This is a genomic window from Anaerovibrio slackiae (assembly GCF_009695585.1).
GTDB classification, from domain to species: domain Bacteria; phylum Bacillota; class Negativicutes; order Selenomonadales; family Selenomonadaceae; genus Anaerovibrio; species Anaerovibrio slackiae.
In genome coordinates this window covers 113,538-171,208 of sequence record NZ_VUNR01000004.1, presented here as the reverse complement: position 1 = coordinate 171,208, position 57,671 = coordinate 113,538, and the positions used below count along the sequence as shown (strand labels likewise).

The following is a 57,671-nucleotide window of genomic DNA, read 5'->3' as shown; positions in this document are numbered from 1 at the left end:
TGGTGGTACCCTGAGCCAGCCGGAGGTGAAGCTGAATGCCTTTGTTACAGATGGCTCCCTGGGCAGGTATGCCCTGAATGACGTGACAGTGGATGCCGTGCTGGACAACAGGAAAGTTTTTGTCAATGATTTCAGCGGCAGCGAGGGGGAAAAGGGCAGGTTCAGCCTGAAGGGAACGGTGGACCTTGATGGCGATATCAGGCTGCACACATCCCTGCAATCTGTGGATGTGGGTGCCTTTGCAGAGGCTGCCGGCCTTAAAACGCGGCTCGGCGGCACGCTGGATACAGAGTTTGATGTGACAGGCACCTGTGCTGCTCCGGTGGCGGAGATTCCTGTGTCCATAAAAAATCTGCAGGTGGAGAGCACTTTGCTGGATAGTGTGGATGGGCAGCTGGAGCTGGGTGGCAGCAGGGTAAATATCAAGCATGTGGCAGCGCAAAAGAGTTATAACGGTAAAACATATTCATTAACTGCCTCCGGGCAGGTGCCTTTTGCTGCGCTGCGTGAAACCATGCCGACAGAGGATAATCAGTTTGATGTGACCTTTGCGTTAGAGAATGCTGATTTAAGCCTGCTGCCGACGATTTCCAGCTATATTGACTGGGCGGTAGGGCCGACAGACGGCAGAATCCGGCTGCAGGGAACGGCAGCAAGGCCGTATATTACCGGCAGTATGACAGTGGATAATGGTGCATTTAAAATACGCAATGTGTTGAAACCAGTTACTGATTTCAACATGCGTGTAATGTTCACGGGCGACACTGTGACCCTGGAGCGGTGCGGCGGCAATATGGGCAGCGGCAGCTTTGCTTCTAATGGTTTTGTCCACTTGGATGGACTGCGGCCTGATGATTACAATGTGGACTTGGTATTGGATGAGCTGGACGTGGACAGCCCTGTGTTCAAGGGACCTGTAACAGCCAAGGTAAATGTGCAGAAGGATGTGCTTAGCCTGCCGGGGGGAGAAACCAGGAATATGCCGAAGGTGTCAGGGCGGTTGTTCCTTGACAATGTATTGATTTCTTTGCCTAGCGAGCTGCCTGAGTCTTCGGATGATATGCCTCTGGTTGGCATGGATTTCAATTTGGAGCTGGGCAAAAATGTGCGCTTCCTCAGTCCGTCCCTGGGGGATTTGCGCTTGGCGGGCAGTGCTTATTTTGGTGGCACTACCCTGCTGCCGAATACTTCCGGCTCCATTTATGTGAAGAAGGGCACCCTCAGCTACTTGAAGACAAACTTCAAGGTGTATGAGGGCTCCATGACCTTCGGACAGGCTGGCACCCTGATGCCGAAGCTGGTGCTGAAGGCTGGTACGAAGATTAACAAGACCAGCGTATTCCTTTCGCTGAATGGGTTGATTAACAAGATGAAATTCCGGCTCATGTCTAACCCGAAGATGTCTGAGGCGGATATTATCCAGCTTCTGACCTTGCGCAGTGATTATTACAACCGGGATAAGAGCGATGGCAGCAGATTTGCTTCTATGCTGAATATTGGCTTGCAGATGACGATTTTGTCGGAGGTGGAGACCGCCATGCGCAACGCCCTAAACCTTGATGTGCTGACTATTGAGAGGGATACTATCGATGGCAGCAAAAATCTTGGCAGCAGCACGGATGGCAGCAGTGCTGAAAAAAATCGTGACAATAACGACTATGAGGTGTACAATATCACATTGGGTAAATATATTTCTGATAAGGCAATGCTGAAATACACCCAGAGCGTGACTACAAATGATTATAGTTATGGCCTTGACTATGAGCTGTCAGACAGGGTAAGCCTTACCTATAAGCGGGATCAGGATAATGATTATTACGCAGGCGTGGAGGCACGCTTTACCTTTTGATGAGTGATAGATTTTATGATTTTTGAGGAGGTACTTCGGTGCAGCTGGATAAATACCTTGCAGAATTGAATAAAATAGAGCTGCTGGAGTATCAGGAGGAGCAGGAGCTGTGGCAGGCCTATAAGGAATGCGGCAGCCAGCAGGCCAGGAAAAAGCTGATTGAGTCTTACCAGCCGCTGGTGTTCAAGGCGGCTGCTCCCTTCCGCAGCCTTGACAACCTGATGGATGTGCTGCAGGAGGGAACCGTGGGGCTGATTGAGGCGGTGGAAGGCTTTGATTATGCCCGTGGCGTTGCCTTCAGTTTGTTTGCTTCATATCGCATCAAGGGACGCATGTACAATTTCCTCAAGAAGGAAGGCCGTGCTGATGTGGCATGCCTGGAAAGTGGCGGCAGTGAGCAGTTTTCCCCTTTGGAGCTTCTGGCTGATACCGGCACGGCTGTGGCGGAGCAGGTGGAGCTGCAGGAGGCTTCCAGCCAGCTTCAGTCGGCTATGAGCAGGCTGCCTGAGAGGGAGCAGATGGTGCTGGAGCAGATATATGTCAGGTGCCAGGAGGTTTCCGAGGTGGCAGAGCAGATGAATCTGAGCACATCGTATATTTACAGGCTTCAGAAAAGCGGCGTCCGCCGTGTGCGGGGCATGCTGTCCAGATTTATGCATAACTGGAAATAAGATGAATTTTGCAGTATGAGGGAGAAAATTGGCTGAAATTGCCGTTTTTGACCGTATTTCATGAAAAATAGCCAGCAGGGAAAGGCCTGTTTTTGTGGAGTATATCCACAAGTGATTTTTTAGGAGAAGCGATATTATGGATAAGCATAAGACAGTGCGAAATCATATAGCTGCTGCTAAAGGCTGGCTCAGTCAGGCAGAGGAATCCCTTGAGCAGGAAAATGATATCCGGGGGGATCTGAACCTGATGCTGGCACAGGCTGAACTGCGGAGTGCCCAGGAGAAGCAGCCTCAGAAGGCTTGGCTGCTTTGGAGCAGGCGTCTGCTGCCCCTGGCGGCGGCCCTTTGCATTGCTGCCGGGTATGTGGCATATCTCCGGCCTGAGCCGAAGGTGCCTGCAGTGCCGCCGGCCATGCCTGTGGCTGCTGAGCGGACTGTGGAGGCAGGCAGGGAAGCTGGCTCTGCGTCTATAGAGCCGGTGGCTGGTGATTACCATGAAGCGCCGGTAGCTGCTGTGCCGGAGATGGCTGTGGCTGAAAGCCCGGATCAGGGCAGGGATGCCCTGCTGTACCGGCAGGTAGCCGGGACGGAAGCTGTGCCGGAGGCTGCCGGGCAGGAGGCAAAGCCTGCTGCCGTTCAGGCGGCGGTGCCGGATATAGAGCTGCAGAAGCTTATGCAGGCGGCCGGGAATGTTTTGCGTGAATAGGCTGATAATTAATCTTTCAGCTTTTATTTATAAATTAGTTATAGAATATATGGGAGGTATTATCCTTGAAGAGAAATGAGTATAAGTATTTGGCATGTGCAGTGGCACTGTCACTGAGCGTTGGTGCCGGCAGCCAGACAGCTTTTGCTGCTGTGGATGGCAGTGCGGCTCCTGTTGGTTTTGGCGTGGATTTGAATGCTGGCAAGAGTAACATGATTAATATGCCTGCAATGACAGAGGGCAAGGGCTCACTGGAGCTGCCTGATGAGGATACTGCTGATAAGGAGGAAGTAAAGGATGCGGTTCCTACCCGCAACAGCGTCTGGGAGGAGGCCAAGCCTGCCGAGGAGGATGTAATCAAGTCCATTGAGGCAGTTGAGGGAAATACCATCGTAGATGTAAGGTATGAGGGCGTCAGCGAGGATGTTCTGGGTACAGTAAAGCTGGCTCAGGTTTCCAAGCCGGGGGATATCTGCTCCGGCGGCCTTTTGGCAGATGATGCCAGCAGCCTGTATGCTACCGGCTATTTTTATGATGTATATCCTACCTTTGAGACTGTGCCGGAGGGTGTCATTGTTACCTACCATCTTTTTGAGACACCTGTTATCTCCAGCATTGAGCTGAATGGCAATACCGATATTGAGCCTACCAGCAAGCTTCTGGGCAGGATGCAGCTCCGGGAGGGGGAAAGGCTGAACCGCCTGGCCCTGAAGGAGGATGTCCGTGCTATTCAGAAGCAGTACATCAAGGATGGCTACATCATGGCGAAGATTCGCGACATGGAAGTAGGGGATGATGGCAAGCTGGTCATCAAGATAAATGAGGGTATTCTTGAGGGCTTTAAAATCAAGGGCCTGAAGAAGACCAAGGAAAAGGTTGTGCTGCGTGAGCTGCGCCCGAAGGTAGGCAAGCCACTGAACAAGAACGAGGTAGTGCGCAGCTATCAGCGGCTGACCAACCTGGATTTCTTTGAGTCGGTGGATATAAAGCCGATCGCCGGTGTGGAGCCAAATGCCTGCGTGCTGGAGATTGATGTAACTGAGAAGAACACCGGCGTTTTCGGTATCGGTGCAGGCTACAGCAGTGCTGACGGCTTCGTGGGCATGATCAGCCTGGGTGACCGCAATTTCCGTGGTACCGGCGACTCCGTAAATGTTACTGTTTCCAAGAGCAGCACTGACTCCAGTGCCAAGGGCTTTATCTTCTCCTACCGCCGTCCATGGCTGGATAAGAAGGAGACGGCCGGCAGCTTCAAGATTTACAACCGTACCTTTGAGTACAACGAATACAACGAGAATGGCGACTTTGTGGAGGAGTTCATGAGAAAGAACGTGGGCTTTGACCTGGGTGTTTCCCGTCCTCAGAGTGAATATACCACCAATGCTATTACCTTCCGCAACAAGGATGACAAGTACGAGAAGTACAAGAGCGGTACTGACAGAAGTACATGGGAGGAATGGAAGCGGGATAATTTCGGCCTGACCCGTTCCGTGCTGTTCCAGCATATCACCGATACCCGTGACAACTATATCTATCCTACCGAGGGCTACAAATCTGTTCTTGGCTATGAGTATGCCGGTCTGGGCGGTGACTTCAAGTATCATAAGTTCACCATTGATGGCTCCACCTTCCGCAGCGTAGGCCGCAATCAGGTGCTGGTATTCCACGGCAGCTATGGTCACGCTACCAGCAATCTGCCAACTGTTTCCAAGTTCATGCTGGGCGGCCAGGATACCATCCGCGGCTATCGTGATGATATGTTCCGGGGCAACAGCATGGTGCTGGGCAATATTGAGTTCCGCTTCCCTCTGTCCAAGAACTTCAAGGCGGCGCTGTTCACCGACTTTGGTTCTGCCTGGGATAACGGCTGGAAGCCATCCAAGCTCCACGGCAGCTATGGCGTGGGCGTAATGCTGGATTCCCCGCTGGGGCTGATTCGTGTGGATGTGGGCCATGGTACCCAGGGCAACCGCGTTCACTTTAATGTAGGCGGCACGTTCTGATGACAGGGAGGTTGCAGCTGTGCCTGGCCGGTGTGCTGTGTGTGCTGGCAGTGGGTATCAGCTGCTGGCTTTGCCTGCCGCCTGCTGCCTGTGCCGGTAAAACGACGCTGATAGAGCAGGTTGATGTGCAGGTCGGGGCGGAGAAAAATCTGCCTGAGCCTGTGCGGCAGCGCATGGAAAAGAGCGTGGCGGTCATTGCCGGGCAGCTGCTGGAGGGCAGGAAGCTGACCGAGGTCGGCCAGGCCCGGGCGGACTATGCAGGTATCATTCAGCAGGTCTTTGACAAGGTGCTGGTGGGCTATACAGTAAGCCGGGTGGCAGTAGATGTCCAGGATGGCTCCGGCACTGCCCGGGTTCAGGTATTCCTTGTGCCTTGGCAGGATACCATACAAAAAGTCCGGGTGGATGTGTCCGTAGAGGGCATGCCGAAGGTGGCAGAAGCCCTGCTGCAGCAGGATGTGTCAGGCATGGAAGAAGTTTTTCAGTCCAGCCTGCAGGGCCTGCCGGTAGCGGCGGCAGACTGGTCCAATGGGCTTTTAAAGAAGCAGGTGGCCGCCTTTTTGCAGGAGCGGGCACCTGAGTTCAAGGCGGATTTTGATGTGCAGGTGGCAGCGGATACCCGTGTCAAGGTAGTCCTTTATCCCCTCTTGCCAGTGGTTCGTACTGTGGATCTTAGTATGCGGTCAGATACGGTTCTTAATGCCGGGCTTTTGACGAAGCGTCAGAAGATGCAGTCGGCAGTGGATGGGCTGATTGGCCTGCCGGTGCCTTTTGTGGAGAGGCACAGGCAGGAGTTTGAGCATTATCTGGCAGATGTGCTGAACGGTGATGCGGACTTTCGCAGATGGTCGGTGGATACCCAGGTGGCACTGACTCCCGGTGAGCAGATGAAGGTCATGAGCCGCTCGGATTCGGATATTTACAGAGTTCGTCTGGAGGGCTGGGCCGATGTGGGCAATAGCTGGGGCAACCAGCATGATACCAGCCTGAAGGCAAGGCTGCACCTGGGCAGGATGCTGTCGGAGCGCAGTGAGCTGTTTTCCCAGCTGGATTTCTATCCACAGTCCGTGAAGTGGGACTGGGATGTGGGATATAGGTATGCCCTGCCGTCGGGAACCTGGGCCGGGGTGCGGTATGACCTGCGCAATGATTATTTCAAGGTGGATGTGCTTCAGCCTATCAGCCGCAAATGGCTGCTCCGTTATGAGTATCGTGAACTGGAGCATCACAGTGAGTACGGCATACGCTACAAGCTGCATGATTTTCTCAGCCTGGAGTATGCGGTGGATTCCCGTGGCAGCTGGCTGAGATTTATCGGTTATTTTTAGCCCTGTTCGGTTGAAGGAAAAATAAGAGTTTGCTATAATGTAGTTGCCTTTTAGTTAAAGGCGGATGCATTTGTAATATTTTACATTGTAGAAGAAGGAGAAAAGAAAATGGTTCAGTTGAAGAAAGCTCAGGTTAAAATTGTCAGTGTTCTGATTGCGTTGGTATTTGTAGGCAGTGTGGTTGCTTTGGCACTTACTCAGTCTGGTACAGGTGTTGCTTCCGCAGCAGCTTCCTCCAATGTAGGTGTGGTTGACTATCGCCAGTTCACTTCCCTGAAGATTTATACTGATGTGGATGCAGAGATGCAGAAGGCTTTTGAGCAGGCTCGCCAGGATTTCAATGAGAAATCTGCCAACATGAGCGATGAGGAGAAGCAGCAGTATTATCAGCAGACTATGGAGCGCCTGCAGCAGCAGAATGTTGATCTGATGGAGCCGGTAAACAAGCAGATTGAGGATGCCGTAAAGGCTGTTGCTGAGGCAAAGGGCCTTAGCGTGGTTCTCCACAAGGAGACCGTTGTTTATGGCGGTACCGATATTACTCAGGACGTTATCAAGAAGCTGTCCAAGTAATTTTAGTAAATTGTATAGCTGACAGCAGTACCGAGCTCCTTTGGCGCTCGGTACTTTCTTGATATTGAGCTATGGGGGCAATGCACCATGCTCATCCGGCGAGGAGGCGGTTTCGTGGCAGCAGAGCAGGAAAACAGCCAACAGGCTGCTCATAAGACAAGTAAAAGCAAAAGTGTGCTGGCTGGTGCTGCTGTGCTGTTGGTGCTTGCCTGTGGCCTTGCTTTTTATCTATGGTCCGGGGGACGGCAGGCTGTGGCTCCGGCAGGTGAAAAGCCGGTCATCGGTGTGCTGGATTTGCAGCAGGTGGCAAAAGCCCATCCGGATTATGATAAGCTGGTGTCACTCCAGCAGGAGGTGGGCAGCCTGGAGGCATCCTTGTCCCTGGCGCAGATGAAGGCGGAGCTTCCTGCCGCAAAGCCTGATGAGGCACTTTTTCAGGAGGCGGCGGAGCAGAAGCACAGCCTGGAGGCCATCAAGCGCCATTCCCAGCTGGTGGAGGAGCTCAATGCCTTGGCTGAGCAAAAAAGGCAGGAGCTGAAGCCGGAGCTGGAAGCTGAGCGCAGCCAGGTAAGCCAGCCCTATCTTAATGAGGTGCTGAATCTGCGTCTGAAGATTGACAGTGCTGATGTGCTGGGGATTACTCAGGAGCAGGTGCAGGAGATGCTTAACAGGATTGATGCCCTGCAGAAGGAACGCAGCGTGGCATTGGAAAAGCTGAATGATGAGCAGGAAGCCCGCTTTAGGGCACTGATGGAGCAGGAAGCAGCAGGCCCTCTGGCGGAGCTGAAACAGCTTGAGGCACATGAGAGAAATATGGCGCAGCAGCAGGAGTTTGAAAAGGGCATGGCGGCTCAGGAGCGTAATGCTGCAGAAATGCAGCAGGCTCTGTCCCCTGTGCAGGAAAAAATCAGCAACGCTAGAAAGCAGACCTTGCTGGAGGCAAAGAAAATCCAGCTGCAGCAGCTGCAGGAGAAGATTTATAGCGATGTTGCCGGCTTGGCAGCTAAGCTTGCCATTATGCACGGCCTGACGCTGATTTTGTCCAGTCCTGCGGACAGCCTGCGGGGGATTGATTATGAAAAGATGCAGTTTGGTGACTGGCAGCCGGAATTGCTGCCGGTGCTGAATGTGGATACGATGGATTTGACAGATGAGATGCTGCGGGAAATGAAGGTCCTGCAGTGAGTTTGGAAAGAGGCTTTTGGTATGAAAAATAAGAAAAGTATTACAGCTGCGTTGATGTCTGTGCTTTGTGCGGCGGCTCTCTTTGCCGGTTGCGGCAAGGTGAATGTGGGCTATGTGGATCAGAACCGCATTCAGAATGAAGCACCGCAGATAAAGGCGTCCATTGAGGAAATGCAGGGCAAGATGACAGAGGTGCAGAAGGAAGCGGAGCAGAAGCTGCAGGAAGCAAGCTCAAGTGGTGCTTCCGATGAGGATATGCAGAAACTGCAGCAGCAGATGCAGATGAAGGCTGCCGGTGTGCAGCAGCAGTATGCTATCCAGATTAAGGCAAAGGTTGATGCCGCCATGGATGATATTGTCAAGGCCAAGAAGCTGGATACTGTAGTAAACAGCAATGGCAAGGATGGCGTGGTTGTCAGCGGCGGTGTGGATATTACGGAGGATGTCATTCAGAAGCTTCAATAAGCTCTGAGACTAGAGGGGATTTTTTATGATTATGACATTACAGGAGATTGCTGTCAGGGTAAATGGGCAGCTGCAGGGTGATGCCGGGGTGGAAATCAGCGGTGTGAATAACATCAGCGGCGCACAGCCTGGTGATATTACCTTTGCCGATGAGAATCATGTGTCAGAGGCTGCCGGTTGCCGGGCAGGTGCGGTGCTGCTGCCAAAGTCCGTAGCAGAGGCTCAGAAGGGATTTCCGTTGCCGGTGGTCTTTGTGGAGGATACCAGGGCGGCCTTTGCCATCCTGCTGATGGCCTTTACACCGCCGATTGTCCATGAGAAGGGGGTCAGCCCTGAGGCACACATCGGCAAGGATGTAAAAATCGGTGAGAATGTGACCATTATGCCGATGGCCTTTGTGGATGATTATGCTGTCATCGGTGACGGGGTTACTCTTTATCCTCACACTTATATCGGCCAGTATGCGGAGATTGGCGGGGATTCCATCATTTATTCCAATGCTACCATCCGAGAGCACTGCAAGGTGGGAGCCAGGGTTATTGTGCACAGCTCTGCCGTGATTGGTGCGGACGGCTTCGGGTTTACTACGAAGGATGGCGTGCATACCAAGGTGCCGCAGGTGGGCAACGTGGTTCTTGAGGATGATGTGGAGATTGGCGCCCATGCCGGTATAGACCGTGCCACTATCGGCTCTACTGTAATTGGCAAGGGAACCAAGATTGATAATCTGGTGCATATTGGCCATAACTGCCAGATTGGCCCGGGCAACCTGATTGTGGCTCAGACCGGCATTTCCGGCTCCACCACCTCCGGCCCTAATGTTACCTTTGGCGGTCAGACTGGCACGGTAGGGCATATCACTATTGGTGGCAACTCAGTGTTTGCGGCCCGCAGCGGCATTATTGGCAATACCCCCGAGGGCGTGTTCTATGCAGGGTTCCCGGCCAGGCCTCATCAGGAGTGGCTGAGGATGCAGGCACATCTGCAGAAGATTACGGATATGGCAAAGAAGGTTAAGCAGCTGGAGAAGAAGCTGGCGGCTTTAGAGAAAAAGGAATAATAATGATGATGGCTGATGCGGCTTTGCCGCATCAGCCATTATTATTTCCTGCTATACTCCTTTGGGAGTATTTTTTTTTGCCGGAAAATAGTGTAAAATAGTGGTAGTGATTTTGTGAGTGCTAGGGGTTGATGAGATGTACTGGTTTTTGAAGGTGCTGAGCTGGCTGGCCTGCCGCTTTTCCATGGATACATGCCTTGGTGTGGGGAATTTTCTGGGCAGGCTGACCTGGTACGGGGTGCCGGGCAAGCGAAAGAGGATGGGCATTGACAATGTGATGCGCTGCCTGGGGACGGATGCGCAGGAGGCGGAGCGGATTGTCAAGGCATCCTGGGTGCAGTTCGGTCCTATGGTTATGGAGGTGCTGCGCTACCCCGAGCTGATAAAGGAGGGGCGCATGCAGCAGCATGTTTCCATTGAGGGGCTGGAATATTTGCAGGAGGCTATCAGGCAAGGCCAGGGCGGCATTATTGCCACCAATCACAGCGACAGCTGGGAGATTATGGGGGCTGCTTTGGCTCAGTACGGAGTGCCGCTGGTAGGGGTTGCCAAGAAGCAGAAGAACCATCAGGCGGACAGGTTCATCATCGAGTACCGGGAACTGTCCGGCATGCACATCACCTATAGCTCCGATGTCCGGGAGATGTTCAAGATGATTAAGGAGGGCTGGCTCATCGGCTTGATTATGGACCAGGATCCAAGCTTGAGGGATGGTATTATCTTGGATTTTTTCGGCCGCAAGACCAACTGCGTCACAGGCCCTGCCACTCTGGCACGGTTCCAGAATGCACCGATTTTTCCTGGTCAGATTCGTCATCGTCCTGATGGTGGGCATCATATCACTATTTTTCCGCCGGTTTATGTGGAGAAGACGAAGAACAAGCAGGAGGATATCAGGCGCACCATGCAGCAGCTGGTGGATATTCTTGAGCAGCAGATAAGGAATTACCCGGAGGACTGGTTCTGGCTTCATGACAGGTGGAAGTCTGTACGCTCCTTGGGATTGGATTAAAATCAAGTGACATATTTATCATAATGTGATAATATTAATATGATAAGCACAAATATAGGGGAGGGATGAATTTGGCATTACAGACGACGATTGCCTCTGCAGTCAGCTACAAAGGGGTAGGACTGCATTCCGGCAAGGATGTGACTATGGAGCTGCAGCCGGCAGATGCAGGAACCGGTATTGTTTTTGTCCGGGGGGATTTGCCGGGACAGCCGCAGGTGGAGGCAACGGCAGAAAATGTAACTTCCACCATGCGGGCAACCACTATCGAGGCTAACGGCATCAAGATGTTTACCATTGAGCATCTCATGTCTGCCCTGCATGGCGCAGGTGTTGATAATGTGAAGGTGGTCATTGATGCGGAGGAGCCGCCGGTGGCCGATGGCAGCAGCCGGGAGTTCTTTCAGTTGCTTCAAAAGGCTGGCATCAGGGAACTGGCAGCTGAGCGGCAGGAGCTGGTGGTGGACAGGCTCTATAGGGTAGATGACGGGGATAAATTTGTTCTGGCACTGCCCTATGATGGTTTCCGTGTCAGCTTTACCTCCATCAATCCTCATCCGCTGATTGGCATCCAGTATGGGGATTATGAGATTACGCCGGATGTATACAGCAAGGAGGTTGCTGCGGCCAGGACCATTGCCTATGAGGCCGAGGTGGAGGCACTGCACAAGATGGGGCTGGGCCTTGGGGGCACGCTGGAAAATGTCATTGTTTACAACGATGAGGGCTGGATGAATCCCCTCTTATACCCTGATGAGCTGGTGCGCCACAAGATTCTTGATCTGGTGGGTGACTTGCGCCTGGCAGGCGTTGTCCGGGGGCATTTCGTGGCTGTCAAGTCCGGCCATGCGCTTAATACGGCTATGTCCAAGCTTTTAAAGCAGGAGCTTGGTAAATGATATATGTAAAAATAAATTAGAATGGAAGAAGGTTTTTTATATGGTATTGGAAATTGATGAGATAAAGAAGATTTTGCCGCATCGTGCGCCTTTCCTGCTGGTAGATCGCATTATTGAGATTGATCCTTTCAAGTCTGCTGTGGGCATCAAGAATGTAACCTACAATGAGCCTCAGTTCCACGGACATTTCCCTCACAAGGCCATTATGCCGGGGGTGCTGATTTTGGAGGCTATGGCGCAGGTTGGCGGTATTGCCATGCTTTACCCGGAGGAGAACCGCGGCAAGATTGCCCTGTTCGGCGGTATGGACAATATCAAGTTCAAGAAGATGGTAGTGCCTGGGGATCAGATGATTATGAAGGCAAACCTTTTGAAGGTACATGGTGACTACGGCAAGCTCCATGCAGAGTCCTATGTGGATGATGTGCTGGCGGCACAGGCTGATTTTACCTTTGCTTTGCAGAGACCGGAGGATTAAGCTGAAAAAGCAAGCTAATACGAGAAATTCTTAGTATTCCTGTGAAAACAGCCAAATATGAAAGAATATAGCATTCAGCTTTTGCCGGGCAACCGGTGACTGTATGTAGGATATTAGGTGTACTGACGATAAGCTGCTTCGGGGGTACTAAAGGAGTTGGGATAAATGGCGGATAACTTTGATGTTACTGCAAAGATACATAATTTTGCTGTGGTGCATCCAAATGCCAAAATTGGTAAAAATGTAGAAATAGGACCTTTTACTGTTATTGGCGAAAATGTAGAAATAGACGAAGGCACTATTGTAGGGCCAAGCGTGGTGATTACCGGCTGGACGAAGATTGGCAAGGACTGCCATATTTTCCAGGGGGCTTCCATCGGTGAGGAGCCTCAGGACTTGAAATTTGCCGGGGAAAAGAGCTATACGGTCATCGGCGACAGGACCAAGGTACATGAATTCTGTACTATTCATCGGGCTACCGGTGAAGGGGAATACACCCGCATCGGTGATGACTGCCTTTTGATGGCATATGTGCATGTAGCCCACAACTGCGTGCTGGGCAACAATGTTATCATGGCAAATGCCGCCATGGTGGCAGGCCATGTAGTGGTTGAGGACAGGGCTATTATCGGCGGCAAGGCCGGTGTTCATCAGTTTGTTCGTGTGGGCAAGCAGGCCATGATCAGCGGCATGTCCAGGAATATCCATGATGTAGTGCCGTATACTATTGTTGACGGCTTCCCTGCCCGGGCCTGCGGCCTGAACAGCGTGGGTATCGCCAGGGCCGGCATAGCGCCTGCCAACCGCCGCAGCATCAAGCAGGCATACCGTCTGCTGTACCGTTCCGGCCTGCGGCTCAGCGAGGCTATTGAGGCCATTGAGCAGGAGGTTGAGTCCTGCCCTGAGGTGGAGCACATGTTGCAGTTCCTGAGAAATGCCGACCGGGGCATCTGCCGTCCGGCAGGCCACAGCGGCGACAAGAAGAAGGACGATGCAGAGGAATGATACACAAGCTCATTCATTTGGAGGATGATTGCTTATATGGAAAAAATTGGATTGCTGGCAGGCGTAGGCAGGCTGCCTGTGGAATGTGCCAGGGCGGCAAAGGCTATGGGCTACGAGGTGTATGCTGTGGGCCTGATTCCAGGGGTAGAGCCGGAGCTGAAGGAGTGCGTGGCTGATTATACTGATATCAGCGTGGCACATTTGCAGGCGATTATAGATTACCTAAAATCAAAGGGCGTAACCAAGGTTACCATGCTGGGGAAGGTTACCAAGGAGCTTTTGTACAGCGGCCAGCATGCCGCTCCTGACATGCGCATGCTGGGGCTGATGTTTTCCCTGCCTGACCGCAAGGACGATACCCTGATGCTGGCTTTTGTCAGGGAGCTTGCCAAGGACGGGCTGGAGGCCTTTGACCAGACTGCCCTCATCCGTTCCCTGATGCCGAAGCCTGGCGTTTTGACTAAGCGTCAGCCTACGGAGCAGGAGCTTCAGGATATGGAGTTCGGCATGAGGATGGCACGGGAAATTGGCCGATTGGATGTGGGGCAGACCGTTGTTGTCAAGCAGCAGGCAGTGATGGCACTGGAAGCTATCGAGGGGACTGATGCCTGCATCCGCCGTGGCGGAGAGCTGGCACGGGGCGGTGCCGTTGTGGCAAAGACTGCCAAGCCGAACCAGGACCTGCGCTTTGATGTGCCTGCTGTAGGGCTGAAGACCATGGAAATCATGGTGGAGGTCGGCGCGAAGGCACTGGTTATCGAGGCTGGCAGGACGCTGCTGGTAGAACAGGACAAGGTTATAGCTTTGGCTGAGGCTCATGATATTGCTATTGCAGCAATGGAATAAGAGACTTTGGACGCGGCGGATACGGCTCTGTATTCTCGCGTCTTTTGTGTGTTTTTTTGAGGGATTTTATGAAGATAATGCTGTCAGCCGGGGAAGCATCCGGTGATTTGCACGGGGAAAGCCTTGCCCGTGCCATGCAGAAGCTGCAGCCAGGCGTTGAGCTGGTGGGCTTTGGGGGACCGAAAATGGCAGGTGCCGGTGTCCGCCTCTGTGCAGATATGCGGGAATATAGTATAATGGGCGTATGGGAGGTCATCAAAAATCTCAGGCGGATTTTTGGGCTGCTGGAAAAATTGCAGGAGTTTATGGCGGAGGAAAAGCCTGACCTTCTGGTACTTATAGATTACCCGGATTTCAACTGGCGTTTGGCGGCAAAGGCAAAAGCCATGGGAATACCGGTCTTTTCCTATATTCCGCCTTCGGCCTGGGCCTGGCGCAAGGGCAGGGCAAAGAAATGTGCGGCATTGGCGGATGAGCTGGCGGCGATTTTTCCTTTTGAGCTGCCTGTATATCAGGCGGCAGGGGCCAATATCTCCTTTCAGGGAAATCCCCTGCTTGATACGGTAAAATCATCTATGAGCACTGGTGAGGCACGAAACTATTTTCAGGTTTCCCAAAAGGGTGAGCCTGTGCTTTTGCTGCCTGGCAGCAGGAAGCAGGAGATAGAGATGCTGTTCCCGGTGATGCTGGAGGCGGCGGCTCTTTTGCAGGCGGAACGCCATAGCCTGGAGTTCTTTGTGCCCATAGCTGCCGGTATTGACCAGTATATGCTGGAAAAGATGGCTGCCGGCAGGGGCGTGAACCTGTGCTTTACCCATGATAGGACATATGATTTGATGAATATCTGCAGCTTCGCCATAGCTACCTCCGGCACGGTGGTGCTGGAGGCGGCCATTATGGGTCTGCCCTGCGTGTCCCTTTATCGCATGGCGCCTTTGAATTATGCCATTGGCAGGCTGCTGGTGAAGATAGACTATTTTACGTTGCCCAACATTTTGGCAGGCAGGTCTGTGCAGCCGGAGCTTCTGCAGGACCAGGTAACGGCTCAGGGCGTTTTTCAGGCGGCAAGGCGGTTTTATAGAGAGCCAGGCTACAGGGAGCAGGTTGTGTCCGGGCTGCAGGAGGCTGTGGACAGGCTGGGTGAGCCGGGGGCTGCTGAGCGTGTAGCTGGCAGGATTTTGGCTGCCGCGAAAGAATACGGCAGGACGGGGGATGCTTGATGAAGAATTACTTACGCCTATTGGCTTATATAAAACCCTATAAGAAGCGGCTGGCAGCAGCTGTGGTGTGCATTATTATGGCTGCCGGTGCCAATCTTTACCTGCCGTGGATTATCAAGGACATGATTGACGATGTGCTCATGTCCAAGGATATGCTGATGCTGAATTTGATTGCGGCAGGCATTTTGGTGGTCATGTTCACCCGTGGCGTGTTCTACTACGGGCAGAGCTATCTGGTGTCCTATGTGGGGCAGCGTGTCATCATTGATGTGCGCAGCATGCTGTTCAGGAAATTCCAGAAGATGCCTTTGTCCTACTATGACAGGCAGCAGACCGGCACGGTCATGAGCTACATCACTAATGATGTGTCTGCCATGCAGAGCGCCATTGTGGACAACCTCATCGAGCTGGTGACGGAAAGCTCTATCCTGATTGGCTCCCTGGCCATGATGATTTACCTGGACTGGAAGCTGAGCCTCCTGACCCTGATGACCATTCCTCTGGTGGGCTTTGCCATGAAGATATTTGGCCGCAAGCTGAAGCGTTCCAGCACGGTGATTCAGGAGCGGGCGGCAGAGATTACCTCCCTTTTGCAGGAAAGCATCTCCGCCATCCGGGTGGTGAAGTCTTTTGTGCGTGAAACCTATGAAATCAAGCGGTTCGAGGAGCAGAACTGGAGGAATTTCCAGGCTGCCATGAAGAACGTGAAGCTCAGCAGCCTGCTGACGCCGACAGTGGAGTTTTTGGCGGCTATTGCTGTTACTTTTATTGTCTGGTTCGGCGGCTATGAGGTGGTCAACGAGGTGATTACCGCCGGTGAGCTGGTGGCGTTCCTGACTTATGCCGTCAACCTTGCCAACCCGGTGAAGCGCCTGTCCCGTGTCTATGCTGCTATTCAAAGGGCCATGGCGGCAGCTGACCGCGTGTTTGCGGTGATGGATTTGGAGGAGAAGATTACTGACGTGCCGGGGGCGAAGCCTCTGCCGCCTATCAAGGGCCAGGTGGAGTTCAAGGATATCACCTTCTCCTATAAGGAAGGACAGCCGGCCCTGCAGCATATTTCCCTCAAAGCGGAGCCGGGTCAGATGATTGCCCTGGTGGGGCCGAGCGGCAGCGGCAAGTCTACTATTGCCAACCTGATTCCGCGGTTTTATGATGTGGACAGCGGCACTATTTCCATTGACGGCCATGATATCCGTCAGGTGACGGCTGACTCCCTCCGGGAGCAGATCGGGCTGGTGCCACAGGAAACCATGCTGTTCAGCACCACTGTTATGGAAAACATCCGCTATGGCAGGCTGGATGCTACGGATGAAGAAGTGGTGGAGGCAGCCAGGGCTGCCAATGCAGAGGAGTTCATCAAGGATTTGCCTGAGGGCTATGATACTAAGTTAGGCGAGAGAGGTCTCAATCTTTCCGGTGGTCAGCGCCAGCGCCTTGCCATTGCCAGGGCAATTTTGAAAAATCCCCGGGTGCTGATTCTGGACGAGGCTACCTCGGCACTGGATACGGAGAGCGAGAAGATTGTGCAGGATGCACTGGATAAATTGATGGTGGGCAGGACTTCTTTCGTCATCGCCCATCGTCTTTCGACGATTTTTAATGCTGACCAGATTTTCGTGGTGGAAAATGGTCATTTGCGTGAGCATGGCACTCACGAGGAGCTGCTGGCGGCAGGAGGACTGTACAGCAATCTGTACAACATCCAGTTCCGCCAAAATGAAGCTATGTAAGGAGAAGCGTTATGCGGCTATTGTATAATGTGGCAGCAGTATTGGTGGTTATTCTGATGATACCTGCCTTCTGCGTGCGGGCCATCAGGGAAAAAGGCTTTGTCAACAGGATAAAGCAGCAGCTGGGCTTTTTGCCAAAGCATGCCCTGGATAAAGTTGCCCGCAAAAATTGTATATGGGTCCATGCAGCTTCCGTAGGGGAGATTGTGGCGGCGAGCCCGCTTATCAAGGAGTTTCGCCGGGAATTTCCCAATACGCCTATTTTGGTGTCCGTATTTACCAACAGCGGCTATGAAATGGCAAACCGCATTATAAAAGATGCGGACAGCATCATCCATTTTCCTTTTGACCTGCCGTGGCTGTCGGCGCATCTTTTGTACAAGGTGCGGCCGAGGGTGTTTATGCCGGTGGAGACGGAGCTGTGGCCGAACTTTTTAAAGGCGGCAAAGGAAATGGAAATTCCTGTCATGATGGTGAACGGGCGCATCAGCGAAAAGAGCGTGTCCCGTTATCGCTATCTCCATGGCCTTTGGTATGATATGCTGGACACTATCAAGTATTTTGCCATGCAGTCCCCGGTGGATGCGGAGAATATCCTGCGGCTGGGGGCCAATAAGGAGCTGGTGACGGTTACCGGCAATACCAAGTTTGACCAGACCTACACGGATGTCAGCAGCGGGGAAAAGCAGCAGCTTTTGAAGGAGCTGGGGCTGGCGGATAATGACGGCATCTTTTTGGCCGGTTCCACCCACAAGGGGGAGGAGGAGCATGTGCTGGCGGCTTTCGCGGAAATACGGAAAACCCATCCCAGGGCAAAGCTTTTGATTGCTCCCCGTGCCGTGCTGAGGACGGGGCACATTCAGTCCATGTGCCAGCAGAGGGGATTTACCTCGGCAACCCGTACCCAGCTTTTGGAGCAGCCGTCAGAAGGGCACGATGTGGTGCTTTTGAATACCATCGGTGAGCTGGGCAAGGTGTACAGCATCGGCGATGTTATATTTGTTGGCGGTAGCATGATACCTCATGGCGGCCACAATATTTTGGAGCCTGCTGCCCACGGCAAGGCGATTATCGTGGGTGAGCACATGTTTAATTTCAAGGATACTCACGTGCTGTTCTCCAAGCGCAATGCTGTTGTCACCGTTAAAAGCCAGCAGGAGCTGGTGCAGGCGGCTGCCAGGCTGTTTGCGGATGTTGAGGAGCGCCGCCGCATGGAGCAGGAAACCCTGAAAATCTGCGGGGAGAACCGGGGGGCAGCCAGGCGGACAGCGGTTATTCTCCACGAGCTTCTGGACAGGTGCGAGGCCAAGGATAAAATCAAGGCTACAGACAAGCTGGAGAACTTCCAGACATATTTCTTCCAGCTGATTCACGGCAAGGAGCCAAAGGGCTTCGGCATCAGGTGCTTTGTGATGCTTCTGCAGGTGTTTGCCTATATCTACGGCATACTGCTGAATTTGAAGCTGGCAGGGTACAACTGCGGCATCTTCAGCAAGAAGAAGCTGGACTGCTACGTTATCAGCCTGGGCAATATTACCGTAGGCGGCACCGGCAAGACGCCGACAGCCCAACGGCTGGCGAAAGCTATCCGGGATTTGGGTTACAAGGTGGTTATCCTGAACCGGGGCTACCGGGCCAAGTGGCAGGGGGAAATCGGCGTGGTTTCTGACGGTAGCCAGCTGAAGATGGATGCGGCTACCGCCGGTGACGAGGCTTTTATGCTGGCCAAGCATCTGCCAAGCGTGCCGGTGCTTATCGGTCCGGAGCGTGCCAAGACCGGCCAGTATGCGGTGGAGCATTTCGGTGCCCAGGTAGCTATTTTGGATGATGGCTACCAGCATTGGCAGTTAGAACGGGATCTGGATGTGGTGCTGATTGATGCGGTCAATGTCTTTGGCAATGGGCATATCCTGCCACGGGGGACTTTGCGGGAGCCGCTTTCTCATCTAAAAAGGGCGGATGTGTGTCTTCTGACCAAGGTTGACCAGGCAGAGAGGGGCTCTATTGCCTATATCAAGAAAAAAATTGCTGAATATGGGCATAATCCGATTGTTGTGGAGAGCATCCATCAGCCCCAGGCCTGCGTGGAGCTGTCTGAATGGGTGAAGAATATTGCCAGCGAGGGAATGCCGATTGATACCATCAGGGGCAGGAAGGTGATTGCCCTGTCAGCTATCGGCAATCCTGCCTCTTTCGAGCAGACTCTTGCCAACGCAGGGGCGGATGTGATTGAGAGCTTCCGGTTTCCTGACCATCATGAATATACATTGGAGGAAATTCAGGATGCTGTCACCCAGGCTGTACGCCAGGGGGCGGAGGCCATCGTGACTACGGAGAAGGATGCTGTGAAGCTGCCGAAGCTGCAGGAAAAGGACAAGCTGCTGCCTATCTATGTGGTGACTGTGGAGGTTGTCATGCAGGATGGGGGCGAGGAAATCGGCCGACTGCTTAAGGAGCGTCTTGCTGAATATTTTAGGAGGTCAGGAGAGAAATGAATACATTGTGTGTAATTCCGGCCAGATATGCTTCTACCAGGCTGCCTGGTAAGCCACTGGCTGATATAGCTGGCAAGCCTATGATTGTCAGGGTTTATGAGCAGGCATCCAGGGCAAAACGCCTTTCCGGGGTGATTGCAGCTGTGGATGATGAGCGTGTATACGAAGCTGTAGTCTCCCATGGCGGCAAGGCCATGATGACGGCAAAGGATCACTCTACCGGCACGGACCGGCTGGCAGAGGTGGCGGCGGCCCACCCTGAGGCGGAGCTGATTATCAACGTGCAGGGTGATGAGCCATTGATTGAGCCTGATCTGATTGATGCCCTGGCGGTTGCCTTTGAGGAGGAGCCGGAGCTGCAGATGGCTACGGTCAAGTCTCCTATGACTGATGAAAATGAGATGAGGAACCCCAACAATGTGAAGGTGGTTACAGATAAAGAGGGCTATGCCCTGTATTTTTCCCGTTCTCTGCTGCCATACCCAAGGGAGAATACCGGTGTGACTGTCTATAAGCACATCGGCATCTATGCCTACCGGCGAGATTTTCTCCTGCAGTATGCCAGGATGGAGCCCACTGCCCTGGAGCAGACGGAGTCCCTGGAGCAGCTCAGGGCATTGGAAAACGGTTACAAAATCAAGGTTATTGCCACTGATTTCAGGTTTGTAGGCGTGGATACGCCTGAGGATTTGGCAGAGGTAAACAGGTTGTACGAGGAACGCCTTTAACGGCTTTTGGAAAGGTGGTAGAAATATGAATACTGTTCAGGTAGGGAATTTTTCGATTGGCAATGGCCAGCCGCTGGCTCTTTTAGCAGGGCCTTGCGTGCTGGAGGGGCTGGAGCGCTGCCTTCTGATTGGCCGTACTATCAAGGAGATTACCGGGCGTCTGGGGATGCCATATGTGTTCAAGGCTTCCTTTGACAAGGCAAATCGTTCCTCTTTTAATGGCTTCCGGGGACCGGGGCTGAAAAAGGGACTGGAAATGCTCAAGACCATCAAGGATGAGCTGCAGGTGCCGATTGTTACCGATGTGCACACCGAGGAGCAGATCAAGCCTGTGTCCAAGGTGGCGGATATTATCCAGATTCCTGCTTTTCTGTGCCGTCAGACCGACCTTCTGTATGCGGCTGCCCAGAGCGGCTGCGTGGTCAATGTGAAGAAGGGGCAGTTCATGGCACCCGGGGATATGCGGAATGTGGTGGATAAGCTCCATGAGGGTGGATGCTCTCAGATTCTTTTGACGGAGCGTGGCGCTACCTTCGGGTACAACAATCTGGTGGTGGATATGCGTACCTTCCCTATCATGCGCTCCTTTGGCTATCCTGTAGTATTTGACGGCACCCATAGCGTGCAGCTGCCGGGTGGTGCCGGTACCTGCTCTGCCGGGAACCGGGAGTTCGTGCCGAACCTTGTTAGGGCTGCCGTAGGCGCCGGGGTGGATGCACTCTTTATGGAAGTGCATGACAACCCGGAGGAGGCTCTCTGCGACGGGCCGAACATGGTTTATCTTGATAAGCTGGAGGATCTTTTGAAGGATGCCATTGCCATCCATGAGGTTGTCCGCAAGCATTTGAGCTGAGTATGATACAAGGTGAGGGGTACAATGATTAAAGATTCGGCTATTGAAACCTTGAAGATAGAGGCAGCTTCTGTTACCCGCCTGATTGAGAGGATTGACGGGGAGTTTGAGGCAGCGGTAAAGTGTATTTTGGACTGCCATGCCAGAGTGGTTGTTACCGGCATGGGCAAGTCCGGCCACATCGGCAGGAAGATTGCGGCCAGCCTTGCCAGCACCGGCACGCCGGCATTTTTCATGCATCCGGCAGAGGCATTTCACGGTGATTTGGGCATGGTGACGGCGGATGATGTGGTAATCGCTATTTCCAACAGCGGCGAAAGCACGGAGATTGTCAACATTCTGCCCATTATCAAGCGCATCGGGGCGAAGATTATCGCTATGAGCGGCCGCAGGGAGTCCTCCCTGGGCAGGAATGCAGATTTTTTTGTGGATATCGGCGTGGAGCGTGAGGCCTGCCCTTTGGGACTGGCACCTACTGCCAGCACTACTGCCACCCTTGCCATGGGGGATGCCATCACGGTGGCTCTGCTGGAGGCCAGGAATTTTACCAAGCAGGATTTTGCCTTGTTCCATCCGGGGGGCTCTTTGGGCAGGAAGCTTTTGCTGACAGTGGAGAACGTGATGCACAGCGGCGAGGACAACCCTATCATTCACAGCGGCCATACGGCTCAGGAGGCACTGTTCATGATGACGGACAAGGGGCTGGGAGCTACCTCTGTGGTTAATGATAATGGCGAATTTATCGGCCTGGTGACGGATGGCGATATCCGCCGTGGCCTTGCCAAGGGCAGCCAGTTCCTGAACGAGGCAGTGGAGAATATGATGACGAAAAATCCGCAGACCATTACCCGGGAGAAACTGGCGGCAGAAGCACTTTCCATCATGGAAAAGCACAAGCCGCGCCCTATTACGGTGCTGCCTGTTATTGACGAGGACAATAAGCCTGTGGGCATTGTCCATCTGACTGATTTGCTGAGACAGGGTGTTGTCTGAGGTATCCGGAGTATTCGAAGGAGATGTCGTAAATGGAGTACAGGGCAGATGCGTTGGTAAGGGCTGCCAGAATCAAGCTGGTAGTCATGGATGTAGATGGAACCCTGACTGATGGCAGGATATACATAGGGCCTGATGGGGAAGCCATGAAGGAGTTTTCTGTCAAGGACGGCATGGGGATTTCCATGCTGCATACTGCCGGGGTGGCAACTGCCATCATCACCGGCAGGAAATCAACAATCGTTGAGCGCAGGGCTGCAGAGCTGAAGATAAGCCATGTGTGGCAGGGCTGCCAGGACAAGCGGGAAGCATGGATGCAGATGAAGGATGAGATGCAGCTGGCTGACAGGGATATTGCCTATATCGGTGATGACCTGAATGACCTGTCCCTTCTGATGCGGGCGGGGCTGGCATGCTGTACGGCGGATGCCCAGCCGGAGGTGAAGTATGTTTCCCATGTGATTTCCGGCTGCAATGGCGGCAACGGTGCAGTTCGTGATATTGCGGAGCTGGTGCTCAAATCCCAGGGCAAGTGGCAGACACTGGTGGATGCCTTTGCAGGGACTAAGCTGGCCCCGGCATATGGGCAGTAATTTTGCCAGGAGCAGGGTGCCAGCGGCATAAATTTTGCAGCATAATTTGTTGCGGGGGAGTATAATGGTATATAATTTACTTATGCTAATGAGCTGGGTAGCGTGCAGGCTGCCCCATAGCTGGCTGCTGGCTATGGGCAAGGGGCTGGGCATACTGTATTACAGGCTCATCAAAAAGCAGCGCAATCTCGCCATCAGGCAGATGCGGGAGTCATTGAAGATTTCGCAGGAGGAAGCAGAGAAGCTGGTGCGCCTGTCCTTTATCAACATGGGGCGCAATTTTATGGAGGTTCTCTACATGCCTGCCCTGAACAAGGAGAATTTTTCCAAATACATAGAGATAGACCATCTGGAAATCATGGAGCAGGCGCTGGCGGAAAAGCGGGGCGTGGTGGTGCTCACCGGCCATGTAGGCAACTGGGAGTGGCTCTCCGCCTCCTTTACCATGAATGATATGCCGGTAACGGCTATTGCCAAGCCGCAGCCTAACATGGATTATACCCATGCCCTGGACGAGCTGCGTTCCCGTATAAATGTGGAGATTTTCTCTCGGGGAACCAGTGAGCTCTTGTCGGCTGCCAAGGCGTTGAAGAAGGGCAAGATTCTCGGCTTTCTGGCAGATCAGGATGCAGGGCCGGGGGGCGCATTTATTGAGTTTTTGGGCAAGACTGCTTCAACCCCTATGGGGGCGGCAGTGTTTGCGAAGAAGTTCAATTCGCCGGTGGTGCCGGCCTTTATTATCCGCCAGCCGGATGGGCACCACAAGGTGGAAATCGGGGAAATCCTCCGCTATGAGGATACCGGTGACTCGGACAAGGATTTGTTTGATTTGACCTACAAGATGACCAAGATTCTTGAGAAGAAGATTTTGGACAATCCTACCCAGTGGCTGTGGTTCCAGAAGCGCTGGAACACCAAGCCGGAACAGCAGAAAATCAAGCATCATACAGTAAAGACAGAGGTAACAGCAAATGACCAGAAATAAAAAAATATTAATTGGCGTTGTGCTGGTGCTGCTGGCGGCAATGTGCATTTGGACGGTGCAGTCCGTACCTGACAGGGTAAAGGACGCTCCTCCACTGGAAAAGCGCGTCATGACCTACAACGGCAATACCATTGTAGAGGAAAAGGATGGCAGGAAGCTGTGGGAGCTGACAGCGGAATCCATGGAAGTGGATATTGATACCCAGGATGCAGTGATTGATAATCTTGATGCCAAGTTTTATACTGAGGATGGCAGGACCATTCACCTGACAGCGCCCAAGGCGAATTACAAGGCAAAGGAAAAGTTCCTGACGGCCGAGGGCGGCATCAAGGGTGACAGCACTGATGGTGCCCATATGAAGTGCGATAAGGCGGAATGGAGGGCGGCTGAGGAAAAGATTGCCCTGATCGGCAATGCGGAGCTGCAGCGGGACTTGGATGCTGTAAAGGCTGCCGGAGACCGTATTGAATCTAAGGATGGATTCAATAAATTTAAGATTACAGGTCATGCCCATCTGGAAAAGGGGAATAAGAAATGATAAAGAAAAAACATTTTGCAAGGGCGCTTGCCATTGCAGGCTTTTCTACGCTGCTGGCAGCAGGAACCCTGTTTGCGGCAGATGAGCCGGCATCACTGGATGCTGATACGGTGGAGTACGACATGCAGACAGGCATCGTAACCGCCAAGGGTGACGTGCTGATGGTACGGGGAGATATGAAAGTCACCGGCCAGGAGGCGGAGTACAACTCCAAGACCAAGGAAGGCAGGGTAGAGGGCAATGTGATTGCCGTTCAGCCAAGCAAGAGTATGCGAGTTACCTGTCACAAGATGATAACTGATGCCCAGCAGCACATGACGGCTACGGGTGATGTACATGGTACCATGGAGGACAAGACCTTCAGCGGTCCTATAGTGGAGTATTTTCAGCCACAGGATTATGTGCTGATCAAGGAGCGGGGGGTGATTACCTCCAAGGATGGCAGCTTCACCGCTGATGAGATGGAGGGCTACCTGAAGGAGGAGCACCTGATTGGCAGGGGCAATGCCCATGTCATCAGTCCGCCTAACGACATGGAGGCAGGCGGAGATCTGCTGAATTATTATGGCCTGGACCAGGGTAAGGCAGTGCTGACGGGCAATGCCTGGGCGGTACAGTACAATAACACTTTAAAGAGCAATACGTTGACCATATTGATGGCCAAGGACGGCAAGGCAACGGTCACTGAGTAAGGTTGCTTAGATAGAGAAGGTTTGGAGGAATTGCCAGGTGCATATTGAAGTAAAAAATTTAGTTAAAACCTTTAAGCGGCGCAATGTAGTAGATGGTGTATCCCTGCGTGTGGAAAAGGGGGAGATTGTGGGGCTGCTGGGGGCAAATGGTGCCGGCAAGACCACTACCTTTTACATGATTGTAGGCCTTGAGCGGCCCAGCTCCGGGCAGGTGCTGATTTCCGATATAGACATCGGCGGCATGCCTATGTACAAGAGAGCCAGGCTGGGCATCAGCTATCTGGCCCAGGAGGCGTCGATTTTCCGCAACCTTACGGTGGAGGAAAATATCATGTCCATCCTGGAATATGTGGACATGGATAATGGGGCAAAAAAGCAGAAGATTGCCGACCTTTTGGAGGAATTTCATGTTTCTCATGTGAGGGAGCGGCTGGGTTCCGAGCTGTCCGGCGGTGAGCGCCGCCGGGTGGAGATAGCCAGGTGCCTGGCCTTGGAGCCGAAGTTTATCCTGCTGGACGAGCCTTTTGCCGGTGTGGACCCCATTGCCGTGGCAGATATTCAGGGCATTATCAGCTACCTCCGGGAGAGGGGCATGGGCATCCTGATTACGGATCACAACGTGGTTGAGACCTTGCGTATTGTGGACAGGGCATATATAATGAACGAAGGAAAGATTTTGGTAGAGGGCGATGTGGATACCGTTCTCAATGATCCGATGGCGATAAAATACTATATCGGCAACAATACTAAATTATAGGGGAAGATTACATGCGGATTCGTATTCTGGACAAGTATATATTTAAAGAGGTCTTCAAGACCTTTATTTTCGGCATCTGTGCCTTTTCTGCCGTGTTTATCGGCTCCGGCACATTGTTCCGCATAGCACAGTATATTACAGAGTATGGCGCATCTGTCACCTCTGTTATCAAGATTTTTGTACTCAGCCTGCCGGGAGTGGTCATCTGGACATTTCCTATGTCCATGCTGCTGGCAAGCCTGCTGACCATCGGCAGATTGTCAGGCAACAGCGAGATTACCGCCATGAAATCCTGTGGCATCAGTTTTTACCGCATTGCCACACCGGCTATTGTCCTGGGTGCCTTTGTCAGCGTTTTTGCGGTAGGTTTCAATGAGTATGTGGTGCCTTGGTCCAATGAGGCATACAGCAATGTGCTGGAGTATGAGATCAAGGGCAATTTGTCCCCTCAGTCCCAGGAGCACATCATCATCAAGGAAATCAAGCAGGGCAAGATTGAAAAGCTGGTATACGCCCGTCAGTTTGTGGCAGAGTCCAATACCATGGAAGGGATTGCCATGCAGTCCTTTGAGCAGGGCGAGCTGAAGCATGTGGAGAACGCAGAGTATGCCGAATGGAAGGACAATATGTGGACCATGCACAACGGCATGATTTATGATGTGGCAGATGGCAAGAGCCAGCATACCATGCGGTTTGATACTCAGGTGCTGCCTATCAATGAAAGCCCGCGGCAGATTGTGCAGTCGCAGAAGAAGCCTGAGGAAATGACCATGAAGGAGCTCAGTGAGCAGATTGGCATCATGAAGTCCCAGTATGTGAACACAAGCAAGCTGGAGACGGAGCTGCATCAGCGCATGACCATCCCTATGGCCAGCCTGATTTTTACGCTGGTAGGTGTGCCGTTGGGCATGCAGCCGAACCGCAACAGCTCATCTATGGGGTTTGTGATGAGCATTATCATTATATTTATCTACTATAGCCTGATGACCATGGCAGGTGCTATTGCCCAGGGAGGCATGGTAAATCCGATGCTGGCGGTATGGCTGCCGAATATTGTCGGGCTTTTGGCCGGAGGCTACCTGATGCGCCGTATGGCAAAATAAGTTGTTTTTGTAGCCGGATAGAGAAAAAGAGGTGGCTCTTATATGTATGGTGTTGTGCTGATTTTTGTGCTGATAATAACGGGGGGAGCCATTGCTTTTATTGGTGACAGGCTAGGCACCAAGGTAGGCAAGAAGAAGATGAGCATCTTCGGGCTGCGCCCCAGGCATACATCTATTTTGGTGACGATTGTGACTGGCGTGATGATTACTACCACCACCCTGGGGGTCATGAGCATCATGTCCGAAAATGTGAGGACGGCACTCTTTGGCATGGAAAAGCTGAATCGCAGCATGCAGCAGGCGAAGACCGAGCTGGCGGAGGCTTCGGCACAGCTTGCCATGGCAAAGTCTGAGCAGGATAAAATCCAGTCAGAGCTGGATGATACCAAAAAGGAGCTGTCCGGGCTGGAGGAGCAGAAGAACCGCCTGGAGGTGCAGACAGAGGAGCTGCAGGCTGTCAACGGCAGGCTGGAAAGCTCCAATCAGCTTCTGACTGCTAATAATCAGGAACTTTTGCAGAAAAGCGACAAGCTGACCCGCATCAACAATATTCTTGAGGAGGGCAATGAAAGGCTCAGCAAGAATAACTCCGAGCTTTATCAGATTAACCGGGAGCTGACTACCGGCATCCAGATTATGCGGGAGGGCTCCATCGCCTTTCAGGCCGGGGAAACCCTGGCAGGAGGGATTATTCAGGGCAAGCGTAGCGTGGATGATATTCACAATGATATGGGCAGGCTCCTGGATATGGCAAGGTATACTGTCAGCCGCAAGCTGGGCAGCGAGGCCAAGGAGAATGAGAAGGATATTTGGATTTACCAGCCTGAGTTCGAGGAGGCTGCCAAGTATATTTCTGAGCACGAGGGCGAGTTCGTGGTGCGCATCGTGGCGGCAGGCAACCTGATTCAGGGTGAGGCGGTAGCCACCAATCTGCAGCTTTTTGCCAACAAGACTGTATATAAGGACGGCGATCTGCTGGTGGAAAAGAAGGTCAGCTTCAATCCTGCAAACGGTGCGGAGCTGGAGGCAGTGCTGACCAGCTTCCTGTCCGATGTAAATCACAAGGCTACCTCGGACGGCATGATTCCTGATGCGGTGAATGGCTCCGTGGGCGTGGTGGATGCCGAGCAGATTTACAGCCTGATGGGGCAGCTGCAAAAGAGCAGCGGCAGCGCTATTATTTCTGCCTTTGCTGATGGCATCACGGATATTGTAGGACCCCTGCGCATCAAGCTGAAGCTGGCAGGGACAGGTATTTTGCCATGAGGGGGCTGACAGCCGGGCTGGATCCCGGCAGGGACAAGTGCGGCCTGGCTGTAGTGGATGAAAAGGGGGGCTGCCTCTTTCATCAGGTAGTGCCGACACCGGCGCTAGAGAAGCATTTGCAGCGGCTATACGCAGAGTATGGCTTTTCCCTGCTGGTCATGGGCAACGGCACCACCAGCAAGAAGGCGGCGCAGCGTGTCAGGGCTGTCCTGCCGGAGACAGAGCTGGCCGTTGTGGATGAGTACAGGACCACCGATGCGGCACGGGAGGAATACTGGCGCATATATCCTCCTGCCGGGTGGCGCCGCCTGGTGCCAAGGGGGATGCTGGTGCCGCCGGAGCCGGTGGATGACCTGGCGGCGCTGATACTGGCGAGAAGATATGTATTGCAGCAGTGAGGCTGCTGTGATGGTTCATAATATGTATTAGGACAAGGAGAGTGCTGTATGGCAGAACCGCAGAAAAGGCCTGAGTGGCATGAATACTTTCTTGATATAGCAAAGGCAGTAGGCAGGCGTTCCACCTGCCTGCGTCGTCGTTATGGGGCAATTATTGTTAAAGACAAGATTATCATCAGCACCGGCTACAATGGTGCGCCACGGGGCGAGGCAAACTGCATTGACACCGGCATGTGCGAGCGTGAGCGGCTGCATGTGCCCAAGGGGCAGAACTACGAGCTGTGCGTGGCAGTCCATGCGGAGCAGAACGCCATCATTAATGCGGACCCTGACAAGATGCAGGGGGCAACGGCGTATATTGTGGGCTACAATGCAGACGGCACCCTGGCATCCGGCAAGCCATGTCTTTTGTGCCGCCGCATGCTGAGGAACGCCATGCTGGCAAAGGTGATTTATCTGGAAACAGATGGCAGTATTGTGGAAACAACTCCGGAGGAGATTAGGTAAATTATGTTGACAGTTGCAGATAGCTGGGGTAAAATTGGTGTTTGAGAAAGTGGGTGAAAAAATATGCCGAATTATATTTGGGCATTTTTGATTGCACTGATTGTTGCCCTGGCTGTTACACCGGGCGTGATTGTGCTGGCTGGCAAGACCGGTGCTATGGATGCGCCTGATGCCAGGAAGGTTCACAAGGGGCCTATGCCGCGGATTGGCGGTTTGGCTATTTATGTTGGCTTTATGGCGGCTATGGCTGCTATGCTGAATTTTGGTGATTTGCCGCCGGAGGTGGCAAATGGCGTGAAGGGACTGCTGATTGGCGGTACTTTGATTGTGCTGATTGGCCTGATTGATGATTACAAAAATCTGCCGGCCAAGGTAAAGCTGCTGGGGCAGATTGCGGCAGCATGCGTAGTGGTTTATTTTGATGTCAGGATTGATTTCATTACGGATCCTTTTGGGGATTTTCTGTATCTGGAATATCTGGCGGCACCTGCCACGGTGTTCTGGATTGTGGGGCTGACCAACACTGTAAATCTCATTGATGGACTGGACGGCCTGGCAGCCGGGGTGGCGGTAATTGCCTCCATCACGATTTTTCTGGTGGCACTGCAGCAGGAGGTCATGGTGGTTGCCCTGTTTACGGCAGCCCTGGCAGGCTCTGCTCTGGGATTTTTGCGGTACAACTTCAATCCTGCCAGGATTTTCATGGGGGATACGGGCAGCATGTTCCTGGGTTTTATCTTAGCCGGGATTTCCGTGATTGGTGCCGTGAAGTGCGCGGCAACTATCGCTTTGATTGTGCCTATCCTGGCACTGGGGGTGCCGATTATGGACACTGCCTTTGCCATTATCCGCCGCTACCGGGGCGGTGTGCCTATTTTCAAGCCTGACAAGGGGCATCTCCATCATCGCCTTTTGGATTTGGGCTTTTCCCAGAAGCAGGCGGTGCTTTTGATGTACGTTATCAGTGCGCTCCTGGGGCTTAGTGCAGTTGTCCTGAATGAGGTCTCCGGCAGCATGTCCATTGTGATTGTAGTATGTGTGCTGCTGGTGGTGTTTCTGGGAGCGAAGAAGCTCGGTATTTTCAGATTAAAGACGAAATAATTCAGCGTAGAGAGGGGTTTATGATGGCTAAGAAGATTAAGGTCATGACTGTGTTCGGCACCCGTCCGGAAGCAATCAAGATGGCACCTGTTGTGCTGGAGCTGGCGAAGCATCCTGACAAGATTGTGCCTGTGGTAACTGTTACTGCCCAGCATAGGGATATGCTGGACCAGGTTCTGAATCTGTTTCAGATTAAGCCTGACCATGATTTGGATATTATGGCAGCCGGGCAAACCCTGTTTGATATTACCTCCAGGGCCATGATGGGGCTGGACAAGGTATTGCAGGAGGAGAAGCCGGATATCGTGCTGGTGCATGGTGATACTACCACTACCTTTGCCGGTGCGCTGGCATCCTACTACCATCAGGTTTCCGTAGGCCATGTGGAGGCAGGGCTCCGCACCCACAACAAGTATTCTCCGTTCCCGGAGGAAATGAACCGCAAGCTGACCGGCTCTATTGCTGATTTGCATTTTGCCCCGACGGATACCTCAGAGCAGAATCTTTTGGCTGAGTCCGTGGACAGCGAGAGGATTTTTGTGACCGGCAATACTGTCATTGATGCCCTGCACAAGACTGTTAATGATGATTTCCAGTTTGAGGATGAGGTGCTGCAGGGTATAGACTTCAAGAATAAGCGGATTGTGCTCCTGACAACTCATCGCCGGGAAAACCTGGGCGAGCCTATGCGCCATGTGTACAGGGCTATGCGCCGCCTGGTGGATGAGTTCGAGGATGTGGAAATCGTTTTCCCTGTGCATAAGAACCCGAAGGTACGGGAGGTAGTGCAGGAGGAGCTGGGCGGTCTTGCCAAGGTGCACCTGATTGACCCTCTGGACTATGAGCCTTTTGCCAACCTGATGCACAGGTCCCACCTGATTCTGACCGATTCCGGCGGGGTGCAGGAGGAAGCTCCTGCCCTGGGCAAGCCGGTGCTGGTGCTCAGGGATACCACCGAGCGGCCTGAGGCGGTGGCGGCAGGCACAGTAAAGCTTATCGGCACTGATGAAAAGGTTGTCTACGATGAGGCAAAGCTGCTGCTTACTGACAGGGATGAGTACAGCCGCATGTCCGAGGCATGCAACCCTTATGGAGATGGCAAGGCTTCCCAGCGTATTATTCAGGCTATCCTCTATCATTATGGACTGGCAGAGGAAAAGCCGGAAGCCTTTGTAGCAAAGTAAAATTTGCAGAAAATAAAATATGTGCGCATGTGCGTTTTGTACATTTTTTACATCGGGTGTGTCAGGTGCATTTGATGCATTTGATGTGTTTAATGTATTTAATGTATTTGTGCACTCTGTTCAGACTTTATATGGACGGGGTGCGGCATGTGCCTCAAGAAACACGCTCTCGCTCTTAGTTGTGCCTAGCGGATGCTAAGCTCACGCTTCACCTTCGGTTCGCGTATTGCTAAGCACCGAGGCACAACAAAGGTGTTCTTGAAGGCACACGCCGCACCCTGTCCTTTTTTGTCTGAACAGATACAGCAAAATGATAGTGTGAAAATATTGCCCGTTACATCACAGTAGTTAATATTATTCTGCTGTGGTGTATTTTTATTACATGTATATTGTATTTTTAGAAATATGTCGTATGTCAATTGACTTGCCCAATTACAAGTGAGATAATAATATTAGGTGCTGTATATGTTTTATTTTTCAAATGTTAGAATATTCAAGTATCATGCGAGGTGATATAGGGGGCTTTTTTCAGGTGTCATAATTTTTGGTTCTTAGGGGTGGTGAATATGGATTTACGCAGGAAATTTTTTCTGTTGTCCGGACTGGCAGGGCTGTTTATGGCGGTTATTTCCGTGATCGGCTTCTATACGGCATATACCAATCTGGAGAGCAGCGTGGAAAAGGAATTTGAGGCGGTGGTTGCTGCCAGCACCAATGACATGGATGGCTGGCTCCGCAGCAAGGGTATGGCAGCTGTACACACAGCCAGCATGCTGGAATCCCTGCAGGGCAATCCGGCTCAGCAGCTTAGGGAAGTGCTGGGAACGGCCGCCAATGACAAGGAGATACTGGATATTTCCTATGGCAGCGAGGATGGCAGATTTTTGTGCTATCATGATGGTGATATTACGGCGGAGCTGGATCCCCGTACCCGTGACTGGTACAAGGATACCAGGCAGCTGAATTCAGGTGACCTGCTGGTAACGGAGGCTTACCAGGACGGCAGCTCCAAAAAAATGGTTGTTACAGCAGCTACGCCTGTAAAGCCAGGTGGCAGCTTTATTGGTGCTGTTTGTGCAGATGTAACGCTGGACACCTTGCAGCAGCAGGCAGCTAGCATGAAGTATCGTGGCGAAGGCGATAGCTATGTTATTGAGCCAAACGGCAATGTGCTGGCAGCAGACCGGCAGGAGCTGGTTATGAATAATATCAGCGAGGCCGATGGCATCGGCGTGCACTTCAAGGAAATGCTGGAAAATAAGCAAGGTGTTTTCTTTGCTGATATAAATGGCACGGACAAGGTAATTGCTTATGCCACCATGCCTGTCAGCGGCTGGATTACCTGTGTCAGCGTTGATGAGGCGTTTGTATTTGACGCTGTAAACACTATGAAGCTGATTTATTCCCTGCTGACTTTGGCGGGAATTTTGCTGACGGTTGCTATGTGCCTGAAGATGTCGGCAAAGATTACCGGTGCTGTGCTGGAGCTGAAGAATCATGCTGAGCAGCTGTCCAAGGGCAATCTGCACATGGATAATGTGGTTATAGATTCTGAGGATGAAATCGGCCATCTGGCACAATCCTTTAATGCCATGAGCGATAATCTGCGCAAGCTGATTACCAAGATGGCAAGCACCTCGGAGCAGGTGGCAGCATCTTCGGAGGAGCTGACAGCCAATGCCAGCCAGTCTGCAGAGAGTGCTGTCCAGGTGGCAGATACTGCCGGCGAGGTAAGCAAAAACATGGATATTCAGCTGGATGATATCGACAAGGCAAAGAAAAATGTGGATTCAGTGTTCAATGATGTCAGCAATATGGCAGCCAAGGCAAAAACAGTTACTCAGGCATCCAGTGATACGGCAGCTGCAGCTCAGGAAGGTTCCCGGCTGATGGATGAGGCTATTCTCCGCATGGGGGAGATTGAGAAAAATGTTATGGCATCGGCAGCTATGGTCAGGAAGCTGGGGGAAAATTCCCAGGCTATCGGTCAGATTGTGGAGGCGATTTCCTCAATTTCCGACCAGACAAACCTGCTGGCACTGAATGCGGCAATTGAGGCGGCACGGGCTGGCGAGGCAGGCAGAGGCTTTGCCGTAGTAGCAGAGGAAGTCCGCAAGCTGGCAGCTGAGTCCCAGAGCTCTGCCGAGGAAATCAGAAATCGCATTGGCAGTATTCAGGCTGATACGCAGGAAACAGTGGATGCCATGGAAAAGGGTACCAGCGAGGTGGTGGATGGCACCAAGGCTATTCGCCAGGTCGGTGCTCAGTTCCAGGGAATTCTGGATATGGTGAACGATATCCAAAAGCAGATGGCGGAAATTCAGTCTTCTGTAGATACAGTATCCAATGGTGCTACGGAAATCGTGCAGGCGGTGGATGAAATTGACAGCATCAGCCGCAAGACGGCAGATAATACCAAGGTTATTTCCAGTGAGACGGAGCAGCAGTCGGCTTCCAACGAGGAGATTGCGGCAGCATCCAAGTCACTGGCAGACCTTGCCATGGAAATGCAGGAGGCTATCGGCAAATTCCGCGTCTAGGAATGCAATATCGTGTGCATTAAATATTGAGTCATGTGGCGTGACTTGAATTTGATATGGATGTAACGCGGGATAAATAGCGATTTATCATTTTGTGGTATCTGTTCAGACCAAGAGAGGGACAGGTGCGGCATGTACCCAAAGAAAACCTTTGTTGTACCTCGGTGCTTAGCGAGTCGCGAGCCGCCAGGCGAAGCGAGAGCTTAGCATCCGCTAGGTACAACGAGGAGCGAGAGCGGGTTTTCTATGGGTACTGCCGCTGCCTGTCCCTTTTTATGTCTGAACAGAGTGCAGATTAATGCAAATTAATGCAGATTGCATAGTGTATATCACACAAAATTTCATGGCACACATTACAGAATTTCAACTTTCATACATCCATAATGGCAAAGTAAAATTCCCCTAAATTATTTTTAAAATTTATGCTTTAGCAGTGTATTGTTAGCAAAATTTATGGTATAATGTCATGGTCAATGGGCAAATTACTTTGTCCGCTGATTTAAATAATATTCAAACGATGACGATATTTCGTCGGAGGAGGAATATGAGGGAAATTTTATTGACAGGTACCAGGCAGCTGCTGAAGGCGCTGGCGGTCTGTACCCTGCTGTGCGCAAGCACCCTGTGGGGCATGGGCAGGCCGGAGCTTTTAGGCGGTTTGATGGCAGGCTATGCCACAGGGCTGGTCTGGTATGGCGTAATGTTTGGCAGGCTGTGGCGCAGTGCGGATATGACTGTGTCTCAGGCAAAGCAGCAGGTGGTGGTAGGAGCCATTTTGCGGCTCTTGCTGATGGGAGCTGTGTTCTGGGCGGCAATTCAGGTGTCCTTTGGGCAGTTTCTTGCTACGGTGGCAGGCTTCGGCATTGTCTATGTGCTGGGCATGGTGCTCCTGATGCTGGCAAACAGGAAGCTTTTTCGCCAATAAAATGTCATGAAATTTCAAGGGGTGTGACAGTCGCTGCCCTGCAAGACAGCGCACTGCACCAAAAAGGAGGTAGAGGTATATGCACGAAATTGGTGTTCGCGAAACAGTGCAGTTTGCCGGCCTGACCTTCAATTGGGAAACCTTGGTGATGACCTGGATTACCATGGCAATCGTTATTTTGATTGCTTTTTTGGCCTCCAGGAGTCTCAAGCTGGTGCCGACAGGCGCCCAGAATGTAGTTGAGATGCTCATCGTCTGGCTCCGCGAGCAGGTACACAACAACCTGGGAACCAGAGGCGATTTTTTGACGCCTTTGATCGTTACCCTGTTCCTGTTCCTGGTGATTTCCAACTGGCTTGGTCTGGTGCCTAGGATGGCATCACCGACAAATGATCTGAACACCACACTGGGGCTTGCTCTGCTGATGGTACTCATTGTCCATGTTCTCGGCATCTACATGAAGGGAATGCACTACATCAAGCATTTCTTCCAGCCGGTAGCGCCTTTCGTGGTCATCAACGCCATCGAGGAGGTAGCAAAGCCTATCACCCTGTCCTTCCGTCTATTCGGCAACATCATGGCAGGTGAGATTCTCATCATCATCCTGCTGAAGCTGGTGCCAATCTGGATGCCGATACCATCTGTGGTATGGCTGGCCTTCAGTATCTTTATCGGCGGAGTTCAGGCATTCATCTTCACCAGCCTGTCCCTGGCTTACTTAGCCAACGCGGTCAAGGAAAGTGAAGAATAGTAGTTCCCATTTCAGTTATTATTTATTGATTTACTTAGAGGAGGATTTTTCTAATGGAAAACGCAATTATGGTAGCAGCCGCTCTGCTGGGCGCAGGTATTACTATGGGTTTGGCAGCAATTGGTGCCGGTCTCGGCGATAGCCTTGTAGCAAGCAAGTTCATCGAGGGCCTGACTCGTCAGCCTGAGGCAAAGAACGTACTGTTCACCAACACCCTGATTTCTATCGGTCTGGTAGAGTCCATGGCAATTATCGCAACCGTTATTGCCCTGATCATGCTCTTTGCAAATCCACTCATCAAATAAGAAAGCTATTTGTGGTGTGATTTTTAGAGGAGGCAATAGAATTGATAGATATTAATGCAACACTGGTTGCTCAGATGCTGAACTTCTTGATTCTGGTTGTCGTTCTCCGTTTGGTTGCCTACAAGCCGATTGTAAAGATGCTGGAGGAACGCTCCCAGCGTATTGCCGGCAGCATCAAAAAAGCTGATGAGGATGCAGCAGCTGCCGAAGCTACCCTGAAGGAGTACAAGGCACAGCTTGCCACCGCACGCACCAAGGCCCAGGAAATTATGGACAAGGCCGAGAAGCGCGCCCAGGACGAGCATGCTGAGAAAATCCAGGCAACTCAGGCTGTAATCAAGCAGATGAAGGAGAATGCCGAAGAGCAGATTCAGCGGGAGCGTGCCCAGGCTGTGGAGGTATTGAAGGGGCAGATGGTAGCCCTGTCAATGGCCGCAGCTCAGAAGATTGTTTCCAAGAATATGGATGCTGCTGAAAACGAAGCTCTTGTCAGCGAATTCATTGAACAGCTGGACAAGAACAAGATTGGTGATTTGCCATGCTAAATATACAGCTTGCCCGTAAATACGGGATGGCAATTTTTGAGATTGCCCAAGACGAAAAGAAGCTTGAGAAATACGGCAAGGAGCTTGACGAGGTAAGCCAGGCTGTTTTTTCCCAGGCTGAACTGAAGGACTTCCTGACAAATCCGCAGATACAGCCCCAGGACAAGAAAGAGGTGCTCCTGAAGCTCCTCAAGTCCCAGGTTTCACCTTTGATGATGAACTTTCTGCTTCTGCTGGTTGACAAGCGCCGCATGGGGCTGCTAGAGGCCATTAACGACTGCTATCAGGAGCTGTCCAACAAGGCACAGGGTATCATCATTGCCGATGTTACCACTGCTTATGACCTGAAGGCAGAGCTGAAGGCTCGCCTGAGCAGCAAGCTGGAGTCCGTAACCGGCAAAAAGGTTGCGCTCCGTACCCACAATGACAAGTCCATCATCGGCGGCATTGTGGTAAAAATCGGTGATACCCGCATTGACGGCAGTGTTGCCGGCCGCTTGCAGGCTCTCAAGGCTGAATTAATGGCAAGTAATTGATAAAATTGGGGTGACAGCGAAGTATGAAAATGAATCCGGAAGAAATAACTGCCATCATCAAAGATCAGATCAAGAATTATGCTGTTGATCTGAATGTTGATGAGGTTGGCACTGTTATCGAAATCGGTGACGGCATCGCCCATATCCACGGCCTGAACAAGGCTATGGCAGGTGAGCTGCTGGATTTTGGTAACAATATATATGGCCTGGTTCTGAACCTGGAGCAGGATAACGTCGGTGCCGTTATTCTCGGTGGCGAGACCGAGATTAAGGAAGGTGCCGAGGTAAAGAGAACCGGCACTATCATGCAGGTTCCAGTAGGCGAGGCCATGATTGGCCGCGTAGTAGATGCCCTGGGCCGTCCTATTGATGGCAAGGGTCCTATCAACACTACGGAAACCCGTCCTGTAGAGTTCAACGCTCCTGGTATTGCAGACAGAATGTCTGTACATGAGCCTCTGCAGACCGGTATCAAGGCACTGGATGCCCTGGTACCAATCGGCCGCGGCCAGCGCGAGCTGATTATCGGTGACCGCGGTACTGGTAAGACTGCGATTGCTGTAGATACCATTCTGAACCAGAAGGGCCAGAACTGTATCTGCATTTATGTGGCTATCGGTCAGAAGGCTTCTACCGTAGCCCGTGTAGTAAAGAATCTTGAGGATGCAGGCGCCATGGAGTATTCCATCGTGGTAGCTGCTACCGCTGCTGAGTCTGCGCCTTTGCAGTACCTGGCTCCTTATGCCGGTGTTGCCATGGCTGAGTATTTCATGTACAAGAAGAACGAGCAGGGCCAGGGCGGTCACTGCCTCTGCGTATACGATGACCTGACTAAGCACGCAGCTGCATACCGTGCTATGTCCCTGCTGCTCCGCAGGCCGCCAGGACGTGAGGCATATCCGGGCGATGTATTCTATTTGCATTCCCGCCTTTTGGAGCGCGCTGCAAAGCTGTCTGATGACCTGGGTGCAGGCTCTATTACTGCCCTGCCAATCATCGAGACTCTGGCAGGCGACCTTTCCGCCTACATTCCAACTAACGTAATTTCCATTACTGATGGCCAGATCATGCTGGAGACCGATGCTTTCTATTCCGGTATCCGTCCTGCTATCAGCGTAGGCTTGTCCGTATCCCGTGTAGGCGGTTCTGCCCAGATCAAGGCTATGAAGCAGGTTGCAGGTACCATGCGCCTGGATTTGGCACAGTACCGCGAGCTGGCAGCTTTCTCCCAGTTTGCATCTGACCTGGATGCCGCTACCAAGGCACAGCTGGACCGCGGTGTCCGCATGGTTGAGACCTTGAAGCAGGCCCAGTATTCCCCTATGTCCGTTGAGGACCAGGTACTGGTAATCTTCACGGCTGTTCGTGGCTACCTGACCGATATTCCTGTGGAGAAGGTTGTTACCTTCCAGACAGACTATATCAAGTTCATGCACAACGAGCATCCTGAGATTGGTGCGAAGATTGCGGAGCAGAAGAAGCTGGATGATGCTTTGGAAGCCGCTATTTCCAAGTCTATTGAGGAATTTAAGGAAACCGTAACATATAAAATGGCATAAGGCAGCGAGGTGATTTTATTTGGCTAGTTTACAGGATATACGCCGTCGTATCAAGAGCGTAAAGAGTATTCAGCAAATCACAAATGCTATGAACATGGTAGCAACCTCCCGTTTGCGCCGGGCAAAGGAGGCGGCTGTTGCCAACAAGCCTTATGCAGATAAAATGGCACAGGTAGTATCGGATATTGCCGCCAATGCCGGGGATTTTTCCCATCCGCTGCTGGAGAAGCGTACTGAGGGCAAGCGCCTCATCCTGGTGCTGGCTTCCGACAAGGGACTGGCTGGCGCCTATGCCAGCAACGCCTTCAAGGAGGCTGTGGCACAGGTGGAGGACAAGGCGTCTACGGAGATTGTTGCCGTGGGCCGCAAGACAGATACCTTCTTCAGGAATCGCAGCTATGATGTGGTTAAGTCCTATGCAGGCATCAGCGAGCGTCCTTCCTACGAGCATGCCAAGGAGATTGCCAATGACCTTATCAGCCGCTTTGCTGATGGCGAGGTCAAGGAAATCTACATGGTATATACCCGTTTTGTGTCGGCTATCAGCTGCGTGCCGGAAACCGTCAAGCTCCTGCCTTTCAGCGATTTGGCAGGGGAGGGCGGCTCCCATGCAGAGTACATCTATGAGCCAAGTGCCGCCGAGGTGCTGGGCTTCATGCTGCCGCAGTATCTGGTTACTACAATCTATGCCGCTCTTTTGCAGTCAGCAGCCAGCGAGCTCAGTTCCCGCATGAACGCTATGAGCAACGCTACTGACAATGCACAGGAGCTTATCGCAAAACTTGATTTGCATTATAACAAAGTTCGTCAGGCCAACATTACCCGCGAGATTACTGAAATCGTGGGTGGTGCTGAGGCACTGAAATAAGGGGGTTTACCATTGGCAAAGGGTAAAGTCGTACAGGTAATCGGACCTGTCGTAGATATTGAATTTCCAGCAGGCCAGCTGCCGGAAATCCTCAATGCAGTTACAATCCAGGGTAAAGCCGGCGATGTGAACATTGACTTGGTAGTAGAGGTTATGCAGCATCTGGGTGACTCCGTTACCCGCTGCATCGCCATGAGCTCTACTGATGGTCTTACACGCGGTATGGAGGCTGTTGATACCGGCGCGCCTATCAAGGTGCCGGTTGGTGACGCCTGCCTTGGTCGAGTATTTAATATTCTTGGTCAGACTGTTGACCACAATCCTGCCCCTGTTGGCAACGAGGAGTTCTGGCCGATTCATCGTCCAGCTCCAAAGTTTGATGAGCAGGAAACTTCCACCCAGATTCTGGAGACCGGCATCAAGGTCGTTGACCTGATTGCGCCTTACTCCCGCGGTGGTAAAATCGGTCTGTTCGGCGGTGCCGGTGTAGGCAAGACCGTACTTATCATGGAGCTTATCCATAACATCGCTACCCAGCACGGCGGTTATTCCGTATTTGCCGGTGTAGGCGAGCGTACCCGTGAGGGTAATGACCTGTGGTCCGAGATGACCGAGTCCGGCGTTATCGACAAGACTGCGCTGGTATACGGTCAGATGAACGAGCCGCCAGGAGCCCGTATGCGCGTGGCACTGACCGGCCTGACCATGGCTGAGTATTTCCGTGATGTGCAGGGCCAGGACGTGCTGCTGTTCATCGATAACATTTTCCGTTTCATTCAGGCTGGTTCCGAGGTATCCGCACTGCTGGGCCGTATGCCTTCCGCAGTAGGTTATCAGCCTACCCTGACCACCGATATCGGTGCGCTGCAGGAGCGTATTACCTCCACCAAGAAGGGTTCCATCACTTCCGTACAGGCCGTATATGTGCCGGCGGATGACCTGACTGACCCTGCACCTGCCGGAACATTTACCCATCTGGATGCAACCACTGTACTTTCCCGTCAGATTGCCGAGCTGGGTATTTATCCTGCTGTGGACCCGCTGGACTCCACCTCCCGTATCCTGGACCCGAATGTTATCGGCCAGGAGCATTATGAGGTAGCCCGCGGCGTGCAGGCTGTGCTGCAGAAGTACAAGGAGCTGCAGGATATCATCGCTATTCTGGGTATGGAGGAGCTGTCCGACGAGGATAAGCTGACTGTTGCCCGTGCCAGAAAGATACAGCGTTTCCTGTCCCAGCCGTTTGCCGTAGCAGAGGTATTTACCGGCACTCCTGGTAAGTATGTAGAGCTGCGTGACACTATCCGCGGCTTCAAGGAAATTCTTGAGGGCAAGTATGATGACCTGCCGGAGGCTGCCTTCTACATGGTGGGCGGCATCGAGGAAGTTATTGCAAAGGCGGAGCAGCTGAAGAAGGAGGGCTAATCAATGGCTACTATCAAGCTAGAGATTGTATCTCCTGACAAGGTTGTTTACTCAGCCGATATAAATATGCTGATTGTCCGTTCCACAGCCGGTGAGCTGGGCATCCTGCCTCATCATGCGCCGCTGGTAACAGGCCTGGTGCCTCATGCCATGCGTGTCAAGATTGGCAGCAACGAGTCCCTGATTGCCGTGGCTGGCGGCTTTATGGAGGTGCAGCCGGAAAAGATTACCGTGCTGGCTTCTGCTGCCGAGCTGCCTGTGGAGATTGATGTGCTGAGAGCCCAGAAGGCTTATGACCGTGCCAGGAAGCGCCTGGAGGAGTTCAAGAACTGCACTTCTTCCGCTGAGTGCCCTGTGGACGGCCAGCGGGCCGAGGCTGCCCTGCATCGCGCCATGGCGCGTCTGACTGCTTCCGGCAACCCGGTGGCATAACGGTACATAATGCAAAAAAATAGGCTATTTCAGCCTATAATATAGCAGTTAAGTCGCAGTACGGAAGCATGATACTCCCATACTGCGACTTTTTAAATTTCGGTTTGTCGTAGTGCTGGTTTGTTACTTCGTGCATATACTGACGTAATTTGATACTTCGCGGACTCTGTTCAGATTAAAGTGGGATGGTCTACGGCAGTGCCCTCAGAAACACGCTCTCGCTCCTAGTTGTGCCTAGCGGATGCTAAGTTCTCGCTTCGCCTGACGGCTCGCGAATCACTAAGCACCGAGGCACAACAAAGGTTTCTGATGGCACATGCCGCAACCCATCCCTTTCTTGTCTGAACAGATACAACAAAATAATACCACGATATTCAGTTAGTATGAAGCTGTAGCAGCTAATCCTGCTTTACGAGCAAGCCTGAAAAGGAGGAGCCGGGAGGCTGACGAAACTTGCTACTGCCGACCGTTGTATAAACTGAAATTTACATTATTGTTTTGGGTTGTATTCAACTATCTTAATTCCCTTGTGCTGGTTCAGGTCAATAACATTGTCCTGGTCGATGCGTACCAGCGGATGCTCGGCAAAGTCATGAGGATAGTTGATGATAGTACCGGCAAGACCGTTGTTCAGCACTACGGTAGAGCCCAGGAAGGCATCCTTGATGCGCTTCAGGATTGCCACGCTGATAGTAGGGTCCAGCTTGGTGTACATCTGCTCCGTGATTTTGGCAATGGCCGTAAAAGGAGTCTGGCGCACAAAGCCCTCTCGTTCAGTGGTGATATTGTCGTACAAATCAGCAATGGCAATAATCCTTGCATACTCATGAATTTCTTCCCCTTTGGTGGCAAAAGGGAAGCCGCTGCCGTCCATGCATTCATGGTGCTGCAGTGCCGCCAGCTTGACGCCCTCAGGAATCTTCTTGTTTTCATTCAGCAGGTGGGAGCCGTCAATAGTATGCTGCATATAACGCTCAAAATCCTCACCATTCAAGGTTTCTACCCGGCGTGACTGCAGGCGTGGCGGAAACTTTGTCTTGCCGATATCATGCAGAAAACCGGCAAGAATCAGCTCATTGACCACGCTGGCCTTCTTGTACATCCATTTGCCGATGACACCGGCAAGGATGGAAACACGCATGGAATGGTTATACAGGTCATCAGCCATGTGGTTAAGTCCGTACAGGTAGTCAATAACACCGCTCTGCTTGGACATTGGGGCAAGGGAATCCTGCACCAATGTCTGGGTTTTCTCCACTGGGATTTCTCCGTTGTTGGTAGTTGCTTCAAAAATGTTGTTGACCTCGCGGATAACCTCCCTGTATTCAGCCGCAAAGGCGTTGCTGCGGTTGAATATGGTCATGACAGACTGATAATTCGGGCTGAGCTCGTACTCATCCTTGACATAGACCTGCGGGATATTCAGAAAACTGAGCCTGGTAATGTGTGCCTTGGTCAGCAGGGTGTTCTCTGAAAGAATGACAACCATATCATCGTTGACAACGGTACGGGCTAGTTCCATACCTGCCTGCAGCTGGCCGACTGTTAGAGCTTTCATAATGGAATCTCCTTTTCTACTTGCTATATATGTATATATCGTATATTGTATTAGACATTTATATATAATATCCTATCATATTTGGAGAAAAAAAATAAGGGGACATAAGTAGTGGAATGTCTCCTTATTTTTGACTAGTTTTTATTTGACAGTCCCTGCTGCAAAAACGGTGACGGATTTCCATGTTTCATCCTTCTTCAGGATTGGCTGCGGAAATTCCGGATGGGCAGGGGAGTTGGGATAATACTGGGTTTCCAGGGCAAAGCTGCTGCGCTTTCCGTAGCTTATGCCCCCCTTGCCAGGCGTGCCGTCAAGGAAATTGCCGCTATAGAACTGCAAGCCAGGCAGGTCCGTATAGACAGTCAGGCTGATGCCGCTCTTGTCTCCCTCTGCATAGGCAGCTTTGTGAAGGCTGGTTTCCTTTTGGTCACTGAGAATCCAGTTGTGGTCGTAGCCTGCACCCCACTGCAGCTGCTGGAAACTGTCATCAATGCGCTCACCGATGGCAGTCAGCTGGCGAAAATCCATAGGTGTGCCTGCCGCCTGGTAGATTGTGCCATTTGGCAGGGACTCTGCATCAGCTTCCGTCAGGCGGTCAGCGAAAATCTGCAGCCTGTGCCCGAGGATGCTGCCATCCTGGCAGCCGTTCAGGTTGAAATAGCTGTGGTTGGTCAGGTTGCAGATGGTATCCGCATCGGAAAATGCCTCATAAGAAATCCTCAGTGCGTTGTCCTCAGTCAGCTCGTAGGTCACATGCACCTTGAAATTGCCCGGGAAGCCGCCGTCCCCGTCCGGGCTGAAATAGGTCATTACCAGCTTGCCCTCCTGCTCAGCCGCCCCCCACAGCTGGCAGTGAAAGCCCCGGCTGCCGCTGTGGAGGCTGTTGGTTTGGCGTGGCCCGTCATTTGCCTCCAGCTGATAATCAGTGCCATTTATAGTAACCCTGGCATGCTGGATGCGGTTGGCGTGGCGTCCTACGATGGCCCCCATGTAAAAGGCTTCGGCTTCGTAGCCTGCGGCATCGTCAAAGCCCCGCACAATATCCTGCATTTTGCCATTTTTGTCAGGTACCAGGAAGCTCTGAAGCCTTGCACCGTAGGTAATGATGCCGGCACTGGCGCCGCTGCTATTTTTCAGCCTGTAGAGATAAACCATGCTGCCGTTTTGCAGCCTGCCAAATTCAGATTTTGTGATTTCTGCCATAAAGAATCCCCTCTTTTGCCTTTAATGTCGAAAAAATCTCCTACTCTGACTATACCACGGGGAAGGCAGGGTAGTCAAAAAAAATAGTGAAAACTGAAATGGTTTTCATGCTATGAAAATCCCCTGATACCGGTAGGAAGGTCTGTGTGCCATTTTTCACCTGATATAGCATGGAAAAAGGGCTTCCAGCAAGCTGTGCACGATGGCACAGCTTTGTTCAAAAAACTTACAAAAATAAAATGTGCACGGACACAAAAAGTTATTGACAAGCTATTTAAAATGGAGTATTATACAGATAACGAAGATGTGAGATGAGGAAATACTAAAAAAATGGTGTATTTTCAGAATCTTTTTCTTTATGCATGACCGGACAGGAGGCAGCAAGGGGGCTTTCGTATCAGGGGTGCGGATTAAAAAAAGAGGAGGGTATGAAGGAAATTTATCCGCCATAGGGGATGGCGGATGACATGAGGGTTGTGTGAAAGACGCTTAGTGAAAAGGAGAGGTTGTTAATGAAGAAGATAATAGCGTTAGTTATCTCTATGATGATGCTACTGCTGGCTGTAGGCTGCGGTGGCGGTGATGAAAAGAAGGCTGATGGGGACAAGAAGATTACTATGGGATTTTCCCAGATTGGTGCCGAGTCTGAGTGGCGTACTGCCAACACCGAGTCAGTAAAGGAAGCAGCCAAGGCAGCAGGTATTGACCTGCAGTTCTCTGATGCCCAGCAGAAGCAGGAAAATCAGATAAAGGCTATCCGCTCCTTCATTGCTCAGGGCGTTGACGTTATTGCCTTCGTGCCAATCGTTGAGACTGGCTGGGATACCGTTCTGAAAGAGGCAAAGGATGCCAAGATTCCTGTAATCATCGTTGATCGTGACCTGAAGGTAGAGGATGATTCCCTGTATGTGGCAAAAATCGGTACCAACATGATTACCGAGGGTGAAAAGGGCTTTGAGTGGCTGGCAAAGTATGCCAACGAGAAGCAGCTTAAGCCTCGTGATGGCGGCCAGCAACTGAATATCGTTGTGCTGGAGGGCACTGTAGGCTCTACCGCAGCTCTGGGCCGTACCAAGGGCTTTAACGATGCAATGGCAGCTTCCCCTGACAAGGCTAAGTTCAACATCCTGGCTTCTCAGACCGGCGAGTTCACCCGTCAGAAGGGCCAGGAGGTTATGGAGTCCTTCCTGAAGTCCTATGGCAGCAAGATTGATATCCTGGTAGCTCAGAATGACGATATGGCTCTGGGTGCTGTACAGGCTATTGAGGCTGCAGGTCTGAAGCCTGGCAAGGATATCACCATTCTTTCCTTCGATGGCGTAAAGGGTATTTTCCAGGCTATGATTGAGGGCAAGACCAACTGCACCGTTGAGTGCAATCCTTTGCAGGGTGAGCTTCTGATGGAGACTGCCAAGAAGGTTCTTGCTGGCGAGAAGGTTGACAAGATTGTATATGTAGAGGAAGGCGTTTTCCCAGCTGAGGTTGCTGAGGCTACTCTGCCATCCCGCAAATACTGATACTGTATAAACTGCATAAAATAGCTTTCAGTGCAAGCTGAAAGGGCAGGAATGGGCCGCGCCCCGGCTCTCAGGGTCTGGGCGTGGTTTTTTATACCCGGGAATAGGCATGTTTTTGTAAGGGGGAGGATTTTTATGGCAGCAGCATTGTTGGAAATGCGGAATATTGACAAAGTATTTCCAGGTGTCAGGGCCTTGTCAAATGTTGATTTTACCCTCCATGCAGGTGAAATTCATTCACTGATGGGAGAAAATGGTGCAGGCAAATCAACCTTGGTCAAGGTGCTGACAGGTGTATATCCTAAGGACGGGGGCACAATCCACCTGAACGGCAGGGAAATTTCCCCGAAGACGCCGAAGGAGGCGCAGGAGGAGGGCATTTCCACCGTATATCAGGAGGTCAATCTCTGTCCTAACCTGACTGTGGCAGAGAACATTTTTATTGGCAGGGAGCCGCGCAGGTTTGGCTTCATTGACTGGAAGGAAGTCAACAGAAGGTCTGTCGAGCTTTTGCAGAAGCTTGATGTGGATATCGATGTAAACAAGACATTGGATAATTACCCGGTAGCAATCCAGCAGATGGTGGCTATCGCCAGAGCTGTGGATGTAGATGCTAAAATCCTCATTCTGGATGAGCCGACCTCATCCCTGAATGAAGGCGAAACAGCCAGATTGTTTAAGATTGTACGGCAGCTCCAGAAGCAGGGCATGGGCATTATCTTTATTTCTCATTTCTTAGAGCAGATTTATGAGCTTTGCGACCATATCACCATTTTGCGCAATGGCGAGCTGGTAGGCTCCTATGAGCTGGCAAAGCTGCCAAGGCTTGAACTCATCGCCAGGATGGTCGGCAAGGACCTGAATGACGTTAAGGATATGGACAAGATGGCGGAAAAGAGTGTTCCGTCAGAGGAAGTGTTTATTGAGACTGACCACGCTGCCAGCATCGGGCAGATAAAGGATGTTTCACTGCAAATCCACAAGGGCGAGGTTATCGGCTTTGCCGGTCTCCTTGGCTCCGGACGCACGGAGACAGCGGAAATGCTCTTTGGCTTGAAGGATGTAACAGGCGGCCAGCTGAAAATAAACGGCAAGGCTGAAAAGCTGGCAAATCCTATGGCTGCCATGAAGGATGGTATTGCCTTCTGCCCGGAGGATAGAAAGCTGGCAGGTATCATAGGTGATTTGACGGTACGGGAGAACATCATCCTGGCATTGCAGGCCATGGACGGCATGTTTACTCATATTCCTTACAGCGAGCAGGTGAAGCTGGCGGACCAGTTTATTGAAAAGCTGCGCATCAAGGTGTCTGACCGTGACCAGCTAATCAAGAATCTTTCCGGCGGCAACCAGCAAAAGGTAATTATCGCCCGCTGGCTTGCCACCCATCCACAGTTCCTCATTCTGGACGAGCCTACTCGCGGCATAGATGTGGGCACCAAGACGGAAATCCAGAAGATGGCGGTGGAGCTGGCAAAGACGGAGGGCATGTCCGTGGCATTTATTTCCAGCGAAATGGACGAGATGGTGCGTACCTGCTCCAAGCTGATTGTTATGAGGGATCGCAAGAAGGTGGCGGAGCTGACGGGGGAGCAGGTAAGCTCAGACGGTGTTATGCAGGCTATTGCCGGAGGTGACAACTAATGGAAAAGCTAAAGAATTTTACATCCAGCTCATTGTTTTTGCCGGTGGTTGCCCTGGCAGCCCTGCTGGTTTTCAATGGTATTTTCGTAGAGGGGTTCTTTGACATTCAGGTGACGGAGGACGGCAGGCTGTTTGGCAGAATGATTGATATTCTTACCCGTTCCAGCTCTTTGGTTATTCTTTCCCTGGGCATGACCCTGGTTATCGCCACCAGCGGCATTGATATTTCCGTAGGTGCTGTGGTAGCTATCTCCGCTGCTGTGGTCTGCACCCTGATTGGCGGCCGTGGCGATGGCGTGGCGGAAACCCCGATGCTGCTGGCAATGCTTGCCTCTGTGGGGATTGGTATCCTCTGCGGCCTTTGGAACGGCTTGCTGGTAGCCAAGTTTAAAATCCAGGCGGTAGTGGCAACCCTGATTTTGATGACTGCCGGCAGGGGTGTTGCCCAGCTTTTAACTGAGGGTCAGATTATTACTGTTTATTACAAGCCTTTTGCTTCAATTGCCGGGGTTATTCCGGGTATGCCGTTGCCGACCAATGTGTTTATCGCCCTGGCGATGGTGGCATTTGTGGCAATCGTCATGAAGAAGACCAGCATCGGGCTGTTCATCCAGTCAGTAGGCATCAACCCTACTGCTGCCAAGTATGTGGGCATCAACGTAACCATGGTGCTGTTTCTGGTGTATGCCTTTTCCGGCTTCTGCGCAGGCGTTACCGGCCTGATTGAAAGCTCCCTTATCAGGGCAGCTGATGCCAACAATGCCGGACTGAACATGGAGATGGATGCTATTCTGGCAGTGGCCCTGGGCGGTACGCTGCTTTCCGGCGGCAAGTTTTATCTGGGCGGCTCCGTTATTGGTGCCATTACTATCCAGACATTGACGACTACCCTTTACGCTCTGGGCGTATCTGCTGACCAGCTGCCGGTGGTAAAGGCGGTTGCCGTTATTGCCATCTGCCTGATTCAGTCCAGAAAGGCCAGGGTTTTGTTTGAAAAGTGGAAGAACCGCGGCGATGGGGCTGCGGCAGCTGGTGCAAAGGCGGTGAACAAGGCATGAATAAGAAGCTAGGCGAGATAATCGCATCCAAGTATTTTTCCTTCTTTGTGACTGTTATCCTGTTTGCCGTGCTGTACGGAGCAGGTATAGCCATGTACAAAGGCTTTATGAAGCCGCAGGTTTTCCTCAATCTCTTTATTGATAATGCGGCATTGATTATTGTGACTGTGGGTATAACCTTTACACTGCTGATTGGCGGCATTGACCTGTCAGTAGGTGCGGTACTGGCACTGACCTGCATGGTGCTGGCGTGGATTCTGGCCAATACCGGCATTCCTGTCTTTGCAGCGATTTTCATCGTGCTGCTGATGGGAACCTTGTTCGGAGCCTTGCAGGGCTACATCATCGCCAAGTTTGATTTGCAGCCCTTCATCATCACTTTGGCAGGCATGCTGTTCTGCCGCGGCATGACGGCTGTAATTTCCCGGGAGACCATCAATATTACCAATCCTGTTTTTGTGGCCATGGCGGATTTCCGCCTGCCGGTGGGTCCTGGCTTCGTGTCCATGGGCGTGCTGATTGCCCTTGCTGCCCTGATTGTAGCGGCAGTTGTGCTGGGCTTTACCAGATTTGGGCGCAATATCTACGCCCTGGGCGGCAGCGAGTCCTCGGCTTCCCTGATGGGATTGCCTGTGTTCCGCACCAAGGTAAGCGTTTATACCATCAGCGGTTTCTGTTCCTCCCTGGGAGGTATTGTTTATGCCCTGATGATGCTGACAGGCTATAATCTGCACGGCATGGGCATGGAAATGGATGCTATTGCTTCCACCGTTATTGGCGGCACTCTTTTGACCGGCGGCGTTGGCTTCATTCCGGGAGCTTTGTTCGGTGTGCTGATTCAGGGCGTTATCCTGACCTTTATCAGCTTTCAGGGAACTCTGTCCGCCTGGTGGACAAAGATTGTGGTTGGTGCCCTGCTTTGCGTATTTATCATCATGCAGGCGTTTATTACCGAGCATAAGAGCAAGCTGACAGCTCAGAGCTCATTGGAAGAAAACAGCTGACGGGCAAGGGGGAATAAAAGTGTTAGAGGATTTGAAGCAGAAGGTGTATGAGGCAAATATGCTCCTGCCAAAGCATGGGCTGATTACCTTTACCTGGGGCAATGTTTCCGGTATTGACAGGAACTCAGGACTGTTTGTTATCAAGCCTTCCGGGGTGGAATATGATGTGATGAAGCCGGAGGACATGGTGGTTGTTGACCTGGATGGCAACAAGGTGGAGGGGGAGCTGAACCCGTCCTCGGATACGGAAACCCACCGCGTGCTTTACCGGGAATTTCCCAATATCGGCGGCGTGGTGCATACCCATTCCCGCTGGGCGACTACCTTTGCCCAGGCAGGACAGGGCATCAGGGCATACGGCACCACTCAGGCGGATTACTTTTATGGGGAAATTCCCTGCACCCGGGATATGACTTCAGAGGAAATCAAGGGTGCTTATGAATATGAAACCGGCGTGGTTATAGCCGAGACCTTTCGGCAGATTAATCCTGACCATATGCCGGCGGTGCTGGTGAAGAACCACGGGCCTTTTTCATGGGGGACGGACCCCTTCAATGCGGTGCACAATGCCGTAGTGCTGGAGGAGGTGGCCATGATGGCTTTCCATACCCAGTTTTTGACAGGTAGCAGGGAGCCTATGCCACAGGTGCTTTTGGACAAGCATTTTCTGCGGAAGCACGGGCCGGATGCCTACTACGGGCAGAAGAAAAAATAAGCCTCTGTCGGCATGGCTAAATGCCGGGTGTAAGGCAGAAGGAGAAGCAATAAATTACATGGTCTGGTTTTAGGAGATAGAGGAGGGAATTTTGTGGATTTGGAAAAGGTAAAGGCGAAAATTCAGGCAGGGGAAACCGCCCTGGGGATAGAGCTGGGCTCTACCCGCATCAAGGCTGTACTGATGACGGACACCATAGAGACTGTGGCAACAGGCAGCTTCAACTGGGAGAACAGGCTGGAAAATGGCGTATGGACCTATGATTTAGCAGAGGCGTGGCAGGGGATTCAGTCCTGCTACGGGGCGATGGCTGCCAGCGTGCAGGAAAAATACGGCATCAGGCTGGAGAAAATCGGTGCAATGGGCGTCAGTGCCATGATGCACGGCTATCTGCCTTTTAATGCAAAGGATGAGCTGCTGGTGCCATTCCGCACCTGGCGGAACAATATTACAGGACAGGCGGCAGATGAGCTGACCGAGGCACTGGGCTTCAATATTCCTCAGCGCTGGAGCATTGCCCACCTTTATCAGGCGGTGCTGAACAAGGAGCCTCATGTGCCGGAAATAAGCTTCTTTACCACTCTGGCAGGCTATATTCATTGGCAGCTGTGTGGCGAGAAGGTGCTGGGCATAGGCGATGCTTCCGGCATGTTCCCGGTGGATGAGGCTGCCGGTTCCTATGATGCAGGGATGCTGGCGAAATTTGACAGCCTGGAAAAGGTGGAGAAGCAGCCTTGGAAGCTGGCTGACATCCTGCCGGGGGTACTTCCGGCAGGCCGCAGTGCAGGCCGTCTGACAGAAAAAGGGGCAAGGCTTTTGGACCCTGCCGGAAATCTGCAGCCGGGCACATTGATGGCACCGCCGGAGGGCGATGCAGGTACCGGCATGGTGGGCACCAATAGCGTGAGAAAGCGCACCGGCAATATTTCCGTAGGCACTTCGGCTTTTTCTATGAACGTTTTGGAAAAGCCGCTGAAGGCAGTCCACAGGGACATTGATATCGTTACGACGCCTGATGGGGCGCCGGTAGCTATGGTGCATGTCAATAACTGCTCATCGGATATCAATGCCTGGGCAGGTTTGTTTGGAGAATTTGCCGCTGCCCTGGGGATGGAGACGGCTCCTGACAAGCTTTATAGCGTGCTGTTCAATCAGGTACGGCAGGCGGAGCCGGATGCCGGGGGGCTGACCAATTACAGCTTTTTGTCCGGTGAGAACATTACAGCCACCCAGGAGGGGCGTCCTCTGTTTGTGAGGACACCTCATAGCCGCATGAATTTGCCGAATTTTATGCTGGCACAGCTTTATTCGGCATTTGCAGCCCTGAAAATTGGCATGGATGTGCTGATTAACGAGGAAAATGTCAGGACGGATGTGATGCTGGCACAGGGCGGGCTGTTCAAGACACCTGTTATCGGTCAGCAGGTGCTGGCAAATGCTCTGGAAATTCCTATTACCATTATGGACAGTGCCGGCGAGGGCGGTCCGTGGGGCATGGCGGTGCTGGCGGTGTATGCAGGCTTTCATAAGGATGGTATGGATTTGGCAGATTTTCTGGATGAGAAGGTGTTCAAGGGGGCATCCGCCACTACCTTGCAGCCACAGCCGGAAGGGGTAGCTGGCTGCCGCAGGTTTATTCAGCGGTTCCGCAGCGGCATTGCCGTTGAAAATGCTGCCGGGCAGGCGATTGCTGATGAGGGCTGAATGACAGCTATTCCAGGCCTGAGGGGAAGCATCAGGGAGATAATGCAGTACGTTAAGTGCAATAAAATGCAGTGAGATAAAGAGGGGCGAAAGATTATGATGAATATCAAGGATTATGAGTTTTGGTTTGTGGCAGGCAGCCAGCACCTTTATGGCGAGGAGGCTCTGCAAAATGTTGAGAAGAATACAAAGGAGATTGCAGAGTATCTGAATGATACCGGCAAGCTGCCCTATAAGATTGTTTTTAAGGGCGTAATGACTACGGCTGACGGCATCACTCAGTTCATGAAGGATGTCAATTACAATGACAATGTGGCAGGTGTTATTGTCTGGGCACACACCTTCTCACCTGCCAAAAACTGGATTCGTGGTACCAAGCTCCTGCAGAAGCCGCTTCTGCATCTTGCTACCCAGTATCTGGATGAAATTCCTTATGCCACCATTGATTTTGACTATATGAATCTGCATCAGAGTGCTCACGGTGACAGGGAGTATGGCTATATCAACGCCCGTCTTGGCCTCAACAACAAGATTGTCTATGGGCACTGGCGGGATGCGGAGACCGTGGCAGAGATTGCCAGCTGGGAAGATGTGGCGGTTGCCTGCAATGAGAGCTTCAACATTCGTGTGTGCCGCTTTGGCGATACTATGCGTGATGTGGCCTGCACTGAGGGTGACAAGGTGGAAGCCCAGATACAGCTGGGCTGGACTGTTGATTATTATCCTGAGGGGGATTTGGTGGAATATGTCAATGCCGTTACCGAGGCAGAAATTGATGCCGAGTACAAAAAGCTGGCTGATATGTACACCATGACCGTAGGGGATAATCAGAAGGAGCATTTTGAGCACAGTGTGCGCTATCAGCTCCGTGAGTATATTGCTATCAAGAGATTTTTAGATGAGGGAGGCTACAACGCCTTCTGCTCTAACTTCCAGTCATTGCATGGGCTGGAGGAGCTGCCGGGACTGGCTTCCCAGCTTCTGATGCGGGATGGCTATGGCTTTGGCGCAGAGGGTGACTGGAAAATCGCCGCCCTGACCAGGCTGTTGAAGGTGCTTTCCCACAATGACCGCACTGTTTTCATGGAGGACTATACTTTGGACTTGCGGAAGGGGCATGAGGCTATCCTGGGTGCCCACATGCTGGAGGTAGATCCTACCATTGCCAGCGACAAGCCGCGGGTTGAGGTGCATCCTTTGGGCATTGGCGGCAAGGATGACCCGGCGCGCCTGGTATTTACCGGTGCCGAGGGCGATGCCGTGGATGTTACCCTGGCGGATTTCCGCAATGGCATGAAGATGATTTATTATCCTGTGGACTGCCGCAAGCCGGAGGCTGAGACTCCGCACCTGCCGGTGGCAAAGCAGCTTTGGACGCCTAAGTGCGGTCTGAAGAAGGGCTCCGCAGAATGGATTAAGGCTGGCGGCGAGCATCATACCGTGCTCAGCTTTGCCGTTTCCTGCCAGCAGCTTCGCGATCTGGCAGCTATGCTGGGGCTGGAGCTGGTAGAGATAAATTGAGATGCCGCCTGACGTCAGCTGTGAGTTTACAATTTTAGCCTTTCCTTACTCAGTTTTCTGAGTAAAGATTTTTTTCCTTCCTCTCAAGGCTCATCGGGAATCTTCCATCCCGGTGGGCCTTTTTGCATGCCTGTAAAACAGGTCAGCAAAAAGCGGCAGGGCTGTCTGCATGGCAGTTCCTGCCGCTTGGAGAGCAGCAAATGACTGATAAATTATAAAGCTGTGTTGATGTTTTCCTTGATGCGGATTTCGTTGGTAAGGAGGTTCAGCTCCCGTTCAGGCTTCTTGCCATTGACCAGGTATTCAAAGACAATTTGCATGGCAATCTGTCCCTGGCGGCGGGGATGCTGGTAAATGGTGGCTTGAATCAGACCTTTTTCCATCATTTCCACCGTGGTCGGCAGGGTATCAAAGACGATGACGGTAATATCCTTTTCCCTGCCGCATGTCATGATGGCACGGCAGGCACCACAGATGCCGCCGGAGCTGGCAGCAAATATAACGTTTATATCCGGGTGCTTGCGCAGCATTTCAAGGTTTTTCTCGTAGGAGAGCATCTCATCATCCTGATCCTCTGTGATGGCCATAATCTGCGCCAGGGGATTGTGGGAGAGTGCGCTGCGAAAACCGGACAGCCTCTGGGCATGACCAAGAATTTGCAGGGATCCCAGGGTAATGCCGATGTTCAGCATGCCGTGGTTTATCATTTGCAACAGGGAACCGGCAGTCATGCCGCCGTTGAAGTAATCCGTGCCTACATAGCAATGTCGGGAAGAATTTTCTATGTCATTGTTGATGGTAATGACGAAGATGCCGCTTTCTGTCAGATGGCGGATTTTTGTGCTGACACGCTCGTCATTGATAGGCATGAGAATGACTGCCTGTACTTTGCCTAGCAGCTGGGAAAGCTGCTTGCACTGGACTTCCACATCATATCCTTTGGAAATGTACCATTCTACTTGCAGTCCGTACATGGAATAGGATTTTGCGGCTTTTTCCATTGCCTCGATTACGGCATCGAAGAAGCCGATTCCCTTGGAGGGCATGACGATTGCTACAACAGGCTTCATTTTTTGTGCTGCCAGCGCCCTGCCGGCAGGGTTGGGGGTGTAGTTCATTTCCTGTGCCACTTTGAGTATAAGTTCTTTTTTTTCGGCTTTGACATTGCCGCGATGGTTGAGGACACGGTCTACCGTGCCTCTGGATACACCGCAAAGTTCTGCAATTTCTTTTATTGTAACCAAAATATCACCGCCTGATCTTCTGAAATTTATGTATATTGTCTTCATTAATATTATGTGAATATTATATAATAAAACTGTGCTCGTGTACAGTGAATTTCAGTTTGTCGTAGTGAAAGTACGAGACGTCTGGAACATTAACGAATGAGTTTTGTTGGTTTGTGCACTCTGTTCAGACTAAAAATGGGCTGAGCGGGACAGCTACCCATAGAAAACACGCTCTCGCTCCTAGTTGTACCTAGCGGATGCTAAGCTCTTGCTGCGCCTACGGCTTGCAAATCGCTAAGCACCGAGGTACAACAAAGGTTTTCTATGGGTACTGTCCTCACTCATCCCTTTCTTTGTCTGAACAGATATAAACAAAATAATAAAACGGCATACATTATTCGTTACCATAGTGCTGCATACAGCTTGACGAGCAAGCCTGAAAAGAGGGAGCCGGGAGGCTGGCGAGACCTGTTACTGCCAACTACTATGCAAGGCAATCTACTATAATGAGCAGAGTTAGTTGCATAAGCATCAGCAGTTGCAAATTTTGTCAGCTACTAGCCCCTATTTATCACAATATATATTTTTATACGGTTGTTGAAAATGAAGCCTATGCGAAATGCATTGCAATTTTATATAATTGTTTAGTGGCACTATACGTTATACAGCGGTTAATGGTAGCAGGTCTCGTCAGCCTCCTAGCCCCCTTTTTCAGGCTTGTTCGTAAAGCATCATCATGTTGCTACGGCAAAATATAATGGCTTGCTGAGAAGTGAGTGGGGAGCTGTCGCAGGATTGTAACTGTTGGCAGATAATGCGATGGGCGGTTGACTTTATAAGCATAGTTGTGAAAATTTTGTGTCAGACCTCTTAAAGAGTATCAGGGCATGTACCATTCGCATGGCACTGAGACGCGCCTCGGTGCTTAGCAATTCGCGAGCCGTAAGGCGAAGCGAGAGCTTAGCATCCGCTAGGCGTGGATAGTAGCGCGAGCGTGCCTGCGATGGTACTGCCCTGAGGCTCTATAAAAAGGTCTGACCGTAAGTAGTTTATACACAACAATGTAAAAAAGTGACCGCCTATTGGGATATATGCTGATGCTTTTCTGACAGCTCCCCTGCACTAATCAATAACACTTACATATCTCGCCGAAGTAACGATTAAGCACTACGAAAAACTGAAAATTTTTACATTTTAGGCTTGTCATGTTTTAATGGTTTAAAGTATAATAGAGCCAGTGGTTTTCAAAGAATACTAGAGGGAGAGTGCAAGTGGTATGAAGAAGATTTTTGCGTTGTGCATGATGCTGGTTCTGGCAGTTACTGCCCTGGCCGGCTGCGGCGGTGATACTGCCAAGAAGGATGAAGCCAAGAAAATCGTGGTCGGCCTGGATGATAACTTCCCGCCAATGGGCTTCAAGGATGAAAAGAACGAAATCGTAGGCTTTGACATTGACCTGGCCAAGGAAGCTGCCAAGCGACTGGGCCGCGAGGTTGAGTTCAAGGCAATCGACTGGAATTCCAAGGAAGCGGAGCTGAAAAGCGGCCGTGTGGATGTGCTGTGGAATGGCCTGGATATTACCGAGCAGCGCAAGGAAAACATGCTGTTCAGTGAGCCGTACATGGACAACCGCCAGATTGTTTTTGTAGCCAAGGGCAAAAATGTTGCCATCGCCAGCGAGGCTGACCTGGCAGGCAAGGTTGTCGGTACCCAGAGCGGCGGCACCACTGAGGAATATTTTACCAAGAACACTGCTTTGACTGGCTCCATGAAGGAAGTAAAGTATTATTCTGATTATATCACTGCTTTCATGGATTTGGAGAATGGCCGCATTGATGCCGTAGTAGGCGATGAGATTATCGGCCGCTACTACATCAGCAAGCATCCTGATGAGATTGAGGCTGTGGAGACTGTCATCGGCGAGGTTAGCCAGTTCGGCTTTGCTTTCCGCAAGGATGACCAGGCACTGCGGGACGAGGTGCAGAAGGTATTTGACGAGATGAAGGCTGACGGCACCGTGGCAAAGATTTCTGAGAAGTGGTTCGCCAAGGATATCACCAAATAATCAGTTCTTTTATCAGCTCTGGTTTATGTAAGGCTGTCCGGCAGCAGTACCGGCAGGAAAAAAGACCTCTTAATTTTTACGGGAGGTCTTTTTTTTTGCGCTGATTTGAAGTAAAATATAACTATCTGTGCTTTTTGGTATGAAAGGGAGTTTTTTTAGTTATGGATAACCTGTTGCACACTATTCTGCTGATGCTGGAGGGAACCCAGGTCACGCTGGAAATTTTTTGTATTACGCTGGTGCTGGCACTGCCAATTGGCCTGCTGGCGGCACTGGGGCGCATCAGCAGCCTGAAGCCTGTCAGCCTTTTGATGGAGTTTTATGTGTGGGTGATGCGGGGAACACCGCTGATGCTCCAGCTTTTGTTTGTCTATTTCGCCCTGCCGATGGTGGGGGTAAAGCTGCCTGACATTGCGGCGGCACTCCTGGCCTTTACGCTGAACTATGCGGCGTATTTTGCGGAGATTTTCCGCGCCGGTATCCAGTCCATCAGCCGTGGCCAGTACGAGGCGGCCAAGACATTGGGCATGACCTATCCCCAGACCATGCGCAGGATTATCATTCCTCAGATGATACGCCATGTGTTGCCGCCTATCAGCAACGAGACTATCAATTTGGTGAAAGATACGTCCTTGATTTATATCCTTGCCATGAATGACCTTTTGCGGGTGGCGCGTACTATCGTACAGCGTGAGTTCGATATGACGCCTTTTGTGATTGCCGCTGTATTTTATTTGGTAATGACCTTTGTCCTGACCTGGGGCTTTAAGAAGCTGGAGGCGCATTATGCAAAATATGATGAATAACAACATGAATATGGAAAACACTGTCGGGGCAGCACCGGAGATTATGCTGCGGATGAGCGGCATCCACAAGCGGTTCGGGGAGCTGGAGGTGCTGAAGGGCATTGACTTCTCCGTGGTAAAGGGCGATGTGCTGGCAGTTATCGGGCCGTCCGGCTCCGGCAAGAGCACCATGCTCCGCTGCATCAACCGCCTGGAGGAAATTGATGCCGGTACTATCGAAATCAAGGGCAGGGTGCTGGCTAAAAACAACAGTGAAGGAACAGCCGAGTATGTTAGTGAGGCTGAGTCCAGGGAAATCCTCGCCTGCACCGGCATGGTATTCCAGCAGTTCAATCTCTTTCCCCACATGACGGTCATGCAGAATCTTCTTGAGGCACCTGTGCAGGTCAAGAAGCGTTCTGCGGAGGAGGTGCGCCCGGAGGCGGAGGAGCTTCTTCGGAAGGTAGGGCTTTTTGACAAGCGGGACTCCTACCCGGGGCGGCTTTCCGGCGGTCAGCAGCAGCGTGTGGCCATCGCCCGCGCCCTTGCTATGAAG

At 51.9% G+C, this 57,671-nt stretch carries 54 protein-coding genes (2 of these 54 cut by a window edge); 51 read left to right on the top strand and 3 right to left on the bottom strand.

From position 1 onward, the window contains the following. The 41 genes from FYJ84_RS03540 to atpC form a co-directional block, all read left to right on the top strand. Positions 1–1,849, top strand: partial view of a translocation/assembly module TamB domain-containing protein gene (locus FYJ84_RS03540; protein ID WP_205764079.1) — the 3' end only. 2,558 nt of this gene lie to the left of the window's left edge; 1,849 of the gene's 4,407 nt are visible here — the last part of the coding sequence; the start codon falls outside the window, past its left edge; the stop codon is at positions 1,847–1,849. Positions 1,850–1,887: 38 nt separating this feature from the next. Then, positions 1,888–2,520, top strand: a complete 633-nt coding sequence (locus FYJ84_RS03535; protein ID WP_277007932.1) for a sigma-70 family RNA polymerase sigma factor — start codon at positions 1,888–1,890, stop codon at positions 2,518–2,520. Between the two features lie 136 nt (positions 2,521–2,656). Continuing rightward, on the top strand, positions 2,657–3,226 hold the full coding sequence (locus FYJ84_RS03530) for a hypothetical protein (RefSeq protein ID WP_154406203.1): 570 nt from the start codon (positions 2,657–2,659) through the stop codon (positions 3,224–3,226). Between the two features lie 65 nt (positions 3,227–3,291). Next, positions 3,292–5,229 (top strand): BamA/OMP85 family outer membrane protein, encoded by a 1,938-nt coding sequence (locus FYJ84_RS03525; protein ID WP_154406201.1) that lies wholly within the window; start codon positions 3,292–3,294, stop codon positions 5,227–5,229. Next, positions 5,229–6,557, top strand: coding sequence for an acylphosphatase (locus FYJ84_RS03520; RefSeq protein ID WP_154406199.1), 1,329 nt, complete (start codon positions 5,229–5,231; stop codon positions 6,555–6,557). Before FYJ84_RS03525 ends, FYJ84_RS03520 begins: the two co-directional genes overlap by 1 nt. Positions 6,558–6,665: 108 nt before the next feature. Then, positions 6,666–7,130, top strand: a complete 465-nt coding sequence (locus FYJ84_RS03515; RefSeq protein WP_154406197.1) for an OmpH family outer membrane protein — start codon at positions 6,666–6,668, stop codon at positions 7,128–7,130. Between the two features lie 114 nt (positions 7,131–7,244). Beyond that, on the top strand, positions 7,245–8,315 hold the full coding sequence (locus tag FYJ84_RS03510; RefSeq protein WP_154406195.1) for a hypothetical protein: 1,071 nt from the start codon (positions 7,245–7,247) through the stop codon (positions 8,313–8,315). Positions 8,316–8,336: 21 nt separating this feature from the next. After that, positions 8,337–8,780, top strand: a complete 444-nt coding sequence (locus FYJ84_RS03505) for an OmpH family outer membrane protein (protein ID WP_235901334.1) — start codon at positions 8,337–8,339, stop codon at positions 8,778–8,780. A 25-nt stretch (positions 8,781–8,805) separates the two neighbouring features. Further along, positions 8,806–9,840: a UDP-3-O-(3-hydroxymyristoyl)glucosamine N-acyltransferase gene (gene lpxD, locus FYJ84_RS03500; protein WP_154406193.1), complete on the top strand. Its 1,035-nt coding sequence runs from the start codon at positions 8,806–8,808 to the stop codon at positions 9,838–9,840. Positions 9,841–9,976: 136 nt separating this feature from the next. After that, on the top strand, positions 9,977–10,852 hold the full coding sequence (locus FYJ84_RS03495) for a lysophospholipid acyltransferase family protein (RefSeq protein WP_154406191.1): 876 nt from the start codon (positions 9,977–9,979) through the stop codon (positions 10,850–10,852). Positions 10,853–10,917: 65 nt separating this feature from the next. Further along, complete coding sequence (gene lpxC, locus FYJ84_RS03490) at positions 10,918–11,751, top strand: UDP-3-O-acyl-N-acetylglucosamine deacetylase (RefSeq protein WP_405738409.1); 834 nt, start codon at positions 10,918–10,920, stop codon at positions 11,749–11,751. A 40-nt stretch (positions 11,752–11,791) separates the two neighbouring features. Then, complete coding sequence (gene fabZ, locus FYJ84_RS03485; RefSeq protein ID WP_154406187.1) at positions 11,792–12,229, top strand: 3-hydroxyacyl-ACP dehydratase FabZ; 438 nt, start codon at positions 11,792–11,794, stop codon at positions 12,227–12,229. A 165-nt stretch (positions 12,230–12,394) separates the two neighbouring features. Next, a complete protein-coding gene (lpxA, locus tag FYJ84_RS03480) occupies positions 12,395–13,234 on the top strand; it encodes an acyl-ACP--UDP-N-acetylglucosamine O-acyltransferase (protein ID WP_154406185.1) in 840 nt (279 codons plus the stop codon). 36 nt (positions 13,235–13,270) lie between these two features. Further along, entirely contained in the window at positions 13,271–14,080 is an 810-nt protein-coding gene (locus FYJ84_RS03475; protein ID WP_154406183.1) for an LpxI family protein, read from the top strand. A gap of 68 nt (positions 14,081–14,148) precedes the next feature. After that, positions 14,149–15,300, top strand: a complete 1,152-nt coding sequence (lpxB, locus tag FYJ84_RS03470; RefSeq protein WP_154406181.1) for a lipid-A-disaccharide synthase — start codon at positions 14,149–14,151, stop codon at positions 15,298–15,300. Next, a complete protein-coding gene (gene msbA / locus FYJ84_RS03465; protein WP_154406179.1) occupies positions 15,300–17,033 on the top strand; it encodes a lipid A export permease/ATP-binding protein MsbA in 1,734 nt (577 codons plus the stop codon). The genes lpxB and msbA overlap by 1 nt, the downstream gene beginning before the upstream one ends. Positions 17,034–17,044: 11 nt before the next feature. After that, entirely contained in the window at positions 17,045–19,528 is a 2,484-nt protein-coding gene (gene lpxK / locus FYJ84_RS03460; protein ID WP_154406177.1) for a tetraacyldisaccharide 4'-kinase, read from the top strand. Next, the gene (gene kdsB / locus FYJ84_RS03455; RefSeq protein WP_154406175.1) at positions 19,525–20,256 is read left to right on the top strand and encodes a 3-deoxy-manno-octulosonate cytidylyltransferase; all 732 of its coding nucleotides are present in this window, start codon (positions 19,525–19,527) and stop codon (positions 20,254–20,256) included. The genes lpxK and kdsB overlap by 4 nt, the downstream gene beginning before the upstream one ends. Positions 20,257–20,281: 25 nt before the next feature. Next, positions 20,282–21,109 (top strand): 3-deoxy-8-phosphooctulonate synthase, encoded by an 828-nt coding sequence (gene kdsA / locus FYJ84_RS03450; RefSeq protein WP_154406173.1) that lies wholly within the window; start codon positions 20,282–20,284, stop codon positions 21,107–21,109. 24 nt (positions 21,110–21,133) lie between these two features. Then, positions 21,134–22,102: a KpsF/GutQ family sugar-phosphate isomerase gene (locus FYJ84_RS03445; protein ID WP_154406171.1), complete on the top strand. Its 969-nt coding sequence runs from the start codon at positions 21,134–21,136 to the stop codon at positions 22,100–22,102. A gap of 32 nt (positions 22,103–22,134) precedes the next feature. Further along, positions 22,135–22,695, top strand: coding sequence for a KdsC family phosphatase (locus tag FYJ84_RS03440; RefSeq protein ID WP_154406169.1), 561 nt, complete (start codon positions 22,135–22,137; stop codon positions 22,693–22,695). 64 nt (positions 22,696–22,759) lie between these two features. Continuing rightward, positions 22,760–23,680: a lysophospholipid acyltransferase family protein gene (locus tag FYJ84_RS03435; RefSeq protein ID WP_154406167.1), complete on the top strand. Its 921-nt coding sequence runs from the start codon at positions 22,760–22,762 to the stop codon at positions 23,678–23,680. After that, complete coding sequence (lptC, locus tag FYJ84_RS03430) at positions 23,667–24,218, top strand: LPS export ABC transporter periplasmic protein LptC (protein WP_154406165.1); 552 nt, start codon at positions 23,667–23,669, stop codon at positions 24,216–24,218. The genes FYJ84_RS03435 and lptC overlap by 14 nt, the downstream gene beginning before the upstream one ends. Then, on the top strand, positions 24,215–24,910 hold the full coding sequence (locus FYJ84_RS03425) for an LptA/OstA family protein (protein WP_154406163.1): 696 nt from the start codon (positions 24,215–24,217) through the stop codon (positions 24,908–24,910). The genes lptC and FYJ84_RS03425 overlap by 4 nt, the downstream gene beginning before the upstream one ends. Before the next feature lie 37 nt (positions 24,911–24,947). After that, on the top strand, positions 24,948–25,667 hold the full coding sequence (gene lptB / locus FYJ84_RS03420) for an LPS export ABC transporter ATP-binding protein (RefSeq protein WP_277006566.1): 720 nt from the start codon (positions 24,948–24,950) through the stop codon (positions 25,665–25,667). Between the two features lie 11 nt (positions 25,668–25,678). Continuing rightward, complete coding sequence (locus FYJ84_RS03415; protein WP_154406161.1) at positions 25,679–26,770, top strand: LptF/LptG family permease; 1,092 nt, start codon at positions 25,679–25,681, stop codon at positions 26,768–26,770. A gap of 42 nt (positions 26,771–26,812) precedes the next feature. Continuing rightward, positions 26,813–28,036: a DUF3084 domain-containing protein gene (locus FYJ84_RS03410; protein ID WP_154406159.1), complete on the top strand. Its 1,224-nt coding sequence runs from the start codon at positions 26,813–26,815 to the stop codon at positions 28,034–28,036. Further along, entirely contained in the window at positions 28,033–28,434 is a 402-nt protein-coding gene (locus FYJ84_RS03405) for a RuvC family protein (RefSeq protein ID WP_154406156.1), read from the top strand. The genes FYJ84_RS03410 and FYJ84_RS03405 overlap by 4 nt, the downstream gene beginning before the upstream one ends. 48 nt (positions 28,435–28,482) lie before the next feature. Further along, positions 28,483–28,941, top strand: a complete 459-nt coding sequence (locus FYJ84_RS03400) for a deoxycytidylate deaminase (protein WP_154406154.1) — start codon at positions 28,483–28,485, stop codon at positions 28,939–28,941. 63 nt (positions 28,942–29,004) lie between these two features. Next, on the top strand, positions 29,005–30,042 hold the full coding sequence (locus FYJ84_RS03395; RefSeq protein WP_154406152.1) for a glycosyltransferase family 4 protein: 1,038 nt from the start codon (positions 29,005–29,007) through the stop codon (positions 30,040–30,042). A 23-nt stretch (positions 30,043–30,065) separates the two neighbouring features. Beyond that, positions 30,066–31,226 carry a non-hydrolyzing UDP-N-acetylglucosamine 2-epimerase gene (gene wecB / locus FYJ84_RS03390; RefSeq protein ID WP_154406150.1) on the top strand — a complete coding sequence of 387 codons (1,161 nt, stop codon included), beginning with the start codon at positions 30,066–30,068 and terminating at the stop codon, positions 31,224–31,226. A gap of 566 nt (positions 31,227–31,792) precedes the next feature. Further along, a complete protein-coding gene (locus FYJ84_RS03385; protein ID WP_154406148.1) occupies positions 31,793–33,766 on the top strand; it encodes a methyl-accepting chemotaxis protein in 1,974 nt (657 codons plus the stop codon). 544 nt (positions 33,767–34,310) lie between these two features. Then, complete coding sequence (locus tag FYJ84_RS03380) at positions 34,311–34,691, top strand: hypothetical protein (RefSeq protein ID WP_154406146.1); 381 nt, start codon at positions 34,311–34,313, stop codon at positions 34,689–34,691. A 79-nt stretch (positions 34,692–34,770) separates the two neighbouring features. Then, positions 34,771–35,442, top strand: coding sequence for a F0F1 ATP synthase subunit A (gene atpB, locus FYJ84_RS03375; protein WP_154406144.1), 672 nt, complete (start codon positions 34,771–34,773; stop codon positions 35,440–35,442). Positions 35,443–35,495: 53 nt separating this feature from the next. After that, a complete protein-coding gene (atpE, locus tag FYJ84_RS03370; protein WP_154406142.1) occupies positions 35,496–35,747 on the top strand; it encodes a F0F1 ATP synthase subunit C in 252 nt (83 codons plus the stop codon). 41 nt (positions 35,748–35,788) lie between these two features. Continuing rightward, positions 35,789–36,292, top strand: a complete 504-nt coding sequence (gene atpF / locus FYJ84_RS03365) for a F0F1 ATP synthase subunit B (protein WP_235901333.1) — start codon at positions 35,789–35,791, stop codon at positions 36,290–36,292. Further along, positions 36,286–36,828: an ATP synthase F1 subunit delta gene (gene atpH / locus FYJ84_RS03360; protein WP_154406140.1), complete on the top strand. Its 543-nt coding sequence runs from the start codon at positions 36,286–36,288 to the stop codon at positions 36,826–36,828. The genes atpF and atpH overlap by 7 nt, the downstream gene beginning before the upstream one ends. A 23-nt stretch (positions 36,829–36,851) precedes the next feature. Then, entirely contained in the window at positions 36,852–38,387 is a 1,536-nt protein-coding gene (gene atpA / locus FYJ84_RS03355; protein ID WP_154406138.1) for a F0F1 ATP synthase subunit alpha, read from the top strand. Positions 38,388–38,406: 19 nt separating this feature from the next. Then, entirely contained in the window at positions 38,407–39,255 is an 849-nt protein-coding gene (gene atpG, locus FYJ84_RS03350; RefSeq protein ID WP_154406136.1) for an ATP synthase F1 subunit gamma, read from the top strand. Positions 39,256–39,267: 12 nt separating this feature from the next. Next, a complete protein-coding gene (atpD, locus tag FYJ84_RS03345) occupies positions 39,268–40,680 on the top strand; it encodes a F0F1 ATP synthase subunit beta (protein WP_154406134.1) in 1,413 nt (470 codons plus the stop codon). 3 nt (positions 40,681–40,683) lie between these two features. Continuing rightward, positions 40,684–41,112, top strand: coding sequence for an ATP synthase F1 subunit epsilon (gene atpC / locus FYJ84_RS03340; protein WP_154406132.1), 429 nt, complete (start codon positions 40,684–40,686; stop codon positions 41,110–41,112). A gap of 490 nt (positions 41,113–41,602) precedes the next feature. Here atpC and FYJ84_RS03335 read toward each other — a convergent pair whose 3' ends face one another. Together FYJ84_RS03335 and FYJ84_RS03330 are read right to left on the bottom strand one after the other, a co-directional pair. Next, a complete protein-coding gene (locus FYJ84_RS03335; protein WP_205764078.1) occupies positions 41,603–42,670 on the bottom strand; it encodes an HD-GYP domain-containing protein in 1,068 nt (355 codons plus the stop codon). Between the two features lie 141 nt (positions 42,671–42,811). Next, positions 42,812–43,873, bottom strand: a complete 1,062-nt coding sequence (locus tag FYJ84_RS03330) for an aldose epimerase family protein (RefSeq protein ID WP_154406130.1) — start codon at positions 43,871–43,873, stop codon at positions 42,812–42,814. Positions 43,874–44,385: 512 nt separating this feature from the next. Here FYJ84_RS03330 and FYJ84_RS03325 point away from each other — a divergent pair. The 7 genes from FYJ84_RS03325 to araA all read left to right on the top strand — a co-directional run bounded on the left by FYJ84_RS03325 (position 44,386) and on the right by araA (position 53,036). Continuing rightward, the gene (locus tag FYJ84_RS03325; protein WP_154406128.1) at positions 44,386–45,390 is read left to right on the top strand and encodes an ABC transporter substrate-binding protein; all 1,005 of its coding nucleotides are present in this window, start codon (positions 44,386–44,388) and stop codon (positions 45,388–45,390) included. Positions 45,391–45,525: 135 nt separating this feature from the next. Beyond that, positions 45,526–47,034 carry a sugar ABC transporter ATP-binding protein gene (locus FYJ84_RS03320; protein WP_154406126.1) on the top strand — a complete coding sequence of 503 codons (1,509 nt, stop codon included), beginning with the start codon at positions 45,526–45,528 and terminating at the stop codon, positions 47,032–47,034. Beyond that, complete coding sequence (locus tag FYJ84_RS03315; protein WP_154406124.1) at positions 47,034–48,092, top strand: ABC transporter permease; 1,059 nt, start codon at positions 47,034–47,036, stop codon at positions 48,090–48,092. Before FYJ84_RS03320 ends, FYJ84_RS03315 begins: the two co-directional genes overlap by 1 nt. After that, positions 48,089–49,096, top strand: a complete 1,008-nt coding sequence (gene yjfF, locus FYJ84_RS03310) for a galactofuranose ABC transporter, permease protein YjfF (protein WP_154406122.1) — start codon at positions 48,089–48,091, stop codon at positions 49,094–49,096. The genes FYJ84_RS03315 and yjfF overlap by 4 nt, the downstream gene beginning before the upstream one ends. A gap of 19 nt (positions 49,097–49,115) precedes the next feature. Continuing rightward, positions 49,116–49,811, top strand: a complete 696-nt coding sequence (locus FYJ84_RS03305) for an L-ribulose-5-phosphate 4-epimerase (RefSeq protein ID WP_328596315.1) — start codon at positions 49,116–49,118, stop codon at positions 49,809–49,811. 93 nt (positions 49,812–49,904) lie between these two features. Beyond that, positions 49,905–51,515 (top strand): xylulokinase, encoded by a 1,611-nt coding sequence (locus FYJ84_RS03300; RefSeq protein WP_328596314.1) that lies wholly within the window; start codon positions 49,905–49,907, stop codon positions 51,513–51,515. Positions 51,516–51,611: 96 nt separating this feature from the next. Next, positions 51,612–53,036 (top strand): L-arabinose isomerase, encoded by a 1,425-nt coding sequence (gene araA / locus FYJ84_RS03295; protein ID WP_154406120.1) that lies wholly within the window; start codon positions 51,612–51,614, stop codon positions 53,034–53,036. A 212-nt stretch (positions 53,037–53,248) separates the two neighbouring features. Here the strand turns inward: araA and FYJ84_RS03290 are convergent, their stop codons facing one another. Next, entirely contained in the window at positions 53,249–54,280 is a 1,032-nt protein-coding gene (locus tag FYJ84_RS03290; RefSeq protein WP_154406118.1) for a LacI family DNA-binding transcriptional regulator, read from the bottom strand. Positions 54,281–55,541: 1,261 nt separating this feature from the next. Between FYJ84_RS03290 and FYJ84_RS03285 the strand changes: the two genes are divergently transcribed. From FYJ84_RS03285 to FYJ84_RS03275, 3 genes are all read left to right on the top strand, one after another. Continuing rightward, positions 55,542–56,330, top strand: coding sequence for an amino acid ABC transporter substrate-binding protein (locus FYJ84_RS03285; protein ID WP_154406116.1), 789 nt, complete (start codon positions 55,542–55,544; stop codon positions 56,328–56,330). A 161-nt stretch (positions 56,331–56,491) separates the two neighbouring features. Then, a complete protein-coding gene (locus tag FYJ84_RS03280; RefSeq protein ID WP_154406114.1) occupies positions 56,492–57,136 on the top strand; it encodes an amino acid ABC transporter permease in 645 nt (214 codons plus the stop codon). Further along, positions 57,126–57,671 carry the 5' portion of an amino acid ABC transporter ATP-binding protein gene (locus FYJ84_RS03275; protein ID WP_407060737.1) on the top strand. The gene runs 261 nt beyond the window's last position, so only the first 546 of its 807 coding nucleotides appear in the window; it begins with the start codon at positions 57,126–57,128; the stop codon falls past the right edge of the window. The genes FYJ84_RS03280 and FYJ84_RS03275 overlap by 11 nt, the downstream gene beginning before the upstream one ends.

Bases quoted from the DNA above. Each gene is read 5' to 3' on its own strand.
- FYJ84_RS03530 (WP_154406203.1), top strand. From the start codon at position 2,657: ATGGATAAGCATAAGACAGTGCGAAATCATATAGCTGCTGCTAAAGGC.
- FYJ84_RS03520 (WP_154406199.1), top strand. From the start codon at position 5,229: ATGACAGGGAGGTTGCAGCTGTGCCTGGCCGGTGTGCTGTGTGTGCTG.
- FYJ84_RS03515 (WP_154406197.1), top strand. From the start codon at position 6,666: ATGGTTCAGTTGAAGAAAGCTCAGGTTAAAATTGTCAGTGTTCTGATT.
- FYJ84_RS03505 (WP_235901334.1), top strand. From the start codon at position 8,337: ATGAAAAATAAGAAAAGTATTACAGCTGCGTTGATGTCTGTGCTTTGT.
- lpxD (WP_154406193.1), top strand. From the start codon at position 8,806: ATGATTATGACATTACAGGAGATTGCTGTCAGGGTAAATGGGCAGCTG.
- FYJ84_RS03495 (WP_154406191.1), top strand. From the start codon at position 9,977: ATGTACTGGTTTTTGAAGGTGCTGAGCTGGCTGGCCTGCCGCTTTTCC.
- lpxC (WP_405738409.1), top strand. From the start codon at position 10,918: ATGAATTTGGCATTACAGACGACGATTGCCTCTGCAGTCAGCTACAAA.
- fabZ (WP_154406187.1), top strand. From the start codon at position 11,792: ATGGTATTGGAAATTGATGAGATAAAGAAGATTTTGCCGCATCGTGCG.
- lpxA (WP_154406185.1), top strand. From the start codon at position 12,395: ATGGCGGATAACTTTGATGTTACTGCAAAGATACATAATTTTGCTGTG.
- FYJ84_RS03475 (WP_154406183.1), top strand. From the start codon at position 13,271: ATGGAAAAAATTGGATTGCTGGCAGGCGTAGGCAGGCTGCCTGTGGAA.
- lpxB (WP_154406181.1), top strand. From the start codon at position 14,149: ATGAAGATAATGCTGTCAGCCGGGGAAGCATCCGGTGATTTGCACGGG.
- msbA (WP_154406179.1), top strand. From the start codon at position 15,300: ATGAAGAATTACTTACGCCTATTGGCTTATATAAAACCCTATAAGAAG.
- lpxK (WP_154406177.1), top strand. From the start codon at position 17,045: ATGCGGCTATTGTATAATGTGGCAGCAGTATTGGTGGTTATTCTGATG.
- kdsB (WP_154406175.1), top strand. From the start codon at position 19,525: ATGAATACATTGTGTGTAATTCCGGCCAGATATGCTTCTACCAGGCTG.
- kdsA (WP_154406173.1), top strand. From the start codon at position 20,282: ATGAATACTGTTCAGGTAGGGAATTTTTCGATTGGCAATGGCCAGCCG.
- FYJ84_RS03445 (WP_154406171.1), top strand. From the start codon at position 21,134: ATGATTAAAGATTCGGCTATTGAAACCTTGAAGATAGAGGCAGCTTCT.
- FYJ84_RS03440 (WP_154406169.1), top strand. From the start codon at position 22,135: ATGGAGTACAGGGCAGATGCGTTGGTAAGGGCTGCCAGAATCAAGCTG.
- FYJ84_RS03435 (WP_154406167.1), top strand. From the start codon at position 22,760: ATGGTATATAATTTACTTATGCTAATGAGCTGGGTAGCGTGCAGGCTG.
- lptC (WP_154406165.1), top strand. From the start codon at position 23,667: ATGACCAGAAATAAAAAAATATTAATTGGCGTTGTGCTGGTGCTGCTG.
- FYJ84_RS03425 (WP_154406163.1), top strand. From the start codon at position 24,215: ATGATAAAGAAAAAACATTTTGCAAGGGCGCTTGCCATTGCAGGCTTT.
- FYJ84_RS03415 (WP_154406161.1), top strand. From the start codon at position 25,679: ATGCGGATTCGTATTCTGGACAAGTATATATTTAAAGAGGTCTTCAAG.
- FYJ84_RS03410 (WP_154406159.1), top strand. From the start codon at position 26,813: ATGTATGGTGTTGTGCTGATTTTTGTGCTGATAATAACGGGGGGAGCC.
- FYJ84_RS03405 (WP_154406156.1), top strand. From the start codon at position 28,033: ATGAGGGGGCTGACAGCCGGGCTGGATCCCGGCAGGGACAAGTGCGGC.
- FYJ84_RS03400 (WP_154406154.1), top strand. From the start codon at position 28,483: ATGGCAGAACCGCAGAAAAGGCCTGAGTGGCATGAATACTTTCTTGAT.
- FYJ84_RS03395 (WP_154406152.1), top strand. From the start codon at position 29,005: ATGCCGAATTATATTTGGGCATTTTTGATTGCACTGATTGTTGCCCTG.
- wecB (WP_154406150.1), top strand. From the start codon at position 30,066: ATGGCTAAGAAGATTAAGGTCATGACTGTGTTCGGCACCCGTCCGGAA.
- FYJ84_RS03385 (WP_154406148.1), top strand. From the start codon at position 31,793: ATGGATTTACGCAGGAAATTTTTTCTGTTGTCCGGACTGGCAGGGCTG.
- FYJ84_RS03380 (WP_154406146.1), top strand. From the start codon at position 34,311: ATGAGGGAAATTTTATTGACAGGTACCAGGCAGCTGCTGAAGGCGCTG.
- atpB (WP_154406144.1), top strand. From the start codon at position 34,771: ATGCACGAAATTGGTGTTCGCGAAACAGTGCAGTTTGCCGGCCTGACC.
- atpE (WP_154406142.1), top strand. From the start codon at position 35,496: ATGGAAAACGCAATTATGGTAGCAGCCGCTCTGCTGGGCGCAGGTATT.
- atpH (WP_154406140.1), top strand. From the start codon at position 36,286: ATGCTAAATATACAGCTTGCCCGTAAATACGGGATGGCAATTTTTGAG.
- atpA (WP_154406138.1), top strand. From the start codon at position 36,852: ATGAAAATGAATCCGGAAGAAATAACTGCCATCATCAAAGATCAGATC.
- atpC (WP_154406132.1), top strand. From the start codon at position 40,684: ATGGCTACTATCAAGCTAGAGATTGTATCTCCTGACAAGGTTGTTTAC.
- FYJ84_RS03335 (WP_205764078.1), bottom strand. From the start codon at position 42,670: ATGAAAGCTCTAACAGTCGGCCAGCTGCAGGCAGGTATGGAACTAGCC.
- FYJ84_RS03330 (WP_154406130.1), bottom strand. From the start codon at position 43,873: ATGGCAGAAATCACAAAATCTGAATTTGGCAGGCTGCAAAACGGCAGC.
- FYJ84_RS03325 (WP_154406128.1), top strand. From the start codon at position 44,386: ATGAAGAAGATAATAGCGTTAGTTATCTCTATGATGATGCTACTGCTG.
- FYJ84_RS03320 (WP_154406126.1), top strand. From the start codon at position 45,526: ATGGCAGCAGCATTGTTGGAAATGCGGAATATTGACAAAGTATTTCCA.
- FYJ84_RS03315 (WP_154406124.1), top strand. From the start codon at position 47,034: ATGGAAAAGCTAAAGAATTTTACATCCAGCTCATTGTTTTTGCCGGTG.
- yjfF (WP_154406122.1), top strand. From the start codon at position 48,089: ATGAATAAGAAGCTAGGCGAGATAATCGCATCCAAGTATTTTTCCTTC.
- araA (WP_154406120.1), top strand. From the start codon at position 51,612: ATGATGAATATCAAGGATTATGAGTTTTGGTTTGTGGCAGGCAGCCAG.
- FYJ84_RS03285 (WP_154406116.1), top strand. From the start codon at position 55,542: ATGAAGAAGATTTTTGCGTTGTGCATGATGCTGGTTCTGGCAGTTACT.
- FYJ84_RS03280 (WP_154406114.1), top strand. From the start codon at position 56,492: ATGGATAACCTGTTGCACACTATTCTGCTGATGCTGGAGGGAACCCAG.